The sequence below is a fragment of the Pseudomonas sp. NBRC 111133 genome (assembly GCF_001320605.1).
Classification (GTDB): domain Bacteria; phylum Pseudomonadota; class Gammaproteobacteria; order Pseudomonadales; family Pseudomonadaceae; genus Aquipseudomonas; species Aquipseudomonas monteilii.
The window spans coordinates 56,610-102,422 of the sequence record NZ_BCBJ01000002.1; the positions used below are offsets into that span (position 1 = coordinate 56,610).

The 45,813-nt window shown below is 63.3% G+C and carries 41 protein-coding genes (1 of these 41 cut by a window edge); 23 read left to right on the top strand and 18 right to left on the bottom strand.

Features of this window, described 5'->3' with window-relative positions:
* The 4 genes from APH36_RS01495 to APH36_RS01510 all read right to left on the bottom strand — a co-directional run.
* On the bottom strand, window positions 1–863 hold the 5' portion of the coding sequence (locus tag APH36_RS01495; protein WP_060497186.1) for a sterol desaturase family protein. 19 nt of this gene lie to the left of the window's left edge; only the first 863 of its 882 coding nucleotides appear in the window; its start codon is at window positions 861–863; its stop codon lies beyond the left edge, outside the window.
* Between the two features lie 116 nt (window positions 864–979).
* Window positions 980–1,759: an alpha/beta fold hydrolase gene (locus tag APH36_RS01500; protein WP_060497187.1), complete on the bottom strand. Its 780-nt coding sequence runs from the start codon at window positions 1,757–1,759 to the stop codon at window positions 980–982.
* The gene (locus APH36_RS01505) at window positions 1,756–2,175 is read right to left on the bottom strand and encodes a VOC family protein (RefSeq protein ID WP_060497188.1); all 420 of its coding nucleotides are present in this window, start codon (window positions 2,173–2,175) and stop codon (window positions 1,756–1,758) included. The genes APH36_RS01500 and APH36_RS01505 overlap by 4 nt, the downstream gene beginning before the upstream one ends.
* 75 nt (window positions 2,176–2,250) lie before the next feature.
* On the bottom strand, window positions 2,251–3,177 hold the full coding sequence (locus APH36_RS01510) for an alpha/beta fold hydrolase (RefSeq protein WP_060497189.1): 927 nt from the start codon (window positions 3,175–3,177) through the stop codon (window positions 2,251–2,253).
* A 182-nt stretch (window positions 3,178–3,359) separates the two neighbouring features.
* Here APH36_RS01510 and APH36_RS01515 point away from each other — a divergent pair, with 182 nt between their 5' ends.
* Window positions 3,360–8,234: an NEL-type E3 ubiquitin ligase domain-containing protein gene (locus APH36_RS01515; protein ID WP_374754769.1), complete on the top strand. Its 4,875-nt coding sequence runs from the start codon at window positions 3,360–3,362 to the stop codon at window positions 8,232–8,234.
* A gap of 7 nt (window positions 8,235–8,241) precedes the next feature.
* On the opposite strand, the gene APH36_RS01520 is transcribed toward APH36_RS01515, so the two are convergent.
* Window positions 8,242–10,758: a UvrD-helicase domain-containing protein gene (locus tag APH36_RS01520; protein WP_060497191.1), complete on the bottom strand. Its 2,517-nt coding sequence runs from the start codon at window positions 10,756–10,758 to the stop codon at window positions 8,242–8,244.
* Window positions 10,759–10,932: 174 nt separating this feature from the next.
* Here APH36_RS01520 and APH36_RS01525 point away from each other — a divergent pair, with 174 nt between their 5' ends.
* Window positions 10,933–11,631, top strand: a complete 699-nt coding sequence (locus APH36_RS01525; protein ID WP_060497192.1) for a pirin family protein — start codon at window positions 10,933–10,935, stop codon at window positions 11,629–11,631.
* A gap of 74 nt (window positions 11,632–11,705) precedes the next feature.
* Here the strand turns inward: APH36_RS01525 and APH36_RS01530 are convergent, their stop codons facing one another.
* The 7 genes from APH36_RS01530 to APH36_RS01560 form a co-directional block, all read right to left on the bottom strand.
* Entirely contained in the window at window positions 11,706–12,605 is a 900-nt protein-coding gene (locus APH36_RS01530; RefSeq protein WP_060497193.1) for a transporter, read from the bottom strand.
* 75 nt (window positions 12,606–12,680) lie between these two features.
* Window positions 12,681–13,742, bottom strand: coding sequence for an NADH:ubiquinone reductase (Na(+)-transporting) subunit F (locus APH36_RS01535; RefSeq protein ID WP_060497194.1), 1,062 nt, complete (start codon window positions 13,740–13,742; stop codon window positions 12,681–12,683).
* 11 nt (window positions 13,743–13,753) lie between these two features.
* Window positions 13,754–14,113, bottom strand: coding sequence for a phenol hydroxylase subunit P4 (locus APH36_RS01540; RefSeq protein WP_016714637.1), 360 nt, complete (start codon window positions 14,111–14,113; stop codon window positions 13,754–13,756).
* A 64-nt stretch (window positions 14,114–14,177) separates the two neighbouring features.
* Window positions 14,178–15,692 carry an aromatic/alkene/methane monooxygenase hydroxylase/oxygenase subunit alpha gene (locus APH36_RS01545; protein ID WP_060497195.1) on the bottom strand — a complete coding sequence of 505 codons (1,515 nt, stop codon included), beginning with the start codon at window positions 15,690–15,692 and terminating at the stop codon, window positions 14,178–14,180.
* 32 nt (window positions 15,693–15,724) lie between these two features.
* On the bottom strand, window positions 15,725–15,994 hold the full coding sequence (locus APH36_RS01550) for an MmoB/DmpM family protein (RefSeq protein ID WP_019097310.1): 270 nt from the start codon (window positions 15,992–15,994) through the stop codon (window positions 15,725–15,727).
* The gene (locus APH36_RS01555; protein WP_060497196.1) at window positions 15,991–16,986 is read right to left on the bottom strand and encodes an aromatic/alkene monooxygenase hydroxylase subunit beta; all 996 of its coding nucleotides are present in this window, start codon (window positions 16,984–16,986) and stop codon (window positions 15,991–15,993) included. The genes APH36_RS01550 and APH36_RS01555 overlap by 4 nt, the downstream gene beginning before the upstream one ends.
* A gap of 55 nt (window positions 16,987–17,041) precedes the next feature.
* Window positions 17,042–17,299: a phenol hydroxylase subunit gene (locus APH36_RS01560; RefSeq protein WP_060497197.1), complete on the bottom strand. Its 258-nt coding sequence runs from the start codon at window positions 17,297–17,299 to the stop codon at window positions 17,042–17,044.
* Window positions 17,300–17,673: 374 nt separating this feature from the next.
* Here APH36_RS01560 and APH36_RS01565 point away from each other — a divergent pair, with 374 nt between their 5' ends.
* Window positions 17,674–19,350, top strand: a complete 1,677-nt coding sequence (locus APH36_RS01565) for a sigma-54-dependent Fis family transcriptional regulator (protein ID WP_060497198.1) — start codon at window positions 17,674–17,676, stop codon at window positions 19,348–19,350.
* A gap of 162 nt (window positions 19,351–19,512) precedes the next feature.
* On the opposite strand, the gene APH36_RS01570 is transcribed toward APH36_RS01565, so the two are convergent.
* A complete protein-coding gene (locus APH36_RS01570; protein ID WP_060497199.1) occupies window positions 19,513–19,914 on the bottom strand; it encodes a hypothetical protein in 402 nt (133 codons plus the stop codon).
* A 211-nt stretch (window positions 19,915–20,125) separates the two neighbouring features.
* On the opposite strand from APH36_RS01570, the gene purU reads away from it, so the two are divergent.
* The 12 genes from purU (at window position 20,126) to APH36_RS01630 (ending at window position 32,024) form a co-directional block, all read left to right on the top strand.
* Window positions 20,126–20,992, top strand: coding sequence for a formyltetrahydrofolate deformylase (gene purU, locus APH36_RS01575; RefSeq protein WP_060497200.1), 867 nt, complete (start codon window positions 20,126–20,128; stop codon window positions 20,990–20,992).
* The gene (folD, locus tag APH36_RS01580) at window positions 20,989–21,900 is read left to right on the top strand and encodes a bifunctional methylenetetrahydrofolate dehydrogenase/methenyltetrahydrofolate cyclohydrolase FolD (protein ID WP_060497201.1); all 912 of its coding nucleotides are present in this window, start codon (window positions 20,989–20,991) and stop codon (window positions 21,898–21,900) included. Before purU ends, folD begins: the two co-directional genes overlap by 4 nt.
* Window positions 21,882–23,123: an FAD-dependent oxidoreductase gene (locus tag APH36_RS01585; RefSeq protein WP_060497202.1), complete on the top strand. Its 1,242-nt coding sequence runs from the start codon at window positions 21,882–21,884 to the stop codon at window positions 23,121–23,123. Before folD ends, APH36_RS01585 begins: the two co-directional genes overlap by 19 nt.
* 12 nt (window positions 23,124–23,135) lie before the next feature.
* On the top strand, window positions 23,136–23,441 hold the full coding sequence (locus APH36_RS01590; protein ID WP_028613225.1) for a sarcosine oxidase subunit delta: 306 nt from the start codon (window positions 23,136–23,138) through the stop codon (window positions 23,439–23,441).
* Window positions 23,438–26,341 (top strand): 2Fe-2S iron-sulfur cluster-binding protein, encoded by a 2,904-nt coding sequence (locus APH36_RS01595; protein WP_060497203.1) that lies wholly within the window; start codon window positions 23,438–23,440, stop codon window positions 26,339–26,341. The genes APH36_RS01590 and APH36_RS01595 overlap by 4 nt, the downstream gene beginning before the upstream one ends.
* Before the next feature lie 3 nt (window positions 26,342–26,344).
* Window positions 26,345–26,950: a sarcosine oxidase gene (locus APH36_RS01600; protein WP_060497204.1), complete on the top strand. Its 606-nt coding sequence runs from the start codon at window positions 26,345–26,347 to the stop codon at window positions 26,948–26,950.
* A 117-nt stretch (window positions 26,951–27,067) separates the two neighbouring features.
* The gene (locus APH36_RS01605) at window positions 27,068–27,490 is read left to right on the top strand and encodes a nuclear transport factor 2 family protein (RefSeq protein WP_060497205.1); all 423 of its coding nucleotides are present in this window, start codon (window positions 27,068–27,070) and stop codon (window positions 27,488–27,490) included.
* Window positions 27,487–28,239 carry an SDR family oxidoreductase gene (locus tag APH36_RS01610; protein ID WP_060497206.1) on the top strand — a complete coding sequence of 251 codons (753 nt, stop codon included), beginning with the start codon at window positions 27,487–27,489 and terminating at the stop codon, window positions 28,237–28,239. Before APH36_RS01605 ends, APH36_RS01610 begins: the two co-directional genes overlap by 4 nt.
* Before the next feature lie 3 nt (window positions 28,240–28,242).
* Window positions 28,243–29,490: an NAD(P)/FAD-dependent oxidoreductase gene (locus APH36_RS01615; protein WP_060497207.1), complete on the top strand. Its 1,248-nt coding sequence runs from the start codon at window positions 28,243–28,245 to the stop codon at window positions 29,488–29,490.
* Complete coding sequence (locus APH36_RS01620; RefSeq protein WP_060497208.1) at window positions 29,487–30,299, top strand: DUF1365 domain-containing protein; 813 nt, start codon at window positions 29,487–29,489, stop codon at window positions 30,297–30,299. The genes APH36_RS01615 and APH36_RS01620 overlap by 4 nt, the downstream gene beginning before the upstream one ends.
* Window positions 30,274–31,533, top strand: coding sequence for a cyclopropane-fatty-acyl-phospholipid synthase family protein (locus tag APH36_RS01625; RefSeq protein ID WP_060497209.1), 1,260 nt, complete (start codon window positions 30,274–30,276; stop codon window positions 31,531–31,533). The genes APH36_RS01620 and APH36_RS01625 overlap by 26 nt, the downstream gene beginning before the upstream one ends.
* 2 nt (window positions 31,534–31,535) lie before the next feature.
* Entirely contained in the window at window positions 31,536–32,024 is a 489-nt protein-coding gene (locus APH36_RS01630; protein WP_060497210.1) for a DUF2878 domain-containing protein, read from the top strand.
* Window positions 32,025–32,031: 7 nt separating this feature from the next.
* Here APH36_RS01630 and APH36_RS01635 read toward each other — a convergent pair whose 3' ends face one another.
* Entirely contained in the window at window positions 32,032–32,916 is an 885-nt protein-coding gene (locus APH36_RS01635) for a LysR family transcriptional regulator (RefSeq protein WP_060497211.1), read from the bottom strand.
* Between the two features lie 146 nt (window positions 32,917–33,062).
* Between APH36_RS01635 and APH36_RS01640 the strand changes: the two genes are divergently transcribed.
* Window positions 33,063–34,082, top strand: a complete 1,020-nt coding sequence (locus tag APH36_RS01640) for an alpha/beta hydrolase (protein ID WP_060497212.1) — start codon at window positions 33,063–33,065, stop codon at window positions 34,080–34,082.
* Window positions 34,083–34,181: 99 nt separating this feature from the next.
* Here APH36_RS01640 and APH36_RS01645 read toward each other — a convergent pair whose 3' ends face one another.
* A complete protein-coding gene (locus APH36_RS01645; protein WP_060497213.1) occupies window positions 34,182–34,475 on the bottom strand; it encodes a DUF1330 domain-containing protein in 294 nt (97 codons plus the stop codon).
* Between the two features lie 78 nt (window positions 34,476–34,553).
* Between APH36_RS01645 and ribBA the strand changes: the two genes are divergently transcribed.
* From ribBA to APH36_RS01680, 7 genes are all read left to right on the top strand, one after another.
* Window positions 34,554–35,675 carry a bifunctional 3,4-dihydroxy-2-butanone-4-phosphate synthase/GTP cyclohydrolase II gene (gene ribBA, locus APH36_RS01650; RefSeq protein WP_060497214.1) on the top strand — a complete coding sequence of 374 codons (1,122 nt, stop codon included), beginning with the start codon at window positions 34,554–34,556 and terminating at the stop codon, window positions 35,673–35,675.
* A 263-nt stretch (window positions 35,676–35,938) separates the two neighbouring features.
* A complete protein-coding gene (locus APH36_RS01655; RefSeq protein ID WP_060497215.1) occupies window positions 35,939–36,964 on the top strand; it encodes an ABC transporter substrate-binding protein in 1,026 nt (341 codons plus the stop codon).
* Window positions 36,961–37,878: an ABC transporter permease gene (locus tag APH36_RS01660; RefSeq protein ID WP_060497216.1), complete on the top strand. Its 918-nt coding sequence runs from the start codon at window positions 36,961–36,963 to the stop codon at window positions 37,876–37,878. The genes APH36_RS01655 and APH36_RS01660 overlap by 4 nt, the downstream gene beginning before the upstream one ends.
* A gap of 6 nt (window positions 37,879–37,884) precedes the next feature.
* A complete protein-coding gene (locus APH36_RS01665) occupies window positions 37,885–38,694 on the top strand; it encodes an ABC transporter permease (RefSeq protein WP_010954645.1) in 810 nt (269 codons plus the stop codon).
* Between the two features lie 19 nt (window positions 38,695–38,713).
* Window positions 38,714–39,862 (top strand): ABC transporter ATP-binding protein, encoded by a 1,149-nt coding sequence (locus APH36_RS01670; RefSeq protein WP_060497217.1) that lies wholly within the window; start codon window positions 38,714–38,716, stop codon window positions 39,860–39,862.
* Between the two features lie 134 nt (window positions 39,863–39,996).
* Window positions 39,997–41,304 (top strand): substrate-binding domain-containing protein, encoded by a 1,308-nt coding sequence (locus APH36_RS01675; RefSeq protein ID WP_060497218.1) that lies wholly within the window; start codon window positions 39,997–39,999, stop codon window positions 41,302–41,304.
* A 166-nt stretch (window positions 41,305–41,470) separates the two neighbouring features.
* Window positions 41,471–42,520, top strand: coding sequence for a TerC family protein (locus tag APH36_RS01680; protein ID WP_060497219.1), 1,050 nt, complete (start codon window positions 41,471–41,473; stop codon window positions 42,518–42,520).
* Window positions 42,521–42,527: 7 nt separating this feature from the next.
* On the opposite strand, the gene APH36_RS01685 is transcribed toward APH36_RS01680, so the two are convergent.
* The 3 genes from APH36_RS01685 to APH36_RS01695 all read right to left on the bottom strand — a co-directional run bounded on the left by APH36_RS01685 (window position 42,528) and on the right by APH36_RS01695 (window position 45,707).
* A complete protein-coding gene (locus tag APH36_RS01685; protein ID WP_060497220.1) occupies window positions 42,528–42,917 on the bottom strand; it encodes a hypothetical protein in 390 nt (129 codons plus the stop codon).
* Window positions 42,910–44,310 (bottom strand): PAAR domain-containing protein, encoded by a 1,401-nt coding sequence (locus tag APH36_RS01690; protein WP_060497221.1) that lies wholly within the window; start codon window positions 44,308–44,310, stop codon window positions 42,910–42,912. Before APH36_RS01690 ends, APH36_RS01685 begins: the two co-directional genes overlap by 8 nt.
* Before the next feature lie 167 nt (window positions 44,311–44,477).
* Entirely contained in the window at window positions 44,478–45,707 is a 1,230-nt protein-coding gene (locus tag APH36_RS01695; protein WP_060497222.1) for an acyl-CoA dehydrogenase, read from the bottom strand.
* Window positions 45,708–45,813 lie beyond the last annotated feature (106 nt).

The following is a 45,813-nucleotide window of genomic DNA, read 5'->3' on the forward strand; positions in this document are numbered from 1 at the left end:
GCCTGACACAACCCCGCTGGCAATACCGCAGGTGAATGAGCATCGCCGTTCACCCACGGCTCGCGCAATTGCGCCAGGTAGGCCTGCGGATAGTCGGGCCGATCCCCGATGCCCATGTCGTCGTCCGCGAGCGCATAGCCTGGCAGGTACAGGACCGTGCCAAGCAGCCGGTCCCAGAGCGGAAAGAACAGCGCGAAGTTGACGTCGCCAGTGCTGCCGTACTTCAGGTGATGCAGGCGATGCACCGGCGCCCAGGCGAACACATGGCGCAAGCCGCCAATGCGCATGTCCACGTTGCTGTGTTGCAGCAACAGCTGGATAGACACACTGAACGCCAGCAGCGATGCCACCTCGACGGGCAAGCCAAGCAGCAACAACGGCAAGGTGCCGCCCAGGGTTTCGAGCAACTGGTGTAGAGGATGCTTCATCAGGCCGTTGAAACCGTACAGGCGCGTGACACTGTGGTGCACCGCATGCAGCCGCCACAGCAGCGGGCTGCGGTGGCTGGCGTAATGCACCAGGGTGATGCCCAGATCGGCCAGCGCAATGGCTAGCAGCAACTGCAGGGCCAACGGCCAGTGATCAGGCCAAAGCCCCGTACCCGGGAGCCAGGTGGCAAGCAGCGGAGTGGTCGCCACGCTGCAGAGGGTCAGGCATTCATTGACCAGCGCATGGCAAAGGTCACGTCGCCCCTCGCCTTGTACCTGATTCCAGACAACCTTGAAGGGGATGAGCCGTTCGCAGATAAATGACAGCAACACGGCACTGGCCAGCAGGGGCAGTAGCCACAACGGCTGGGCTGCCAGTGACAGTGCGGCGGCAATGAAGCCAAAGAAGAACAGTGGGGCATACAGGGTGCGCATGGGCGACTCCAGTCAGTCAGGAGCCGCCAGTGTTAGGCCTTAGGCAAGGTGGGCGCTTGAAAGAACGGCGCATGCTTGGCCGCTACGCGGAACCGGCGTCCACTTCAAGAACAGCGTTACCGCAAGAACTGCACGACCGCTGCCAGCACCCCCTCAGCCTGTTCCCGATGCGGTACATGCCCACACTCTTGCAGCAACTGCATCGCCGCCGGCCCACCCGCCAGCGCCACCAGCCGCTCGGGGTGCACTGGCGAGCCGAACTCGTCGTTATCGCCATGCAGGCTCAACAGCGGGCAGCGGACCTGCGCCAACACGGCATCCAGGTTCCACTCGGCAAAATCCTCAGCCAGCCAATTGTCCACCCAGGCGCGCAGTACCCATTCGGCCTTGCTGCCGTGGTAGCGCTCCAGCCGTTGCAGCTGGCCGGGCGCGGCAAACCGCAGATCGGCGGCACGAATGCCCTCAAGGGTACGCGCTTCGACAAACGCTTGCGCCGACTCGGTAATCAGCCCCACGCACTGGCTGGCGAAGGCCGCCGCACAGGCCACGGCCATGCCACCGCCAACGCTGTGACCGAAGACAATGAAATCGGTAATGCCAAAGTACTCGCGCAGCGCCGTGAACCCTTGCTGCGCCTCGTTCTCGACAAACCCCAGGCGCAACCTGCCCGGGTGTGCGTCGGACCGGCCAAAGCCCAGGCGGTCGTAGGCGATTACCCGGTGCCCGGTGGCGTGGGCCAACTGCACCGGAAAGTCGCGCCACAACGCCACACAACCCAGCGAATCATGCAGCAGGACAATGGGCGCCCCCTGCACCTGCAGGGGTACCCACTCCTGAGCGAACAGCCTGCCTTGGGCGGTGTCGATCCAATGCTCATGGCTGTGCAGTGCGCTCATACCGCCGCCGCCACCGGCCCCTTCAACTCGACCTGGTTGCCATCCGGGTCGTAACAGTACAGGGACAGCCCCTCGCCTTCGGCACCATAACGCTTCTCTGCGGGCTCAACCTTGACCCCGGCGGCTTCCAGGTAGGCCGTCAATGCCACCTCATCGAACGGCTCGATACGCAGGCAGAAATGGTGCAGGTTGCGCCCCTCCACCCCCGGTGCCGCCCCGCCTGGCTGGCCCAGCGGGCCGTCCAGGGTCACCAGGTCGATCATCGCCGTGCCCGTGGCCAGGTGCACCATGCCCAGGTCGTCGCGCACGCGGCTGACAGCGCAACCCAGCAGCTCGGTGTAGAAGGCAACACTGCGCGGCAGGTCGCTGACGCGCAGAACAAGATGGTCTATGTGCTTGATAGCGAACGGTCGCATGCCGGGCTCCTTGTTCCGTGTGCGCGAATACGTTCGCCACCATAGCCCAGCTTCGCCCGGCGTGACCAGAATCAGCTACTCGTTAACCAACCGTTGCAGCACGCGCCCTTCATGCCGCGTCAGGATGCGCAACAGTTGGTCGACCAGCGCCCGGTCCGGGGTCTCCAAGTGGAAGTGGTGCCCGCCCGGGTGCCACGAAATCTTCGCCTGACCAGGCAAGGCGGCCTCGCGCCGGGTAAAGGCTTCGCCGGTGAATGCCCCCTGGCGACCAAACAGCAGGTACAACGGGCAGCTGATCTGGTTGAGCAGTTCGCAGGCTTCGCGCTCGGTCAGCGGCATCGGTTCGGGCAGCACCAGCCGCGGGTCGTGGCGCCAGCAGTAGCCATCGCCCAGTTGCAGCAGGTCGCGCAGCGCCAGCAGCCGTGCGGCACCTTCCGACAGCTCGGTGTCCAGGCGTTCGCGGCGTTGCGCCAGGGCGGTGTCCAGGTCGTCGAAGCGGCCGGGGTCTGGCTCGGCAAACCCCGGCAGCTGGCTGCGCTGCACCATGCGCTTGAGCCGGTAGGCCCGCGCCAGGTGCTGCACGCGGTCATCCTCGGCCACCGTGAACGGTGCCCCCATGCCGTCGAGGAAGGTCATGCTGGCAATGCCGCTGGTCATGGCCGCCAGCAGCGATGCCACCCCGGTTCCCATGCCGTGGGCCAGCACATGGAACTGCGCCAGCCCCAGACTGTCGGTCACCGCCAGCATATCTTCGGCATGCTCCCAGAGGTAATAGCCACTGTCGCGGCGGCGATGGTCCGAACGGCCGTGACCAACCAGGTCGGGGGCCACCACGAAACAACCGTCCAGCATCGGTGCCAGGCGTTCGAACGAGGCAGCGTTGTCCAGCCAGCCATGCAAGGCCAATACGGGAATACCGTCTTCGGCGCCCCAGGTGCGGACCGCTATTTCAATACCATCAAGGTCTAGCAGGTGGTCTTTCGGACTGCACAGCGAACGCATTGCAATTCTCCTTGGCTGAAGCCTGCGCCATGGCCTGCCTCCACCCTCTCGCAGATCTCCCCCTGCTGCTGGCCCCTCACCGACCCACGCATGCGCAAGACCGACCGCTACCGACAACTATCTACCGCACCACGGCGCCTTGATGAGTGTGGACTATCCCCTCTACGCAAGAGGTCATGACCATGACAACCCCCACGCCGCTGCATAAAAACCAGATAACCCGTGCATTGCCCAAATGGAGCAAGGCGCTACACCCCGCACACACGCAAAAAGTGGTGCAAAGCCTGCGCAGGGACTATCTGGCTGAAGATGGCACCCCTTACCCATGGTATGCCACTGCCGATGCGCCCGCGCGCGAGCAGTTGCGCAACGCCATCAAGGCGCGAAACAAATGCCTGGCGCAACTCAAGGCAGCTCTTGCGGGCTTCAAGGACATCATCACATTCAGCACGCCTCTGCTAACCAAGCAGTTGAATGTGAGTGTGCCCGTAGACAGGGCGCAGTATGTCTTTCAGCCCTTTGAAGCCGATGCCGATATCTGGACCGGCGTTCCTGACCTGGAAGTGCCTTTGTTTCCTGACCGGAAGGTGGATGTGCTGGCCACCCGCCCCATGGGCGAGCCGCAAGCACGTAGCTTGCTGGAGGCGGCCCTGCACAACTTCGAAAGCCTGGATGAAGTAGGCGCCTACAGCAGGCTCACCTGTGCACCAGGCAGCGAAACCCCTTTGCCAGGGCTGACGATGGCGGACTTCGTCAAGCATTGTCGGGCACTGGACCTGGGCCAGCGCTATCAAGATCACCTGCTGGCAACCCATGAGGGCGCCAACCGCGCTGAAGTCCAGCGCCTGTCGATTCAAGCCAGCCGTGAAGCTTTGAGGGTGCAGGCACTGATCGCAAAGCTCAAAGGCCTGCTGAGCGACCGCGGGGGCAATGCGCTCATTCAGTTATGCGATGGCAAGCCCCGGCCCACCTATGATGAACAGCCGTTGCGCTGCTGGAACTTCAGCCTGTTCGGTATCCCCATCCGCGAGATCCTCTTCATCGGGCCCGACGAGCCTAGCCAGATAAACCCGTGCATTGTTTACATACCTGAAGACAACGAGCACCCGGTCAGGGAATTTGCCTCACTCCAGGCAGCAGGCAAGCACCTGCGCAGACGCTTGCTGCAGAGGACATTCCGTCGTGCGTTGGTCCATTTCGCCTACAAGGACAGGCAACAGGAGCTGGCCGACAAACTGGAGAACGCGCTGTTCGAGAAGGACGATGCAGGCATACACAGACCGCGACACAAGCCTGTACTCCATTTCACCCCCTCGCCAATCCGCACCGATCCCTGGGCCACCTTGTACAACGCGCACCTTGCGCGCATGAAGGCCGACGCGAAAATCATTGCTGTCCCCACTGCCGACGTAGACGCCAAGGCCCGCAACGAGCGCCTGAAGCATTGGCTCGATATCGGCATGACTGTGCTCAACGTGGCTGCGTTCTTCGTGCCCGGGCTGAACACCGTCATGCTTGGTGTTTTCGCCTACGACCTGATGAGTTCTGTGTTCACCGGGTTCGAGGCCTGGGAAGAAGGCGATACCCAGCAAGCGCTGGTGCAACTGGAATCATTGGCCATCAATGCGGCGGTCATCGCCGGTTTTGCGGTAGGCGCCAAGATCGTTCAGGCATCAGGCTTCGTCGATGCACTGACGAGTGTGTGGCACGACGATCAGGAGGTGCTCTGGCACCCCGACATGAAGCCGTATGCAAGCCCAGCGGCTATCCCTGAGGGAGTTCAACCCGATTCGCTCGGCCATGTGCACGTCGATGGGAAGACCTACCTGAAGCTGAATGGGACGCTATACGAAGTGTTTCAGGACGCCGAGCAACAATGGCGCGTGCGCCACCCCGAGGATGCACAGGCCTATGCGCCGCGCTTGTTGCATCAGGGTGACGCTCGCTGGCAACTCGACCATGAACAACCGCTGGAATGGGACCACCAGCAACTCATGAGCCGCCTGGGCAACTACACCACTGGCCTGGACAAAAGCGAGCTGGACTACGCCATGCGCAGTACCGGTACCGATGAAAGTGTATTACGCCGTAACCAGGCAACAGGCTCACGCCCACCCGCCCTGTTGATCGACACCTTGCAACGCCTGCAACTCGACAACGAGGCTCGACAGATCATCGATCGCGTACGCCATGGGTTGCCGCTGGCAGCGTACAAGGACTTTGTCTTACCTGAACTGCTGCGCCTGCCGGGGTGGTCTGAGGGGATTGTACTCAAGGTTTACAAAGGGCCAGAACCCTGGGGCGAGTCTATGCGCTACGGCCCGCCCCATTCGACGGGGCAAATAGAAATCGAAGTCACCCGCAGCGACCTGGAAAATGGCCAACTGAGCCAGACCGTGCTGGCTCAAATGGATGAAGAAGTCTCGCTGAGACTGCTGGGTGACACACCGCCCGAGCAACGATCTTCTGCCTTGAACAACGCGCTCGCGACACATCTGGAAGCGCATCGCGAGGCGTTGTTCAGCAGCCTGCAGCAAAGCCGCCGGCCCGTCCTCCCCCCAGCCGCCCACCCCCTCGCCCGGCAGTTTCCCGGCTTGCCGGACAGTGCGCTTGAAGCGTTACTGGCCAACATCAGCAACGCCGAACGGCTAAGCCTGACAAACGGACGGGTGCCGCTTCGCATTGCCGAAGAAGCCCGCCGTCTGCAAGCCCGTGCGCGGCTAGACCGCGCCATCCTCGGCATGTTCAGGCGCAGCCTGGCTAACGATGACAGCCAACGCCTGAAACAGGCCCTGCAAGCCGAGCACCCACAGGCTGACTCGGCCCAGTTGCTGCAACTTGCCCTCGCCCATCGCCAGCGCTGCGCCTCACTGCTTGGCCAACAGCCCGTCAAGCCGAGCTTCCGCTCCCCCTTGCGCATGGCCAACGGCCAACTTGGCTACCCTTTGAGTGGTCGGGGCCTGCCCGCCGCCCGCCGCCTTCGAGCACTCTATCCCGAACTCAGTAGCCCGCAAATCAGTGCGCTGCAAGCTGATCTTGCCCAAGGGGGCGACCTGGGTATCGCCATCAGTCGGCTGGAAGCAGAACAGCGTACCCTCAGCCGTGACCTCAACCGCTGGGCCAACGCTTCAGCTTCGCTGGAAGAGCGCTTTGATCGCCAGCAATGCGCCGAACGGCTGATGAGTGCTTCCCGGCGTGAAGGTGGCGCGCAACGCGAGGCACTCGTGCTGGACCGCATGCGGCTGGAAGCGCTGCCAACGTTCACTGCTCGCATGCCGCATATCCGGCAACTGACGCTTGAAGGGTTGCAACTGCGGCGCCTGGACAGCGGCTTGCTGTCAAACTTCCCTAACCTGGAAAAACTGGAAATCATCGGCAACCCCGACATGGACGCCGAAACACTGTTCGAGGCGCTCAAGTCTGCGCCACGGCTACGCGAGCTGGGCCTGACAAGCAATGGTTTGACTGCCCTTACAGCCACTGCCCAACAAGCCATAGAGGCGATGCCCGGCCTGAGAATACTTGGCCTCAGCCGTAACCGCCTGCAACTTGATGACGCCAGCTTGAGTTTCCTTGCGCGCTTGCCACTGGATGCACTGGGCCTGGGCAACAATCAGATCACACTCGATGAAACCCTCGCAGCCCGTTTTCAGGACATGATTCACCCCATGGTATTGCACATGCCCGGCAACCCATTGCAGCAGCCACCCGACCTGCGCTTCATGGCCCGCCTCAGCCACCTGGACCTCGAGCGTTGCGAACTGCAGCAATGGCCCGACAGCTTGACCACCCTCATGAGCCAGCCCCAGTACCAACTGCGCTATCTCAACCTCTCCTCCAACCGCATTCGCACACTGCCAGACCTGCCAAGGGTGCTGCGTACCCCCTTCGCCCGTGACGTCGCCGCGCGCCTGCCTGAGCGCCGCTGGCTGTTCAACTACAACACGCTGGAAGCCCAGACACGTGCACGCCTGGGCAGCAGTGGCGTCAACGTATTCGAACACGCAGAGGACGTGCCACAGTGGCAAAGCATTTTCCGTGGCGACGCGAGCAATGCCGAAGAGCAACTGTGGAGCGACTTGTTCGACCAAGGTGAAAACGCGGCGTTGCTAGGGGTACTGGAGCGTCTCGCCCAGTCGGCAGAAGCGCTGCGCGATGCCGAAACCGTGAGCGAACGTGTCTGGGACTTGCTGGAGAAGGCTGCTGAAGACACCGAGCTACGTGAGCGCCTGGCCACCGTGGCGGGCGACTTCCCCCCAACCTGTGGAGACGCAGGCGCCGACGCTTTCAGCGCATTGGAAATAGAGGTACTGGCCCACGAAGCCGCAGGCCGTGCCGGTAGCCGACCCACCGATCTGCTGAGGCTGTATCGCAAGCTGTACCGACGCGACCAGGTCAATCAACTGGCCGACCGCATCAGCTGGAAAAGATCCTTGCGCAAACAGGCGCTGCTCGATGGCGTCTTCGATGAAGATCTTCCCGCTTACGATGTGCTCGACGAGCCCTCCGCGTTTCCGGACTTCGACCTGGAAACGGGGCTGGTGGACGATATCGAGGTGCGCCTGGCGTTGCGCCAGTCTCTGGCCACCGCGCTGGACTATCCTGAGCCAAGCCGAGGCATGTTGTACCGCGACACAGCCAGGATCAACCAGACCATCATCGACCGAGTGAAAGCTGCGGTCCTGGCGCTGGATACGGATGCCAACGCGCGGGAACAATGGTTGAACCAGCAGCCGGGTTGGGTCGAGTACCTGAAACGTGAGCATGCGGCACAGTTCAGCCTGATCACCGACTTTTGGCGGCCGGGCCTGGATTACCTGTACTACTGCCTGGATGAAACCGCCGACCCGGTCACCTCCCTGGACAGTTCTGTTCTACGAGCGCTGGCCGGCGTCATGCCTGAAAGCCCATTGAGTGCTCAAGGAGTGCTGCGTCGCGTCTCGATCAACGAGCAGCAGTACCGCCAAGGGGTGGACGTGCTGACTGCCGAGCAGCAACAGGTTGAAACCGGCCTGCTGACCAGCCTCACTCGCCAGGCGCAAACCCTCGGCGGCTAAGCGGTTCTCACTGCCCGCGCAGGTCTTCGAAGAAGGCCTGCCGGCCATCCACCTGGCTGGACGCCCGCGGGGCCGCCGCCGCTTCGCCATTGGCGGCCTCCACATGCCAGTAGCAGTGCTGCACGGCGCGGGTCACCGCCACGTAGGCCAGGCGCTGCACTTCTTCCTTCTGCGCCGTATCGAACGCCTGCGCATCACCGGCCCTGCCCAGCCCGGCCTGGCGGTACACCTGGTTCTTGTAAGGCGAACTCGTCAGGTACTGGCAGTCGCCCAACATGAACACCGCATCGGCCTGCAAACCCTTGGCACTGTGGTAGGTGAGCTGACGCAGTCGGCGCTGCTCGGCCGGCAATGCCGCCTCGGCGTGCAGCACGCTCTGCAGGTGCTCGTTCATCAAGGCCCTGTCGCTGCCCTTGCGGTAAAGCATCATCACCGTCTCGCCCCGTTGGTAGTGCTCGATCAGCGTTTCGCCCAAGGCGGCCTCGTCACGGTCGAACACCTTGACCGGCGAACCCGGCAGCTCGGCTGCGGGGCCACTGGCCCGGGCTTTCTTGCCGGCAATCGCCGGAGTGCCCTTGACCAGATGCTCGGCCGCGTCGATCACCTGCTGCTGGCAGCGGTAGTTGTCGACCAGCATCACCCGGGTGTTGGCCGGCGACGGGAAGGCCTTGGTGAACTCCATGAAATACTTGGGCGAACTGCCACGCCAGCCGTAGATCGACTGCCAGTCGTCCCCCACGCACAGCAGCGAGGAATGCTGCGCATGGCGCCCGGTGTGCATGGCCGGGCCACGTCGGCGTATTTCGGCCAGGCAGGCACGCAGCCAGCTGACAATCTGCGGCGACACGTCCTGGAACTCGTCGATCATCAGGTGCGCCAGTGGCCGCAGCAGCGGGTCGGGCAGCAGTTGCAGGTTTTCCGGGTTGTTCTCGCCAAACAGGGCGAACATGCGGTTGTAGCTCATCACCGGTGGCGACTGGTCCAGCAGGTGCGCTTCCAGGGCTTTCCAGTACAGGGCCAGGGCCTCGAAGAACAAGGAATCGCTGTCGCCGGACGGGAAACTCATCGCCGCCACTGCGTTATTTACGTCCAGGCCAAGGTTCTCGATGAAATTGGCCGCGCCGACAAAGGCATCCAGCAGTGGCGCCGGGGCCAGCTCACCCTTGACCTTGTACTCGAACCCCGGGCCAGCCACGGCATCACCCGCCAGCGAGGCCGCCAGGCGCCGGGCCATGGCGTAGTTGTCCAGCCAAATCAGCGGCCGGTCGCAGAAGGCCTGCAACAAAGTGCGCTTGACCGCCCACTCGGCACGCACTGCCAGCTTGGCGCCGGGGCGCTGGTACTGGGCACTTTCTGCGGGGTCGAAGCCCAGCACCACCCAAGGCCCCTGGCCTTCCAGCCGGCCATGCACATGGAAGCGGCTGCCACGGATGTCGACGGTTTCGCGGCAGGGTTCGATGCCCTTGATCGGCCAGGCACCAGCGGCGAACCACAGGTCCTCGATCACATCGCACAGCTCTTCGTCGCGCTGGGCCGCCAGCTGCGTTACCTGTGCGCGCTTCTGCACATCGGGGTTGTTCGGGTCCAGTGGTTTCAGTTGCAACGCTTCGCTGCGCAACAGGCCGACCAGTTCGGCAAAACGCGGGCTCTCGCCCAGCAAGCTGCTGTAGCACTGGTTCAGTTGCTGACGCTGGGCATCGTTAAGGCGCAGGTCGAACGGGTTGCTGTCGGCCTCGGCCTCACGCCCGGCGGGCATCTCGTTGCCCAGCGTCTCGAAGGCGCGCACCTGGTCGAAGCCCGGCAGGCTGCGCACCAGCGGCAGGATGCGCGAATGGAAGGTACGCACCAGTTCGCGGGCCTGCACCGGTTGCAGATTGATCTGCCACAGGGCAAACACTTGAAGCAGGCGCTTGATGAAATCCTTGCGCGACTCGCGGGTGAAGGTGACCACGGTCATCGCATCCAGCTCGTAGCCCAGGTAATGGCGCAGCAGCAAAATGCGCAGCACCAGCGACGTGGACTTACCCGCGCCAGCCCCAGCCACCACGCAGGTGGACGGGGTGTCGCTGAAAATCAGCTTCCACTGTGCGGCACTGGGCTGGGCCTCGGCGGGCAAACGCTTGGCGACATCGGCCTTGAAGCGCTTTTTCAGCTCGGCCGTCAACGGCAGGCGCCAGTCGTCGAACAGGTTATCGTCCCGGCCCGGCACACCAGCGGTGTCTGGACGGGAGTCGCGGATCACCAGCACCTGGCGCCCGGCCTCATAGCCTTCCATCCGTCCACGCTCAAACCCTTCACGCTCAGCCTCGGCATGGCCACTGCGCTGGCCCTCGGCGTGCCCCAGGAACCATGAGTCGCGGTGCTGAGCCTGCAGGCGGGTCAGGCCACGCCCCAGCAGGCGGGCGACCAGGCGACGAAACCAGGGCAGTTGGGCGGGCGGGGTAAGGTCGGCGGGGGCCTGGGGTTGCTCGTGGGCCACGGTCACTCCGTTGAAAAACAAAATCAGCGGGCATGTTCGCTGCATCGAAGGAAAATCGCCAGCGAATGCTTGCAGATCAGTGGATTAGGCGATGAAGCGAAGAAAGGCCAACAGAAATCACATCTATTAAACTGATTACTTTAAGCCGATATTTACGCTTATTTTCGATGTTTTTTTCGCGCATCATGGCGTCATTCCACTGATTCAAGGAGCACCATCATGCTGCAACTGCGACCGTTTGATAGCCTCGGCCACGCCAACCATGGCTGGCTCGACGCCCACCACCATTTCTCGTTTGCCGAGTACTACGACCCGGCGCGCATGCACTGGGGCAACCTGCGGGTATGGAACGACGACCTGATCGCAGCCGGCAGCGGCTTCCCGCCGCACCCGCACCGCGACATGGAAATCATCACCTATGTGCGTGAAGGCGCGATCAGCCACCAGGACAGCCTGGGCAACAAGGGCCGTACCGAAGCCGGTGACGTGCAGGTGATGAGCGCCGGTACCGGCATCGTGCACAGCGAGTACAACCTGGAGGACGTCGACACACGCATCTTCCAGATCTGGATCGTGCCGGAGCGCACCGGAGAAGCACCGCAGTGGGGCTCTCGGCCGTTCCCCAAAGGCGAACGTGGTGAAGGCTTCGTGACCCTGGCCAGCGGCCGCGTGGGCGATGAAGACAGCCTGCAGATTCGCACCGATGCGCGGCTGGTGGCTGCCACCTTGCGAGCTGGGGAAACCGCCGAGTACCGCTTCGATGCCGCACGCCGGGGTTACCTGGTGCCGGCCAAGGGGCTGGTAGAGGTCAACGGGTTGCGGGCCAAGGCACGTGATGGCGTGGCAATCGAGCAGGAAGAAGTGCTGCGGGTGACCGCCATCGAAGACAGCGAGATCGTGCTGGTGGATGTGGCCTAATGAATCAGCCAGTGCAGGGAGCCTTGTAATGCCTGCACTGGCTTGCCGGCGATGGGCTGCGCAGCAGCCCCCTTTCAGAAGGGCAAGGTCAGCTTCAACCAGTAGGCATCACCCTGGGCGCGGTTGCGCACTTCGGTTTCCTTCGACCACTTCGCCGTCACGAACCAGCCATCCTTGCCGCTGTACTTGATCGACGGGCCGATGGCAAAACTGCGCCCCTTGTTGTTTTCGATACGCTCACCGTCCTGGCGGTCGTCAGTCGTCTGCCGGTAGTAATACCCCCCTCCCCCCAGCACCCAGCCATTGCCAAGCCCCCATCCCACGGCATAGTCCACATGAAACTCCTGCCCCGAACGGTAATCGGTGGCCGGGTTGCGCCGGTTGAAGTCGTACATCACCTTGGCATCCAGGTTGAGCCCGGCCGGGTCGATGTAGCTCATCGCATACACCGGCTCGAACACCCAGTAATTGCGCCCGGGGTTGGCCAGGTCGTTCTTGTCGTAGCGCCCGGTGGGGGCAATCATGTCGAAGGCCAGGATGCTATGGAACTTGTCACTGTGGTGAAAGCCCAGCGCCGGGCCGAAGATCACGTCGCCCAGGCCGCTGTTATGCTGCGACTGGCCGTTGAGCGATACCTTCAGGTCTACCAGCGGTACGATGGCATGCAGCGCCAGGCTGCCACCCAGCACGGTGTAATCGCTTACCCAGATCAACCGCGGCACAATGGCATTGGCGCGTACACGAAAGTCCACCGGCAGTTTGCGACCGTCGTTGCCACGCAGGTTGTCGGCTTCGTAGTGGTTGACGAACAGCTGGCCATAAAAACCCGGCGGTGGCATGGCGCCGGACATGTAGTTTTCGGCACCGAGCGGGTAGGACGTGCCGCCGCCTTCGGTTGCATGGGACAGGTTGGCAGCGCCGAACAACGAGGCGCACACGGCAAGGCGCAGCAGGTTTGCAAGGGTCGGAGTCATCGGGTCAACCTTTTTTGTTGTTATCGGTCGGGTGCACGCCAGCCCCCTGTGGCCAGGGAGCCAGGCGTCAAAGGGTCAGATGCGTTTGAACAGGGCCGAGCGCTGGCCTTCAGACGCCCCATCAGCGGCGCTGTAGAAGCGCTCCATGAAGATGTCGCGCTCGAACAGGCGGCCCTGCATCAGGCAGGTGATGGCCGCGTCGATCATCGGCGGCGGGCCGCACAGGTAAGCTTTGTGGCCGTTGAAGCGGCCCTCGAAATGCTGCCTGGCGGCGTCGTGCACGTAACCGCGCACACCCTGCCACTGCGCGTCTTCGGCAGCCTGGCTGAGGGCTGGCACATAGCTGAAGTTGGCATGGCGGGCAGCCAGCGCTTCGAACAGTTCGCGGTTGTACAGCTCGGCACGGGTACGGGCGCCCTGGAACAGAGTGATGCGGCGGGTATCGCCACGCGCCAGCAAGTCGAGAATCATCGACTGCGGGCTGGAAAGCCCCGAGCCGCCAGCGATGAAAATCAGGTCGCCCGGTTGGGAGCTGCGCACGAAAAACTGCCCGTACGGGCCGGACAGCGCCAGCGCGTCGCCCACCTTGAGCTGCTGGTGAATGTACCCGGTGGCCACGCCGCCTTCCACCAGGCGCACATGCAGTTCCACCTCGTCCGCCTGCTGGGGCGGGTTGGCCAGTGAGAATGCGCGACTGCCTTCAATGCCAGGCAGTTGCAGGTTCACATACTGCCCGGCCTGGAAGGCCATCGGCCGGTCGAGTTTCAGGTGCACACCGCGAATGGTCGGTGACAGTTCGACCAGCCGAGTGACTACGGCGTGGTAGTCCTGCACCGGCAGGCCGGCGAAGTCCGGGTCGACGTCGATGTCAGCCTCGATGACCAGGTCGCTCTGCGGGATGGCACAACAGGCCAGTACCTTGCCCTCGTCGCGTTCCATGTCCATCAGGGCGAAGGACGAAGCGGCACCGAGGTCGACCTCGCCTTCCAGTACCTGGCACTTGCAGGTGGCGCAGGTGCCGTGGCCACAGGCAAACGGCAGCCACACGCCCTGGCGCAAGGCGGCTTCGAGGATGGTCTGCCCCTCCTCCACTTCAATCTGTTCGCCAGTGGGTTCGATGGTGACTTGATAGCTCATGGCGGCATTCCTCAGTTGTGGCTGCCGCCCAGGCCTTCAAGGCCGGGGGTGTGCAGGTGCAGCAGGCTTTTGTGGGTGATGCCGTTGGCTGCCAGCCCTCGGGCCAGGTCGGGCGTGAAGGGCTGCTCATCCAGGCGCCACCGTGCAGTGGCGAAGTCCACCTGGGCAGCATCCGGGTGCAGGGCAATGGCCGGCTTGACCACCTGCTCGATGAAAGCGGCAAAGGGCAGCGCCGGGTCCACCGGCAGGGTGAACGGTGCGCAGAACAGCAGGTGGTTTTCCCAGCACAGGTACACCAGCTGGGCGCCGTGGAAGTTGGCCTGGCGGTCCAGGGGCTGGGCAGTGTAGGTGCCGATGGCAGTCACGGGCATGGCGTTGTTCCTCTTGTTCTTGTAGGGCCAGGGCGCGTTAACGGCGCCCTGGTGGTTCGGTGCTTCAGCCGGCCTTGCGCCCGGTGCCTTGCAAGGCCTGCCAGCGCTGCTGTTCGGGCGAACCCTGATACTCGAAGTTGTCCTGCCCGGGGTCGATGTTGTAGTAATCACGCACCACCTCCTCGACATCGCCGCCACCGCAGTTGCCCTGCAGGATCTGATGCACCGGCAGCCAGGCCTGCACGTACTTGTCCGGCTCGAAGGCGAAGATGTCGCAGCAGCCATCGGAGCAGAAGTGGTAGCGCTCGCCCTCATGCACCAGGCTGCGGTGGCTCAGCTGCGTGGGCGCATCCGGCTCGGTGAAGGCCAGCGGGATCTGGCAGATCTGGCACAGCATCGGCAGCGTCGGGTTGTAAAAGCGCTCACCACGCGCCTGCAGCTCGCGCCAATGCTCGTAGCGCGGCCGGTAGTAGCGGTCGAAGGTGTCCGGGTACTTGGCCGACAGCCAGTCCAGCTCCTCGTCGGTGGGGATCCAGGTATGGAAGTTGGTGGCCTGGCTGTACTGGTAGAAGATCGACCAGGCCTGGTGGCTGATATGCTCCTTGCCGATGGTGGTCTGCTCGACGTACTTCGGCGGGCGGATGCCGTAGCGCTCCAGGTCCTTGAACAGCGCACCACCGGCCTGTTCGAAGTACACCTCCCAGGCTTCGGCCCAGGACATCACCTTGTTGGGCAGCATGTAGTCCATCATCATCCCGACCAGGGTCAGCAGCCGGTAACCGCGCCAGAACCACTTGTCGATCCAGCGCTGCACGATGGGCACGTTGTCCTCGTGTTGCTCCAGCAGGAACTTGATCACCTCCAGGCCCAGGGTCATGTGCCGGGCTTCGTCGGACTGCGCCGAAAAGCCGAAGGTGACCGTGGCCATGTCGCCGTTGAACGCAGCACCCGACATGAACGGCACGAACAACAGGTTGGTCAGCACATACTCGAACGAGAACGAGATGGCGGTGAGGAACTCGAACGGGCCGGCTGTGCGCGCATCCTCGAAGAACGACTTGGGCACCGACAGGAACCACACCCGGTCGTGCATGTGGGCGAAGTCATGCAGGCCGTTGAAGTGCTTGTTGTAGTGGCTCATGGCGTGCACCTGGGTCTGCACGTGGCGCAGTTCGTCGATGGCCTGCATCTGGCAGGCCACCCGTGCACCGGCGCCACCAAAGTGCCGGCCGACACGAGCGAAGCCCTGGTAGGCCTGGTACTCCAGCGGGGTGACGCCGCTCAGGAACAGTTTCAGGGCGTTGACGTAGCGGGCGTCAGAGATGTTCTGGTGGCCGTTGTTCTGGGCGAAGGCATCGAAAATGGCGTACAGCTTCTTTTCTTTTTCGGCCTGGTACTTCCAGTAGGCGTCCATGGTCAGGCGGAACGGGTCTTCCCACTTGTCCCAGTCGGTGATCTTGATGCCCTCGAACCGCTCGTAGGGGTAGATGGCGTCTTTGCTCTGGTAGCTTGGTTCCCAGCCCAGGTCGCGGGTCAGGCAGCGGTACTTGTCTTTCTGGTTGAGGCGTTTGGCGGCCATGGTGGTCTCCCTTGTTCTTGTCGTTGTGCGGATCAGTTCCAGTGCAGGGCGAAGCAGTCTTCGTCTTCCTCGACGTTGCCGCCGAGGGTGATCACGTCGATCAGCATTTCCTGCACGTCCCATTCACGGCCGATCTTTTCTTCCACCGTGGCGCGGTGAATCTCCAGGCGCCCTTCGGCCTGCACGCGGATCATCGCCGGCTGGTGCTGCACCTGGGCATGCGGGTTGTCCTGGGTGATGGCCTCGACGATGTAGCGGGCGCTGTCGTTGTCCTGGAAGGCGATGTACACGAGGGAAGTCATGCGGCGTCTCCACTGAGGCCCAGTTTTTTCAGGCGTGCGCCAAAGGCGCTGTCACAAGCATCCAGCGCGTCACGGCCTGGGCCGGCCTCGGCCAGCGGCAGCAGCGCTTGCACGGCACGGCTGCGCCATTCACACACCCAGCCTTCGATCAACTGTTGGTTGTGCGTGTTTTCGGCAACGGCGGTCTTGACCAGGGCATCCACCCAACGCTGGCTCTCGGCAAACCACAGGCGCATGAACTCGGTGAGCATGCCCAGCTGCCCTGCCCCGATGGCCACCAGTTGCGCATCGAAGTGTTCGAACAACAGCGGGTACAGCAGGCCGTCGCTAACCAGGTTCTGCGCCAGGCTCAGCTCGAACCAGTCACGCACCACCAGGCTGTCCTCTACGTAGCGGCGCAGCCCTTGCCAGGCCGGCTCGTCCAGCCAGCGCTGCTTGGCCTCGGCCAACAACGCCAGGCCGTCGTCCTCCAGCAGCAGGCCGATGCGCGACAGGTACTGGGCAATGGCCAGGCGGTCCATGGCGTGGAACATGTGCATCTGGGTGACGCTGGTGCCGAACGCATCGGCGGCAATGCCGCTGTTGTTCATGTTGGCGCCCAGCTCGGCATGGCGCAGCGGCAGCAGCAGGCGCGCGACCAATGCACGGGTTTCGGTCGGCAGGCTGGCCAGCAGCTCACGCTTTTCGCAGAAGGCAAAACTGTGCTCGGCGTTTTCCTGCATGCGCGCCCGGGCTTGCACGTAGGCGCCGTAGTAGTACTGACGCGGGTCGCTGACGGCGTACCAGTCAGCCATCTGCACGGCGGTACGGCTGGGGTCGTTGAGCAGCTTGTCGGGCTGCCACAACGGGCGGTAGTGGAAGTTGGTGGCGGCCTCGATGTCGAAGCTGGCTTCCTGGTAGCGGCTGGCCGGCTTGTCACCGAAACGGCGGCGGGTGTGGCTGAAGGTCTGGCGGATCGGCTCGACCGTGGCCGTCTTGATCTCGATACTCATGCAAGGCGTCCTGTACTTGTTGTTGTGGGAATGCAATGCGCCAGCAAGCGGCGCGCTACTCGTCCGCGCCGCGGCTTTCGCCATAGCGCCACTTGCGCATGTCGGCATCGACGGCAGCGGCCATCGCAGCGTCCATATGGCGCACCCGGTTGCTGGCGCAGAAACTGGCGAACGCCGTGCGTGGCAGGACCAGTTCGACGAACAGGTCCGGGTAACCGATGGCAAAGTCGAACTCGACGAAGGCGGCGTCCGGCTCGCTACGTACGCGGACGTAGCGCGGCATTTGCTCGAAGGTGGTGGTGGTTTGAGTCATGCGCTGGTGCTCTGGTTGGACGTGCCATGGGCTTGAGCAACGGCTGTGCCAGGCGCGTTAAGTTCGCCAAAAACTCAACCCAACCAATTGTATTTAATGGCTTTTAATTTTTTTACGCGTTGCCCTGAGGCAGCGCTATGCGCACGCTGCCGGCTGCCCGTTTGATCATTTGCTCAAATGCGCCAGCGCCGTTTGAGCAAATGGCAAACGTCACCGACGATTGACTTTTGCGCCGCTTTCAGGCGGTTTAGAAAAGAGAACGACCCAGGCCTTGCCTGCAGACTGCGGTCGTCCCGGCGTGACCAGCAAACCCGCCTTGCCTGAGCGGGCGCACGCCGACTCCCCATACAACTACAAGCAAGGGGCGCAAGCGAATGATTACCCAGTACAGGGCGCCGGAACCTGCGCCGGCGCTGAAGGACCTGACCGAACGGGTACGGTTCGAAGGCACCGAAGGCAAGATCTGGCTGGACGAGCAGCGCATGCTGCTGGTGCAGGCCGCAACCATGGCCAGCATGCGCCGCGAACTGATCGAAATGCTCGGCGTGGAGCGGGCCAAGGGCTTCTTCCTGCGCCTGGGCTACCAGTCGGGGCTGAAGGACGCCGAGCTGGCGCGCAAGCTGCGGCCCAATGGCAACCCGGTGGATATGTTCTTCATCGGCCCGCAACTGCATTCGCTCAAGGGCATGGTGAAGGTGCGCCCGCTGCAGCTGGAAATCGACCTGGACAACGGCCATTTCTACGCCGACATCGAATGGCAAGACTCCTTCGAGGTGGAAAACTGCCAGTCCGAAGCCCTGCATTCCGAGCAGCCGGTGTGCTGGATGCTGCTCGGTTACGCCATCAGCTACAGCTCGTTCTTCCTCGGCCGCCAGGTGCTGTACAAGGAGGTCAGTTGCCGTGGCTGCGGTGGCAGCGAATGCCGCATCATTGGCAAGCCGGTGGAGCAATGGGAGGATGCCGACACCTTCCTGCGCTACTTCCAGAGCGACCCGGTGATCGACGAGCTGCAGTCGCTGCAGGTGCAGGTGGCCAACCTGCGCAAGCGCCTGCAGTACGAGTCGGGGCAGTTCTACGGCATCGGCCAGTCGGCGGTATACCGGCGCTGCTGCGCACTCACCGACAAAGTCGCCCCTGGCAAGGCCTCGGTGCTGTTGCTGGGCGAAACCGGGGTTGGCAAGGAAGTGATCGCCCGCAGCCTGCACCTGCGCAGCGAGCGTGCTGGCGCCGCGTTCGTGGCGCTGAACTGCGCGACCATACCCCCGGACCTGATCGAAGCCGAGCTGTTCGGCGTCGAAAAAGGCGCCTACACCGGCGCCCAGCAGGCACGCATGGGCCGCTTCGAACGGGCCAACGGCGGCACGCTGTTCCTGGACGAAATCGTCGAGCTTACCCCGCGCGCCCAGGCCAGCCTGTTGCGTGTGCTGCAGGAAGGCGAACTGGAGCGCGTGGGTGACAGCCGCACGCGGCCGGTGGATGTAAGGGTGATCGCCGCCACCCACGAAAACCTCGAACAGGCCGTGAAGGATGGGCGCTTCCGGGCCGACCTGTTCTACCGCCTGAACGTGTTCCCGGTGCACATCCCGGCACTGCGCGAGCGCCGCGAAGACATCCCGCTGCTGATCGAGCACTTCCTCGGCCGCCTGCACCACAGCTACGGCAAGAAAACCCGTGGGCTCAGCGACCGGGCAATGCAGGTGTGCCTGCAATACGACTGGCCGGGCAACATCCGCGAACTGGAAAACCTCATGGAGCGCGGGGTGATCATCACCGATGAGAACCAGAGTATCGGCCTGGACGCATTGTTCCCGCATGCCCCTCCGGCTACCGACAGCATTGGCTTGGGCAGCGATGGCCGACTGGTGGCAGGCAGTGACCAGGCTTCGCCCGGCTGGGTGGCGCAGATTCTCGACAGCGGTACAGGCCTGGACGCCGTCGAGGCGGTACTGATGCAAGAGGCCATGCAGCGCTGTGGGCAGAACGTTTCCGAAGCCGCACGCCTGCTCGGCATGACCCGCCCTGCCCTCGCCTACAGGCTGAAGAAGGGGTGAATCCACCGGATCGTACTTTTTGCAAACGGCTTCCTTGCACACAAACCAAACGCTGGCGCGATCCCTGTAGCAGCGGCTTCAGCCGCGAACATTGGCGCAACCGGTGCCCTGTACCGCGCCGCCAGCTTCGCGGGGAAACCCGCTTCTACACCTGATCCACCGTCAGGCATCCCGCAGCAAGTCATGGGTATCGAGCAACCGGAAGGCCACCTGCGGGTTACGCTCCAGCCCGCGCCGGATCGCCGCCGGGATCGATTGCCGGGTCCTGCGGCACAGCCCTGGCTGGTCATCCAGTTCGATGACAATGCCACGCATGGTGCGCACTTCGTTGAACCCGGGAGCGATGTGCACACGGATGCCGAGATTGTCGTACATCCGTTGCTGCAGGCGTTGCAGGTCCTCCAGGTCCTTGAGGTTTTCCAGGCGTTCGAGCAGGCGTTTCTCTTCCTGACGGGTCAGTAGCAGGATGCGCTGTGCGGCCTGCGGATGCTCGCCCAGATGTTCGCGGCCGCAGTCGCAGGCACCAGGGGGGCATGGTTGGCGCAAGGGGGGTGGCGTAGTCATGGAGCAAGCATAGCCCTACAAAGCGGCCTCAAAAAACTTTCCTGCCAGGATAAAAAATTTCACAAACCCCTGGACCGCCACCCCTCACTTCGCCTATAAATCTCCTAAAGGAAATTTATATTCCCACCAAGAAACATCACTTCGCCTGCTCGCGAAGCTTCTTTTGCCCTTGTGCCCGACCTGCCCCACTCCATCACGAGGCCTACCCGACATGCACCCCGCTCCCGATCACTTCATCCTGCGCGTCAGTTGCCCGGCCGTGTCCGGCATCGTCGCTGCGGTGACCACTTACTTGGCCGAGCACGGTTGCTACATCAGCGAGATGGCGCAGTTCGACGACGAGGACAACGGGCGCTTTTTCATGCGCGCAGTGTTCCGCTACAACACCGGTACCACAGGGGACACACCGCAGCTGGAGGCGGGCTTTGCCGACGTGGCCCAGCGCTTCGACATGCAGTGGAGCCTGCACAGCAGCGCCCGGCCGATGCGCGTGCTGCTGATGGTGAGCAAGTTCGACCACTGCCTGTCCGACCTGCTGTACCGGCATGCCAAGGGCGAGCTCGACATGCAGATCACCGCCGTGGTGTCCAACCACCTGGACCTGCGCCCCATGGCCGAGCGCCAGGGCATCCGCTTCGTCTACCTGCCCGTTACCAAGGAAACCAAGGCCGAACAGGAAGCCGCACTGTTGCGCATTGTCGAAGACACCGGCACCGAACTGGTGGTGCTGGCACGCTACATGCAAATTCTGTCTGACGACCTGTGCCGCCAACTGTCAGGCCGGGCGATCAACATCCATCACTCGTTCCTGCCCGGTTTCAAAGGCGCCAAGCCCTACCACCAGGCCTACCAGCGCGGGGTCAAACTGATCGGCGCCACCGCCCACTACGTGACCCGCGACCTGGACGAAGGCCCGATCATCGAGCAGGAAGTGCAGCGCGTGGATCACGCCTACGCCCCGGACGACCTGGTTGCCATCGGCCGCGACACCGAGACCATCGCCCTGTCCCGCGCGGTGAAGTACCACCTTGAGCACCGGGTGTTCCTTAACCACGACCGCACGGTGATCTTCAAATGAACGCCATTCCCAGCGTCAAGCTGATCGACGGCAGGGCCACCGCCGCGCGGGTGCTGGCCGAGGTGCGCGAACAGGTGCAGGAGCTGCGCCAGGGCGGTGTGCAACCGGGCTTGGCCGTGGTGCTGGTGGGCGACGATGCCGCCAGCCAGGTGTACGTGCGCAATAAAGTGCTGCGCGCCGACGAAGTAGGCATCCGCTCGCTGGAGCATCGCCTGCCCGCCGACACCACCCAGGGCGAACTGCTGACCCTGATCGACCGCCTGAACCACGATACCGAGGTGAACGGCATCCTCGTGCAACTGCCGCTGCCCGCGCACATCGCCGCGCACCGCGTGTTGCAGGCCATCGACCCGCTGAAGGACGTGGACGGCTTTCACAGCGAAAACGTCGGTGGTTTGGCCCAGGGCCGCGATGTGCTCACCCCGTGCACACCCAGCGGCTGCATGCGACTGCTGCGTGACGCCTGTGGCGAACTGCGCGGCAAGCACGCGGTGGTGGTGGGCCGCTCGAACATCGTCGGCAAACCCATGGCTGCCCTGCTGCTGCAGGCCGACTGCACAGTGACGGTGGTGCATTCGCGCAGCCGTGATCTGCCGGCGCTGTGCCGCCAGGCCGACATTCTGGTGGCAGCCGTAGGCAAACCGCGCCTGATCGGTGCCGATTGGTTGAAACCTGGCGCGGTGGTGATCGACGTGGGCATCAATCGCATCGATGAAAGCGGCCACAGCCGCCTGGTCGGCGATGTCGACTTCGCTGCCGCCCTGCCCCAGGTGGCCGGCATTACCCCTGTGCCCGGCGGCGTCGGCCCGATGACCATCGCCTATTTGATGAAAAACACCCTGCTCGCCCTCGACCTGCAGCAACAGGCCGCCCACCAGGAGCGCACCGCATGCCTTTCGCCCTGCTGAAATACGGCCTGAGCGCCGACTACCCGGTTGAGGTCGACCTGCCGCCACCGTGCGAACTCAAACCGCGCTATGACGTGGTGATCATCGGCGGCGGCGGCCACGGCCTGGCCATCGCCTACTACCTGGCCAGGTACCACGGCATCACCAATGTCGCCGTGCTGGAAAAGGCTTACCTGGGTGGCGGCAACACCGCACGCAACACGGCGGTGATCCGCTCCAACTACCTCACCAGCGAGGGTGTGCGCTTTTACGCCGAATCGGTGCGCATGTTCCAGAACCTGTCGAACGAGTTCGACTTCAACATCATGTATTCCGAGCGCGGCCAGCTCACGCTGGCGCATACCGACGCTACCGTGCGCGCCTTCCGCCAGCGCGCCGAGGTCAACAAGCACTTCGGCGGCCGTACCGAAATGATCGACCGCCAACAGATTCGTGAACGGGTGCCCAGCCTCAACCTCGACCCCGGCCACCTCCCGGTGCTGGCTGGCCTGTGGCACATCGACGGCGCCACTGCACGCCACGACGCGGTGGCCTGGGGCTATGCCAAGCAGGCGGCCAAGCGGGGTGTGGAAATCCATCAACTGACCGAGGTGCAGGACCTGCTGATACGCAATGGCCGCATCGAAGCGGTGAAGACCAACCGTGGCACCGTGCAGTGCGGCTGCGTGGTCCAGGCCGTGGCCGGTGCCAGTTCGCTGTTGATGGCCAAGGCCGGCATCCGTGCGCCGATCCACACCTACCCGTTGCAAGCCATGGTTACCCAGCCGTTCAAACCGTTCCTCGACCCGCTGGTCAGTTCGTCGGCGCTGCATTGTTACGTACAGCAGACCAGCCGGGGCGAAATCGTCTTTGGCGGCGGCTCCGACCCTTATCCGCTGTACAACACCCGCTCCACCCTCGACCTCAAGGAAAGCCTGCTGGCCCACGCTATCGAGATGTTCCCGTTCATGGCCAACGCCAAGCTGATGCGCCAGTGGGCCGGGATGACCGACATGACCCCGGACTACAGCCCGATCATGGGCCTGTCGCCGGTTACCAACTACTACCTGGACGCCGGTTGGGGCACGTGGGGTTTCAAGGCCACGCCCATCTGCGGCAAGACCATGGCCGAGCTGGTAGCCAGCGGCGGCAAAGTACCCGAAATGATCGCGCCCTTCGCCCTGGAGCGCTTCAGCCGCTTCCAGCAGGTGAACGAAATGGGCGCCACGGCGGCCAGCCACTAGGAGCACACGACGATGAAGATCCTGACCTGCCCCTTGAACGGCCCGCGCAATATCAGCGAGTTCACCTACGGCGGCGAGTTCAAGCACATGCCCGACCCGGCCAGTTGCAGCGATGCCGAGTGGGCCGACTATGTGTTCAACAGCGACAACCTGGCCGGGGTGGTGACCGAGTGGTGGCTGCACAACGCCTCCAGCTACTGGTTCCTGGCCGAGCGTCACACAGTTAGCGACCAGGTGCTGCGCACCTTCGACCCGAAAGCACTGTTCGACCGCCGCGTCGACTTCACCCCCGCCGCCACCCCGGAGATTGCCGGATGAACAGCCACACCCGCCTACCCGCACCCATGGGCCTGCTGATCGACCGCGAGCGGCGCGTGCGCTTCCAGTTCGACGGCCAGGCCTGCGAGGGCTTTGCCGGTGACACCATTGCCAGCGCCCTGCTTGGCAATGGCCGCTGGCTGCTGTCGCGCTCGTTCAAATACCATCGTCCACGCGGCCCGCTGAGCATGGCCGGGCAAGACGCCAACACCCTGGTGCAGTTGCCCGACGAACCCAACGTGCTGGCCGACCTGGAGGCTGCCCGCGACGGCCAGGTGGTCGAAGGGCAGAACTTCAACGGCAGCCTGGCGCATGACCGCGACGCCTACCTGGGCAAGTTCTCACGCTTCATGCCAGTGGGCTTCTACTACCGCTCGTTCTACAAGCCCAAGGGCATGTGGAAAGTGTGGGAGCCGCTGATCCGCAAGAAAGCCGGCCTGGGCGTGCTCGACCTGGGTTTCAAACCGCAGTACTACGACAAGGCCTACCTGTTTGTAGATGTGGCCGTGATCGGTGCCGGCCCCGCCGGCCTGCGCGCCGCGCTGGATGCGGCCAATGCCGGGGCCAAGGTGCTGCTGATCGAGCAACAGCCGGTGCTCGGCGGCTCGCTCACCTATGCCCGCTTCGACATCGCCGGCACCCGCGCCGCCAGCCTGCGCCAGGAACTGCTGACCGCCGTCGAGGGCCACCCGAACATCCAGGTGCTGCTGGAGGCCACCTGCAACGGCTGGTTCACCGACAACTACCTGCCGGTAATTCAGCACAAGCGGCTGTACAAGGTGCGCGCCACCCGTTGCCTGGTGGCAGCCGGCTCGTTCGACCAGCCGGTGGTGTTTCGCAACAACGACCTGCCGGGCGTGATGCTGACCAGCGCTGCCCAGCGGCTGATGAAGCTGTACGCGGTCAAACCGGGCCAGCGCGCGGTCATCCTCACCGGCCACGATGACGGCTACCTGGCCGCCCTCGACCTGCAGGAGCAAGGCGTGGTCGTAGCCACCGTGGTCGACATGCGCGCCGCGCCGGCCGATGCCGCACTGGCTGCCGAGCTGAAGCGCCGCGATATCCCCGTGCACCTGGGCAGCACCGTGTATGAAGCCCTGCATGAAGCGGGCATGCGCCATGTCAGTGGCGTGGACATTCGCCCGATCACCGGCCAGGGCAAGGTCGGCCCGCACGGGCTGCGCCTGGCGTGCGACCTGCTGTGCATGTCGGCGGGCTACATGCCGGTGTACCAGTTGCTGTGCCAGGCCGGCGGCAAACTGGCCTATGACGTCAACCGCGACGAGTTCGCCATCAGCAACTTGCCGGCCGGGCTGGATGTCGCAGGCTCCGTGAACGGCCGTCACGCACTGGGCAACGTGCTGGCCGATGCCACACGCGGGGCCGCTGAAGCGGTAGCCGCCCTAGATCTGCAAGCGCCAGCGCAGTCGGTGTTCAGCGCCGAAGCCAAGGTCAATTTCCCTTGGCCGATTTTCCCCCACCCCAAAGGCAAGGATTTCGTCGACTTCGACGAAGACCTGCAAGTGCGCGACATCGTCAACGCTACCCGCAGCGGCTACCGTGACGTGCAACTGGTCAAACGTTTCTCCACGGTCGGCATGGGCCCTTCCCAAGGCCGCCACTCGGCGCTGCCCACGGCGCGCCTAGTGGCCCAGGCCACCGGCCGCAGCATCAGCGAAACCGGAGTGACTACCGCCCGCCCACCGTTTCAGGCAGAAAAGCTGGCACATGTCGCCGGCCGCGCCTTCGACCCCTATCGGCAAACGCCCATGCACCGCCGTCACCTGCAAGCCGGGGCGAAGATGATGCAGGCCGGTATCTGGCAGCGCCCGGCTTATTACGGCAAACCCGAAGATCGCGAGCGCTGCATGCAGGAAGAAGCCCGCCATGTGCGCGAGAAGGTTGGCCTGATCGACGTGTCTACCCTGGGTGGCCTGGACGTACGCGGCCCGGACGCCGCCGAACTGCTGGAGCGCCTGTACACCTTCGGCTTTGCCAAACTGGCCATCGGCCGCACCCGCTATGCGCTGATGACCAACGAACACGGTGTGGTGATCGACGATGGCGTTTGTGCGCGCCTGGGCGAGCAGCACTTCTATGTCACCGCCACCACCAGCGGCGTCGACCGCATCTACCAGCAGATGCTGAAGTGGAATGCACAGTGGCGCCTGGACGTGGACATCACCAACGTCACCGCCGCCCTGGCTGCCGTCAACCTGGCCGGGCCGCTGTCGCGTCAGGTGCTGGCCAAGGTGTGTGACGATGTCGCGCTGTCGGCCGAGGCCTTCCCGTACCTGGGCGTACGGCAGGGCGAGGTGGCCGGCATACCGGCGCGCATCCTGCGGGTCGGTTTCGTCGGTGAGCTGGGTTATGAAGTGCATGTGCCGGCGCGCCATGCCGAGCGCCTGTGGGACGCCCTGATGCAGGCCGGCGCGGGCCTGGGCATTCGCCCGTTCGGCGTTGAGACCCAACGCCTGCTGCGCCTGGAAAAAGGCCATGTGATCATCAGCCAGGACACCGACGGCATGACCCACCCTGCCGAGATCGACATGCAGTGGGCCATTGGCCGCAAGAAGCCGTTCTTCGTCGGCAAGCGCTCCATCGAAATCCTCGAAGCACAGCCGCTCAAGCGCAAGCTGGTCGGCTTCACCCTGCCCAAAGGCAGCCCACAGCCGCTGGAGGGGCACCTGGTGCTGGACGGGTCAGACATCAGCGGCAACGTCACCTCCTGCGAGTACTCGCAAACCCTGGGGCAGATCATCGGCCTGGCCTATGCCGGCGCCCACCAGGCCACCCCCGGCATGCACATCCCGATCCGCGTGGAGGGCGGCGCGATGGTGCATGCCAAGGTGGTGCAACTGCCGTTCCACGACCCCGACAACCTGCGCCAGGAGCTCTGAACCATGACCAGTCTGCAAGCCAAAGCGTTTATCCCTCGCAGCCCGCGGGCCGAGCTGTTGCACGCCTGCGCGTTGACCGACCTGACCGAGGTAGCGCGGGCCGGCTTTCGCGGCGTCGACAGCGCCGCCTACCTGCAGCAACGTGGCTACCGATTGCCGCAGCAGCCGAACCAGGCCGTGCGCCAGGACGATGGCGGCTGGGTAGCGCGGTTGTCACAGACCGAATACCTGCTGCTGGGCAGCCTGGCTGACGAAGGCACGCGGGTGGCCGCCACAGAGGCCGAGTGGGTGCAGGATGCCCAGCGTAACTACCTGCTGCCGCGCCAGGACAGCCATGCCTGGTTGCAGCTGTCGGGGGCGGATGGCAGTGCGGTAATGGCCAAGTTGTGCGGAGTCGACCTGCGTTTACAGGCATTTCCCATCGGTGCCGTGGCGCAAACCTCTGCGGCGCGGATCAATGTGATCGTGGTGAACGTGGGGAGTGATGAGCAGCCGGCCTTGCAGTTGCTGTTCGATCGGGCGTCGTTGGCGTATTTCCGTGAGGCGGTGCTGGATGCGATGGATGAGTTCGATGGCGGGCTGATCGAGTTAGGCGCATTATCGGGTTGATAGCAGTCTGAACCTGTAGCCCCTGCAAAACTGTACAAAATATTTATTTTGTATAGCTTTATACAGTGACCTGCACTATACCTTGTACAACAGTTTAGTTTTGTACAGGTATTGTGCATGTCCACCTACCTCCAGTACTTCGCCGAACGCTTTGCCACGCTCGATTCGCACAACCTCGACCTGCTGAACGACCTGTACAGCGAGGACGTCGCGTTCCGCGACCCACTGCACCAGCTCACGGGTCTTCGCGCACTGCGGGCCTATTTCGCCCAGTTGTACGCGAAGGTGCCTGACGTGCATTACCGGTTCGAAGGCACCGACGAACTGGAACCGGGACATGGCTACATCCGCTGGACGTTGCACTACCGCCACCCGCAACTCGCCCGTGGGCAACTGATCAGCCTGCAGGGTTGCAGCCACCTGCGCTGGCAGGAGCGGGTGCATTTTCATCAAGATTACTTCGATGCCGGCGCCCTGCTTTACGAGCATGTTCCCGTCATGGGCAGCGCGATTCGCTGGCTCAAAGGCAGGCTGGCATGAGGCGTTGCTGGCTAACCGGCGCCAGCAGCGGCATCGGCGCAGCCATGGCGTTGCAATTGCTGGAGCAAGGCCACCAGGTGGCGTTGGGGGCACGCCGGGCGGACAAGCTGGCCGCACTGGCCGCACAGTTTCCGGGCCAGGTATTGCTGACGGTGGGCGATGTCGACCAGCCAGGGGATGTGGCACAGATGGCCGGGCAGATCGAGCAGGCCTGGGGTGCACTGGATCAGGTGATTCTCAATGCCGGCACCTGCGAGTACCTGGAGCCGGGGCACTTCGACCCGGCGCTGGTCGAGCGGGTAATGCGCACCAACCTGACCGGTACCAGCCTTTGCCTGGCCGCCGCCCTGCCCTTGTTGCGCCGTGGCCGGCAGCCGCACCTGGTGGTCATGGGCAGCTCGGTCAGCTGGCTGGCCTTGCCACGCGCAGGGGCCTATGGCGCGTCCAAGGCAGCCTTGCGCTACCTGGTCGAATCCCTGCGCATCGACCTAGCTGCCGAAGGCATCGACGTCACCCTGGTCAGCCCCGGTTTCGTCGACACGCCCCTGACACGCCGCAATGATTTCCCCATGCCCCAACTGTGGAGCGTCGAACGCGCCGCGGGCCACATCATCGCGCGCCTGCCGCGTCGCCCACTGGAGATTGCCTTCCCTGCCACCTTCACCCTGGTGCTGCGGTTGCTTGGCGCATTGCCGGCACGCCTGCGCCTCAGGCTGGGCCGCCATCTGGCGCGCCCCTCACAGGACTGACCCATGCGCATCGCGATCATCGGCACCGGCATTGCCGGCCTCACCTGCGCCCACCTGCTGTCACGCCGGAACGAGGTCACGGTGTTCGAGGCAGCGCAGCGGGTTGGCGGGCATACCCATACCGTGGATGTGCAATGGGAGGGCCAACACTATGCCGTCGATACCGGCTTCATCGTGTTCAACGACTGGACCTACCCGCACTTCATCCGCCTGCTCACGCAGTTGGGCGTCACCTGGCGGCCGACGGAAATGAGTTTTTCGGTGCATGACCCGCGCACGGGGTTCGAGTACAACGGCCACGATCTGGACACCCTGTTCGCCCAACGGCGCAACCTGTTGTCTGCGGGGTTCTGGGGCATGCTGCGCGATGTGCTGCGCTTCAACCGGCAGGCGCCAGCCGACCTGGCTCAGCAGCGCATCGATGGCAACACCACCCTTGGTGACTACCTGCAAGCCCAAGGCTATGGCCGGCGCTTCATCGACCATTACATCGTGCCGATGGGGGCGGCTATCTGGTCGATGTCACCCACCGGCATGCTGGACTTCCCCTTGCAGTTCTTCGTGCGCTTCTGTCAAAACCACGGTTTGCTGTCGGTCAACCATCGCCCGCAATGGCAAGTGATCGAAGGTGGCTCGCGCGCCTACCTCACGCCCTTGTGCAAACCGTTTGCCGAGCGGATTCGCCTGGGCTGCCCGGTACAACAGGTAAAACGTGACGTAAGCGGCGTCACGGTTACCTGGCCAGGCAGCAGCGAACGCTTCGACAAAGTCGTGTTCGCCTGCCACAGCGACCAGGCCCTGGCCCTGCTGGCACCGCCCAGCGAAGCAGAGCGCGCCATCCTGGGTGCCATCCGCTACGCCAGCAACGATGTGGTGCTGCACACCGACTCGCGCCTGCTGCCCCAACGGCGTAAAGCATGGGCCAGCTGGAACTACCGCCTGGGCGACAACGCGCAGGCGCCCGCCGCACTGACCTACAACATGAACATCCTCCAGGGCATCCAGGCACCGACCACGTTTTGCGTCAGCCTCAACCAGACGGCACAGGTGGACCCGACACAGATACTCGCCCGCTTCGACTACGCGCACCCGCAATACAGCCTGGCCGCGTTGGCGGCACAGGCCCGCCAGCACGAACTGCAAGGGCCGTTGCACAGCTATTACTGCGGCGCTTACTGGGCCAACGGCTTTCACGAAGACGGTGTGCTGAGCGCGCTGAACGTGGCCCGGCATTTTGGAGAGCAGCTGTGAACAGCAGCCTATGCCAAGGGTGGGTCAGTCACAAGCGCCTGAGCCCGAGGCCGCATGCGTTTCGCTATCGGGTTGGCATGTTCTACCTGGACCTGAACGAACAACAGCAGCTGCTGAACCTGTGTCACTGGCTTGGGCCCTCACGGCTGGCGCCCCTGTGCTGGCGCGAAACCGACTACCTGCCAGCGCTGACCCGCCAAGGCAAGCCCTTGGCCGAAGCCGCCCGGCAACTGGTCGGCCAAGCCATTGGCCAGGTGCCCGAAGGCGCCGTGCACCTGCTTACCCAACCGCGCTGCTGGGGGTTGTCCTTCAACCCGGTGAGCACCTACTTCTGCCATGACCAACAGGGCCAGCTGGTAGCCGTGCTGCTGGAGGTACGCAACACCCCATGGCGTGAACGCTTCCACTATGTGCTGCCGGTTGAGGGTGACCTGGCGCAACCCTTTTCCATGGCCAAGGCCTTTCATGTTTCACCGTTCATGCCGCTGGACATGGAGTACCGCCTGCGCTTCGCCCTCGATGGACAGCGGGTGCGCATCCACATGGAAAACTGGCGCGCCGGGTACAAGGTGTTCGAAGCAGACCTGGCGCTGCTACGCCAGCCGCTGGACCGCGCCGGCTTGCAGCGGCACATCCTCAACTTCCCCTGGATGAGCCTGCGCACCCTCACCGGCATTTACTGGCAGGCCCTGCGCCTGCTGCTCAAGCGCACGCCCGTGCACGACCACGTTGCCAGCCAGCACGATCTGGTACTCGGCCAACCCACATGTGAGGAGCCCGAACATGCCCGAACCGACCATGAGCGTTAGCAAATCGACCAGCATTGCCCCACTGCTCGGCAGCCTGGCCAAGCATGCAGTGCTCGCACAATTGCGCCAGTTGCGCCATGGCAATTTGCGCCTGATCAGCCAAGGCCAGCAATGGACATTCGGCGACGTCGCCAGCCGGCTGCATGCAGAAGTCGAGGTCGTAGACGAGGCAGCTTGGGGCCTGGTCGCCTGCAATGGCTCGATTGGTGCCGGGGAAGGCTATATCCACGGTTACTGGCGCAGCCCGGACCTTGCCGCAGTCACCCGGCTGTTCGTGGCCAATCTGGATGTGCTGGATGCCATGGAGGGCGGCCTGGCACGCCTGGCGCGTCCGGCTCTGCACCTGCTGCACCACCTGAACCGCAACAGCCGGCGCGGCGCGCGGCGCAATATCCTGGCGCACTACGACCTGGGCAACGACCTGTTCGAGCGCCTGCTCGACCCCACCATGATGTACTCCGCCGCGCAGTTCGACAGCCCGGCGCAAACGCTGGAACAAGCCCAGACCAACAAGCTGCAGCGCATTTGCCAAAAGCTTGAACTCAAGCCCGAGGACCACTTGCTTGAGATCGGCAGCGGTTGGGGCAGCCTGGCCATCCACGCCGCCCAGCAGCATGGCTGCCGGGTCACCACCACCACCCTCTCGGCGGCGCAGCACGCCCACACCCTGCAGCGGGTAAAGGCCCTAGGCCTGGAGCAGCACATCACCGTGCTGCACGAAGACTACCGCGACCTGCGCGGGCGTTTCGACAAGCTGGTGTCGATCGAGATGATCGAAGCCGTCGGCCACCGCTACTTGCCCACGTACTTTCGCCAATGCGCTTCGCTGCTCAAGGACGACGGGCTGATGCTGTTGCAGGCCATTACCATCCGCGACCAGCGCTACGCCCAGGCCAGGCGTTCAGTGGATTTCATCCAGCGCTACATTTTCCCCGGCGGCGCCTTGCCCTCGCTGAGCGTGCTGCTGGATACCGCCAGCCGCCAGACCGCCCTGAACCTGGTGCACCTGGAAGACTTTGGCCAGGACTATGCGCGCACCCTGCGCCACTGGCGCGACAACCTGCGGGCGGCGCGTGCAGAGCTGATGGCGCTGGGGTATGACGAGACCTTCCAGCGCTTGTGGGAGTTCTATCTGTGCTATTGCCAGGGCGGTTTCGAGGAGCGGACCATCGGCGTGGCCCAATTGCTCTGGGCCGCACCACAGGCGCGTCGGGCACCGCTGCTGGACCGTTGAACATGGCCCGCGGGTGGTTGATTGGCAACGCACTGTGGTTGCAAGCGGGTTGGTGGGCCTGCGTGCTGGGAGCACGCCAACCCTGGCTGCTGCTGGCCGCGATGGCCGGCCTGCTGGTGCACCTGCGCTTATGTCCGCACCCCGGAAGTGAACGGCGCGTCCTGCTGGGCGTGGCGATTGCCGGATGTTTACTCGACAGCCTGTTGGGCATGCTGGGTGTATTGCGCTTCGAACACTGGCCCTTGCCGCTTTGGCTGGCATTGCTGTGGCTAGTACTGGCCAGCGGGCTGCGCCACAGCCTGGCATGGGCCGGGCGACCGCTCTGGCGCGCCGCGCTGCTGGGCATGTTGGGCGGCCCCTTGGCTTACCTGGCCGGGGCTCGCGTGGCGGGCATAGAGTTGCCCATGGGGCAGTTGCGAACCGCACTTGTTCTAGCCCCGATCTGGGCGCTAGCCCTGCCGCTGGCCTTGCGCTTCGCGGCACGGGGCTGAGGCCAGGCTACAACTGCACCAGCCGCTCACGCAGAAAATCGACAAACCCCTGTACCGGCCGCGCCACCTGGCGGTGTTGCGGATACACCGCCGAAAGCTGCAATGCCGGTGGCGTCCAGTCTTCCAGCACACTCACCAACCGCCCGGCCGCCAACGCCTGCCCCACGATGAAGGTCGGCAGATACGTCACCCCCATCCCGGCAATGGCTGCATCCCTTAGCAACTCACCGTTGTTCGCACGCATCCGCCCGGCCACCTGAATCGCCTGCGCCTTGCCGCCCTGACGAAACTGCCACTGCACCTGACGCGAATGCCCATAAGGCAGGCAGTCGTGCCCTACCAGTTCATCCGGTGCTGTCGGCATGCCCCGCGCTTGCAGGTAATCCGGGCTCGCACAGTACACCCGCTCGACACTGGCAATGCGCCGCGCAATCAGGCTGGAATCCTCCAGCGCGCCAATGCGCAGAGCCAGGTCGTAACCCTCGCCGATCAGGTCGACGGCCCGGTCACTCAGGTCTACCTCCACATCCACCTGAGGGTGCAATTGCAGGAACTCGGTCAGCAAGCAACCCAGGTGCGCCATGGCAAACGACAGCGGCGCGCTCAGGCGCAAGGTGCCACGCAACGCCTGGGCCTGGCCGCTGATGTCGTGCTCCACCTGTTGCACTTCACCCAGCAGGCGCAGGGCCGACTGGTAGTAGTGCTGGCCCAGCGGCGTGGCGTCCAGCCGCCGGGTAGAGCGGTTCAGCAGGCGCACGCCAAGGCGCTCTTCAAGCTGCATCAGGCGCCGGCTGACCGATTGCTTGGACATCCCCAGGCGGTCGGCAGCGGCGGTGAAACTGCCGGCTTCCATGACCTGGGCGAAGATCCGCATGTCTTCGTAAGGGTTCATTGTCTTGCTCTTGGTGACAGTCAAACGCTTTATAGCGGCTTTTTCCCATCATTGCATCTCCCTAATCTACGCACAGGTCGCAGCGATGGCCCAGCAGGCCAGGAAAGACGCCCATTACCAACACTTGCATAGAGAAGGATTCGCTCATGAACATTGTCCACAAAGCCCTCACCGCTTCCCTTCTGGCCCTGTCCGTCTCCAGCGCCTTCGCCGCTGGCAGCCCAGGTGTCGAGCAACACACCCAGGCCTTCCTCCAGGCCCTGGAACAAGGCGGCGGCAAGCCACTGGAGCAACTCAGCCCGAAAGACGCCCGCGCAGTGCTCACCGGCGCCCAGGCTTCGGTCAAAGTCGACCTCTCCGGTATCGAGGTAAAAGAGCGCACCATCCAGGCCAACGGCGAGTCGATCAGGCTGCAAGTGGTACGCCCGGCCAACGTCAAGGGCGACCTGCCGGTGTTCATGTTCTTCCACGGTGGCGGCTGGGTACTCGGTGACTTCCCGACCCACCAGCGACTGATCCGCGACCTGGTGGTCGGCTCAGGTGCGGTGGCGGTCTACGTGGACTACACCCCCTCGCCAGAAGCGCACTACCCGACGGCGATCAACCAGGCCTATGCCGCTACCCGCTGGGTGGCCGAGCATGGCAAGGAAATCGGCGTTGACGGCAAGCGCCTGGCCGTGGCCGGCAACAGCGTGGGCGGCAACATGGCTGCGGTGGTGGCACTCAAGGCCAAAGAGGCCGGCACCCCTGCCCTGCGCTTCCAGTTGCTGCTGTGGCCGGTGACCGATGCCAGCTTCGAGACGGCATCGTACAAACAGTTTGCCGAAGGGCACTTCCTGACCACCGGGATGATGAAATGGTTCTGGGACAACTACACCACCGATGCCAACGCCCGGGCACAGATCTACGCTTCGCCGCTGCGGGCCAGCAGTGAACAGCTGAAGGGGTTGCCGCCAGCGCTGGTGCAGACTGCCGAATTCGATGTGCTGCGCGATGAGGGTGAGGCGTATGCCCGCAAGCTGAATGCGGCCGGCGTGACCGTGACTTCGGTGCGCTACAACGGGATGATTCATGACTATGGGCTGTTGAACCCGTTGAGCCAGGTGCCAGCGGTGAAAGCAGCGATGCGCCAGGCGGCCGGGGAATTGAAAGTACATTTGCAGTAGCTTGAGAAATACAAAAGTACCCGCCTAAGCGGGTATTTTTGTTTCCTGCGGAACAAACAGGCGTCTGGTACGGCGGCGATAGGGCCATAAGCACCTACATCAGGGTTCAAACCCTTCCACAATGATCACCTCAGCCTTGGCCACGCCCTGGCGACGGCTGCAGGCCTCCTGGTACAGCGCCGACCGGTAGCACGCCACTGCCTGCTCGTACGAATCGAACTCGATCACCACGCTACGCTGAGGGGTAGGCCGCCCTTCCATCGCCTCGCTGCGCCCGCCACGGGCCAGGAAGCGGCCGCCGAACGCCTTGAAGGCAGCCGGAGCGCGCTGGGTGTACTGCTGGTATTGCTCGGGGTCGGTCACGTCCACATGGGCGATCCAATAGGCCTTCATGCGCTGCTCTCCTGTAACGGCGATATTTGTGTATGATGGTATACCATAAAAATTACCCCACCACAGTGAGCGTGCAACATGGCTTTCAACACCATCGAGGAACTTCTCGAGGACTACCGGCAAGGCCAGATGGTCCTGCTGGTGGATGACGAGGACCGGGAAAACGAAGGCGACCTGCTGATCGCTGCCGAGCGTTGTGACGCCCAAGCCATCAATTTCATGGCCCGCGAAGCGCGCGGCCTGATCTGCCTCACCCTGACCGACGAACACTGCCAGCGCTTGGGCCTGGAGCAGATGGTGCCGGCAAATGGCAGCGTGTTCAGCACGGCGTTTACCGTGTCCATCGAAGCGGCCACTGGCGTCACTACCGGCATTTCCGCCGCCGACCGGGCACGCACCGTGGCTGCGGCCATGGCCCGAGATGCCCGCCCCGAAGACCTGGTGCAACCCGGCCACATTTTCCCGCTGCGCGCCCGCGAAGGCGGCGTGCTGAACCGTGCCGGTCACACCGAAGCCGGCTGCGACCTGGCCCGCCTGGCCGGTTTCAGCCCAGCCTCGGTGATTGTGGAAGTGCTCAACGACGACGGCACCATGGCCCGCCGCCCGGACCTTGAAGTGTTCGCCGCGCAGCATGGCATCAAGATCGGCACCATCGCCGACCTGATTCACTACCGCCTGAGCACCGAGCAGACCATCAAGCGCATCGGTGAACGCGAGCTGCCGACCGTGCATGGCACCTTCCGGCTGGTCACCTATGAGGACCGCATCGAAGGCGGCGTGCACATGGCCATGGTCATGGGTGATATCCGCCGCGAGCAGCCGACCTTGGTGCGAGTGCATGTGATCGACCCGCTGCGCGACCTCGTAGGTGCCGAATACGCCGGGCCATCCAACTGGACGTTATGGGCGGCCTTGCAGAAGGTGGCCGAGGAAGGGGCTGGTGTAGTGGTGATCCTGGCCAACCATGAATCCTCCCAAGCCCTGCTGGAGCGCGTACCGCAGCTGACCCAGCCGGTGCGCCCTTATCAGCGCGGGCAATCGAAGGTGTACTCCGAAGTGGGCACCGGGGCACAGATTCTGCAGGACCTGGGCGTGGGTAAGCTGCGCCATCTGGGGCCTCCGCTGAAGTATGCCGGGCTGGCGGGGTATGAACTGGAGGTGGTGCAGAGCATTCCCTTCGAGCCCGGGATGCTCGGCTGAAAATACATAAGCATCTGATTTGGCGGGGCCCTGCGGGGCCCCGCAGCGTTTCTGAACGGACGGAGTGATGGCCGGTCGCCTCATACCTCTTGCCAAAAGTTTGGAATACCATAATATGATATCCCGTAGACCTTAAATCTGCAGGCCGGCACCTACAATTACAAACGGCCACCCAGACACTTTGTTTTAGCTGCTCCCCGAACACTGTTGGCGGGCGCACCACAAGCCCCGCCTCGAATAACAAAAGCAACGAGGGCGTAACCATGCTGTTGAGCAAACGTGTAACCGCAGTGCTGTCCGCCAGCCTGCTGACCCTGGCCTGTCAAGCCGCCGTGGCCGCTGACAGCCTGAATTTCGTCAGCTGGGGCGGTACCACCCAGGACGCCCAGAAAGAAGCGTGGGCCGTCCCCTTCACCAAAGCCACCGACATCAAAGTCGTCCAGGACGGCCCTACCGACTACGGCAAGCTCAAGGCCATGGTCGAAAGCGGCAACGTGCAGTGGGACGTGGTCGATGTCGAAGCCGACTTTGCCCTGCGTGCCGCCAGCGAAGGCCTGCTGGAGCCCCTCGATTTCAACCAGATCAAACGTGACAAGATCGACCCGCGTTTCGTTTCCGACCACGGCGTTGGCTCGTTCTTCTTCTCCTTCGTGCTGGGCTACAACGAAGGCAAGCTCGGTGCCAACAAGCCGGTGGACTGGACCGCGCTGTTCGACACCAAGACCTACCCCGGCAAACGCGCCCTGTACAAATGGCCGAGCCCTGGCGTGCTGGAACTGGCCCTGCTGGCCGACGGCGTAGCGCCCGACAAGCTGTACCCACTGGACCTGGACCGCGCCTTCAAGAAACTCGACACGATCAAGAAAGACATCGTCTGGTGGGGCGGCGGCGCCCAGTCGCAACAGCTGCTGGCCTCGGGTGAGGCTTCGCTCGGCCAGTTCTGGAACGGCCGCGTCTACGCCCTGCAGCAAGATGGCGCACCAGTGGGCGTAAGCTGGAAACAGAACCTGGTCATGGCCGACTTCCTGGTCATCCCCAAAGGCGCCAAAAACAAGGACGCGGCCATGAAGTTCCTGGCCAACGCCAGCAGCGCCGAAGGCCAGGCCGAGTTCGCCAACAAGACCGCTTACGCGCCAGTGAACGTCGACAGCGTGGCCAAGCTGAACAAAGACCTGGCACCGAACCTGCCCACTGCCTACGCCCAGGACCAGGTCACTCTGGACTTCGCCTACTGGGCCAAGAACGGTCAGGCCATCGCGGCCCGCTGGAATGAGTGGTTGGTCAAATGAAAGTCGCCATCAACGCCCTGCATAACGCGCAAGGTGCCCCCACGGGCACCGGCGCCTCGGGTAGCACACCCCGCCGCGCCAGCCTGAGCCAGCGCTGGAAGGGCAGCCGCAACCTGCTGCCGGCCCTGCTGTTCCTTGGCTTGTTCTTCTTCGCCCCGCTGGTCGGCCTGTTGCTGCGCGGGGTGCTGGAGCCAACGCCGGGGCTGGGCAACTACGAGCAGTTGTTCGCCAACTCGGCCTACGCACGGGTGCTGTTCAACACCTTCTCGGTGGCCGGCGTGGTCACCCTGATCAGCGTGCTGCTGGGCTTCCCGCTGGCCTGGGCGATTACCCTGGTGCCCAAGGGCTGGGGCCGTTGGTTGCTGAACATCGTGCTGCTGTCGATGTGGACCAGCCTGCTGGCGCGTACCTACTCGTGGCTGGTGCTGCTGCAAAGTTCGGGGGTGATCAACAAGGCGTTGATGGCCATGGGCATCATCGATGCCCCGCTGGAAATGGTGCACAACCTCACCGGCGTGGTGATCGGCATGAGCTACATCATGATCCCGTTCATCGTGCTGCCATTGCAGGCAACCATGCACGCCATCGACCCGATGGTGCTGCAGGCCGGTTCCATCTGCGGCGCCAGCCCATGGACCAACTTCTGGAAGGTGTTCCTGCCGCTGTGCCGCTCGGGGTTGTTCTCCGGGGCGCTGATGGTGTTCGTGATGTCGCTCGGTTACTACGTCACCCCGGCGCTGCTGGGCGGGGCACAGAACATGATGCTGCCCGAATTCATCATCCAGCAGGTGCAGTCGTTCCTCAACTGGGGCCTGGCCAGCGCCGCCGCCGCACTGCTGGTGGTGATCACCCTGGTGCTCTTCTACCTGTACCTGAAGCTGCAGCCGGAATCCCCGGTTGGCAACGCGAGGTAAACCGCCATGCTCCTGTCTCCCAATGCCATGGGCCGCCCGCTGCGCACGGGCCTGTACCTGACCACCGGGGTCATTGCGGCCTTCCTGCTGCTGCCGGTGGTGTTCATCGTGTTGCTGTCGTTCGGCTCGTCCCAGTGGCTGGTGTTCCCGCCACCGGGCTGGACCTTCAAGTGGTACGGCCAGTTCTTCTCCAACCCGGAGTGGATGGACGCCGCGCTGGCCAGCCTCAAGGTGGCCGTGCTCACCACCATTGCCGCCGTGCTGCTGGGCCTGCCCAGCGCATTCGCCCTGGTGCGTGGCCGCTTCCCGGGCCGCGAGCTGCTGTACGGGCTGTTCACCATGCCGATGATCGTGCCACTGGTGATCATCGCCGTGGCGGTATACGCCCTGTTCCTCAAGCTCGGCTACACCGGCACGCTGTTCGCCTTCGTGGTCAGCCATGTGATCGTTGCCCTGCCCTTCACCATCATCTCGATCATCAACTCGCTGAAACTGTTCGACCAATCGATCGAGGATGCCGCGGTGATCTGCGGTGCTTCGCGCCTGCAGGCCATCTTCAAGGTCACCTTCCCGGCCATTCGCCCGGGGATGATCGCCGGCGGCCTGTTCGCCTTCCTGGTGTCGTGGGATGAAGTGGTGCTGAGTGTGATGATGGCCAGCCCCGACCTGCAGACACTGCCAGTGAAGATGTGGACCACCCTGCGCCAGGACCTCAGCCCGGTCATCGCCGTGGCCTCGACCCTGCTGATCGGCTTGTCGCTGCTTGTGATGTTCATTGCCGCCGCCTTGCGCCGGCGCACCGAAACAAACGCCTGAGCGCGCGGAGAAAACAACAATGAGTGCAGTAATCAAAGACAACGCGCCAGGCAAAACCCTGGTCAGCCTGCGCGGCCTGAACAAGCACTACGGCGATTTCACCGCCGTGGACAACCTCGACCTGGAAATCCAGGACGGCGAATTCCTGACTTTCCTCGGCTCAAGCGGCTCGGGCAAATCCACCACCCTGTCGATGCTGGCCGGCTTCGAAACGCCCAGCAGCGGCGAGATCCTGGTCGATGGCCAGTCGCTGGTGAACGTGCCGCCGCACAAGCGTGATATCGGCATGGTGTTCCAGCGCTACTCGCTGTTCCCGCACCTGAACGTGCGCGACAACATTGCCTTCCCGCTGGCCATTCGCAAGCTCAACGCTGCCGAAACCGCCAAACGCGTCGATGCCATGCTCAAGCTGGTGCAGCTGGAGAAGTTCGCCCACCGCAAGCCTTCGCAGATGTCCGGTGGCCAGCAACAGCGTGTGGCCATTGCCCGAGCGCTGGTGTACGAGCCACGCATCCTGTTGATGGATGAACCGCTCGGTGCGCTGGACAAAAAGCTGCGCGAAGACCTGCAGGACGAGCTGCGCCAGTTGCACCGCCGGCTGGGCATCACCATCGTCTACGTCACCCACGACCAGGAAGAAGCCATGCGCCTGTCCCAGCGCATCGCCATCTTCAGCCACGGCAAAATCGTCGGCCTGGGCACCGGTTACGACCTGTACCAGAACCCGCCGAATGCCTTTGTCGCGTCGTTCCTGGGCAACTCCAACTTCCTGCGGATCAAGGCCAGCAGCAACGGCGCGGGCAGTTTCGAGGGCCAGCCGGTGGCCATTCGCCTGACGCCGGGCCTTACCGCCTCGCAGGATGCCCTGATCATGGTACGCCCGGAAAAAGCCCTGGCCCTCACAGCCGAACAGGCTGCACGCGAGCCGCTGCCGCCGGGCTGGAACGAAGTCAGTGCCAAGGTTGGCGAAGTGCTGTTCCTGGGTGAGAGCCAGACCTGCCATGTGGTAACGGCGGGTGGCACTGAGTTGACGGTGAAAGCGCTGTCGGCTGCGGGTATGCCTATGCAACCTGGCGACAGCGTGAAAGTGCGCTGGGCGGTGGCGGATGCATGTATCTATACCGAGTGGGCCGAAAGTGATTTGAGCAAGTCGGCCGGGGCACATTGAGATCGCGGGGGGCCGCTTTGCGGCCCCAATAACGCGGTCTACCAGGTCTTAGATTCAACCCCTAAGCACTGTCACATAATCATCACGTCACTGTCGTAATCTGCGGGCCAACTCTATGCCATAGGCCACCCGGCATGCTGCGCCTGCTTGTCTTGCTGCTCACCCTGCTACCGCTAGCGACCCTGGCCGAGCCCGCTCACCTGCGCGTCCAAGGCTCCAACACCATCGGCGCCGCCTTGCTGCCGGCACTGGTTCAGGGGCAATTGCGTGCGCAGCAAGCCACCGCCATCCACCAGCAACCGGGCAACGTCGCCAACGAGACCGTCATCACCGCGCAGGACGATCATGGCCAGCCGGTACGCATCGATGTTGCCGCTCACGGGTCCAGCACCGGCTTTGTCGCCCTCGGCCGTGGCGATGCCGACCTGGCGGCCGCCTCGCGGCCGATCAACGACAGCGAAGTGCATCAATTGCGCGCTCTGGGCGACCTGCGCGCTGCCAGCGCCGAACAAGTCATCGGCCTGGACGGCGTGGCGGTCATCGTCCACCCCGACAACCCGCTGCCACAACTGACCACCCAGCAACTGGCGCAGGTTTTTTCCGGGCAGATCCAGCGCTGGGAACAGTTGGGCATTGCTGGCGGCGCCATCCACCTCTATGCCCGTGACGACCGCTCCGGCACCTACGAGACGTTCAAGGCGCTTGTGCTGGAGCCCCTGCACGACGAACTATCAGCCAAGGCGCGGCGCTTCGAGTCCAGCGACGAGCTGGCTTCTCAAGTCGCCACCGACCGTCAGGCCATCGGCTTCAGTAGCCTGGCCGCAGTGCACGGTGCCAAGGTGCTAGCGGTGGCCGAAGGCGACGCACCGGCCATGTTGCCAGAGCGCGCGCTGGTGGCCAGCGAAGACTACCCGCTGTCACGGCGCCTGTACTTCTACCTGCCAGCCAACCCCAAGCCTCAGGCCAAGGCCTTGGCCGATTTCGCCCAAAGCCCGGCTGGCCAGGCGATCGTTGCCCAGCAGGGTTTCGTGTCGCAGCAGATCAAGGCCCAGCCTGTTCCGCCCCTGGCCGATATGCCGCCACGCTATCGCACCCTGGCCCAGCAAGCGCAGCGGCTGAGCGTAAACTTCCGCTTTCAGGAAGGCAGCGCCAGCCTCGACAACAAGGCCCTGCGCGATGTGCAGCGGGTGGTCGAATACCTGCGACAGGCCGGCAAGTTGCAGAGCAAGGCCGTGCTGGTAGGGTTTGGCGACCCCAAGGAAACCCCCGGGCGCGCTGCGCTGCTTTCGCGCCTGCGCGCCCAGGCCGTGCGCCGCGAGCTGGCACGCGGTGGTGTGGAGGTGCTTGAGGTAACGGGCATGGGCGATGAACTGCCAGTGGCCGGCAATGAGCTGGAGCAAGGGCGCCTGCGTAACCGTCGGGTAGAGGTGTGGGTGTATTGAAGGCGTGATTACGGCCCTGGCAAAGAAATGTAACAGCTCCCCGTTCGGCATCCATGGCAAACGGGTCTAGGCTCAAGTTCATGTGATACCGGGCCCCTCTGACGGCTGCCAAGCCGCCATGTCGGATCACTGTTGCCTTGCAACGTCGACATTCAAGGAGGGGCTCATGACAGCTCTGCAGGCATTCCTCACCACCCCCGTCCTCGGTACCAGCGCCTGGTTGTGGTTGGTATTCATGGCCATCGTCATCGGTTTGCTGGTGCTCGACCTGGGCGTGCTGCACCGCCACGACCGCGAAATCGAAATGCGCGAAAGCCTGCTGCTGTATTCGGGCTATTTCAGCGTCGGTGTACTGTTCGGCGCCGGGGTTTGGTATCAGCTAGGCGCACAGTCGGCGCTGGAGTTCTACACCGGCTTCCTGGTCGAGCAGTCGCTGTCGATGGACAACGTGTTCGTCATGGCGATGATCTTCAGCTACTTCGCCATCCCCCGCCGCTACCAGCACCGTGTACTGTTCTGGGGCATCCTGGGGGTGGTGTTCCTGCGGGCGATCATGATCGGCGTGGGCGCGGCGCTGGTGCAGAACTTTGCCTGGGTGCTGTACCTGTTCGGCGCCTTCCTGCTGTTCACCGGGGTAAAGATGGCGCTGTCAAAAGAAGACAGCCACCCGGACCTGGCCAACAACCCGATCATCAAGTTCGTACGCCGGCACATGCGGGTTACCGACCAGATCCACGGCTCGCACTTCTTCGTGCGCAAGACCCCGCCTGGGCACAGTAAAGCCCTGCGCTATGCCACCCCGTTGTTTCTGGCGCTGGTGCTGATCGAACTGGCCGACCTAGTGTTTGCCGTCGACAGCGTGCCGGCGATCTTCGCCATTACCCAGGACCCGTTCATTGTCTATACCTCCAACATCTTCGCCATCCTTGGGCTGCGCTCGCTGTACTTCGCGCTGTCGGCGCTGATGCACAGGTTCGTTTACCTCAAGTACGCACTGGCGTTGGTGTTGATCTTTATTGGCTGCAAGATTTTCTACCACGGCATGGTGGGCAAGGTGCCGGCGTTGCTGTCGTTGGGGGTGACGTTCGGGTTGCTGCTGGGTGGGGTGGTGGTTTCGTTGGTGAAGACGCGGGGGCAGAAGGTGGCTGTACAGACTTCCCAGCCAGGAGACGCTTCAAATGGGCACAAGGATGAAGACCCGCAATTGCGGGTCTGATCCCGTCTTACTTTTTAATCATAAAGTAACCCATCAACGACCAAAGCAGCGCGATGAATATCAGCCATAGCGCCATAGCCATTTTTCGTTTCAAGTACAGCGGAAAATGCTTAAGTTCCTCTTCATCCAGCCAGCCCATATGCAGATGTAATCTAGGAAACGTGACCAAAGCGCTCACCGCGCTCATTAGCAGACAGCGAGACCTCAGGCTTCCTCCCCCCCAAACGGGCTTCATCTGCTCCAGATAGGGGTTACTTGTGATAGCTGACAGGGCGACTTGAAAATCACGGGACATTGCAATTCGCACATTTATAGCAAGACCTGAAAGCCCAGTGACAAACGGAACAATCAGGAACGCTAGTTTAAGCAGCGGCGGCCAACTTTCGAAGTCAATCATCTATCACCTCATAAAGCACCTCTCCCGCCTTCTCTCCGAATGTTCCAAGGCCAATAGAGCCTGCTGCAGAGCTGGCGCCAACGATGACGATCCCGCATACCGGAACGCCAAGTCCACCAGTACCAAGAGCGAAAACACCGCATAGAGCGGTTGCAGCAGCACCACCTCCCCAAGCGCCAAGCATGCCTCCCCCGAGACCACCTGCGAAGCTACTCGCCTCGGTAAAACGAACCTTCTTGCAAGCTCCAGTTTCGCCGGCCTGACACACCTCCTGCACGTTCAAGTAAGACGAAGCGCCGCCCAACCCTACTGCGGCATGTCCGCCATATTTGAGGTAGTTGCTAAGCTTCGCCACCTTACCCAGATGCGTTGCATACCCGGGAATCTGCCCCGGCCCACCCGCTTTCGACCAATGATGCACGAGGCTCTTGGTCGAGATATTCAAGCTTTTCCTCAAGCGCTCATAATTTCCAAGGTTCAGTTGCTTGTTCAAAAATGCTGTTTTCAGCTGTCCATCCAGTTGCTGCAGAAGGCGCCGCCGTTCGGCGAAGAAGCCTGGGCTGTTCAGGTGGCCGTGGCGCATGAACTCCCGCTGGTGCAGTTGCTCGATACTCGTCAATGTATGACTGACCTGTTTCAAGCCTTGATCCAGCATGTCCTTACCCACGCCCATGGACAGGCTGGCATCGCTGAGCAAACCGGCGATCTCGGCCTGGTGCTGCATCATGAAATCCGCTTCGGTGTAGTCGAGCACTTCCAGCGCACGCCGCGCATGCTGCGCTGCGGCCATCAGTTCTCCCTCTTCGTGCGTGCAGGCATTTCCATTGTCAGGGTCACCGATCACGAAGATTTCCCCTGCCTTGAAGCCTTGCTCAAACGTCGGATTGAGCCGCTGCAACCGGGAAATCGGTAACGTGGCATCATGCTCGGCCAATTGCAGCAGCACCTCGGGGAACGACATGCGCCGGGGAACCACATAGAAGCCAGGCTCCAGCGTACCGGGCAGTGCACCTATTACAGGTTGGGAGAAACGCTCCGAGTAGACCGCGTTTGACAGCTCGGAAAAGTGAGCATTGGCAAGCCCTGCTAGGGGCTGCATGGGTGGCGGTGCTTGATACAGCGGTGCGACCACCCGATTGCTGCCCGGCGAACAGCCACAGACAACCAACGCACCATCCATGGCCACGCGCTGTCCATCGGAAATGAAGTGGTCCACACCTTCGGCGACCATTCCCACCTGCCCACAAAGAGGGCATGGCGTGGTCTGGTCGCCTTCACGGAGCACCATTCGGCCTTCGTCCAGATAGCCGGCCCCTGTCGCAATACAAACGGCTCCAGTTGTGGTGATATCGCCGTCAACTGCCTGACCTTTTCCCTCTAGACTGACGCGCATCTATAAGCTCCCTTTGCGTGGTTGAGGTTCGAAACCTAACACCCGCAAGGCGGTTTCAAGCGCTTGGAGCAGAGAATCAGAAGCGTCCTACAGATTACCCGAGCTTTGCTTAAAGTCCCTGTTCACGAGCACGCCCGCGAACAGGTAAATAGCCGCTGACGAAGCCATTACCGCCCGCTACGCAACATCTCCACTGGCACATATTTGCCAATCTCATACTTGCCAATTGCCGCCCGGTGCACTTCATCCGGCCCGTCAGCCAGGCGCAGGGTGCGTTGCATGGCGTACATGTAGGCCAGTGGGAAATCGCCGCTCACCCCTGCCCCGCCATGTATCTGGATCGCCCGGTCAATCACTTTCAAGGCCACGTTCGGCGCCACCACCTTGATCTGCGCGATCTCGCTGCGGGCCACTTTGTTGCCGACAGTGTCCATCATGTAAGCCGCTTTCAGCGTCAGCAGCCGGGCCATGTCGATCTCCATACGCGAGTCGGCAATCTTGTCGACGTTGCCACCCAGCCGTGCCAACGGCCGGCCAAAGGCGGTGCGCTCCACCGAGCGCTTGCACATCAGTTCCAATGCACGTTCGGCCATGCCGATCGAACGCATGCAGTGGTGGATACGGCCAGGGCCAAGGCGACCCTGGGCAATCTCGAAACCGCGGCCCTCACCGAGAATCACGTTTTCATACGGCACCCGCACGTTTTCGAAGCGCACTTCGGCGTGACCGTGGGGAGCATCGTCATAGCCGAACACCGGCAGCGGGCGGACGATCTTCACACCGGGCGCATCGGTGGGTACCAGTACCATCGAGTGCTGCTGGTGGCGCGGCCCTTCGGGGTCGGACAGGCCCATGAAGATCATCACCTTGCAACGCGGGTCGCAGGCGCCGGAGGTCCACCACTTGCGGCCGTTGATCACCCACTGGTCACCGTCACGCACGGCCGTGGCGGCCATGTTGGTGGCGTCCGAGGAGGCCACGTCCGGCTCGGTCATGGCGAACGCCGAGCGGATCTCGCCACGCAGCAGCGGCTCCAGCCATTGGCGTTTCTGCGCTTCGCTGCCGTAACGCACCAGCACTTCCATGTTGCCGGTGTCCGGCGCCGAGCAGTTGAACGGCTCCGGGCCAAGCAACGAGCGGCCCATGATTTCCGCCAGCGGGGCGTATTCCAGGTTGCTCAGGCCGGCGCCGTATTCCGATTCAGGCAAGAACAGGTTCCATAGCCCTTCGGCGCGGGCCTTGGCCTTGAGCTCTTCCATGATTGCAGTGGGCTGCCAGCGGTCGCCCTCGGCGACCTGGCGCTCGAACACCGCTTCGGCGGGGTAGACATAGGCGTCCATGAACGCAGTGACGCGCTCGCGCAGTGCCTGGACCTTGGGCGAATAGGCGAAATCCATCGGGGCTACCTTCACGGTTCGGAGTACATGGGCCAGAGCCTAGAGCAGCCTGCGCCCATCCACCTAGTCTATTTTCCGCGTGTATAAACATTCATAACCGATATAT

Bases quoted from the DNA above. Each gene is read 5' to 3' on its own strand.
- APH36_RS01500 (WP_060497187.1), bottom strand. From the start codon at position 1,759: ATGAGCGCACTGCACAGCCATGAGCATTGGATCGACACCGCCCAAGGC.
- APH36_RS01505 (WP_060497188.1), bottom strand. From the start codon at position 2,175: ATGCGACCGTTCGCTATCAAGCACATAGACCATCTTGTTCTGCGCGTC.
- APH36_RS01510 (WP_060497189.1), bottom strand. From the start codon at position 3,177: ATGCGTTCGCTGTGCAGTCCGAAAGACCACCTGCTAGACCTTGATGGT.
- APH36_RS01515 (WP_374754769.1), top strand. From the start codon at position 3,360: ATGACAACCCCCACGCCGCTGCATAAAAACCAGATAACCCGTGCATTG.
- APH36_RS01520 (WP_060497191.1), bottom strand. From the start codon at position 10,758: ATGCAGCGAACATGCCCGCTGATTTTGTTTTTCAACGGAGTGACCGTG.
- APH36_RS01525 (WP_060497192.1), top strand. From the start codon at position 10,933: ATGCTGCAACTGCGACCGTTTGATAGCCTCGGCCACGCCAACCATGGC.
- APH36_RS01530 (WP_060497193.1), bottom strand. From the start codon at position 12,605: ATGACTCCGACCCTTGCAAACCTGCTGCGCCTTGCCGTGTGCGCCTCG.
- APH36_RS01535 (WP_060497194.1), bottom strand. From the start codon at position 13,742: ATGAGCTATCAAGTCACCATCGAACCCACTGGCGAACAGATTGAAGTG.
- APH36_RS01540 (WP_016714637.1), bottom strand. From the start codon at position 14,113: ATGCCCGTGACTGCCATCGGCACCTACACTGCCCAGCCCCTGGACCGC.
- APH36_RS01545 (WP_060497195.1), bottom strand. From the start codon at position 15,692: ATGGCCGCCAAACGCCTCAACCAGAAAGACAAGTACCGCTGCCTGACC.
- APH36_RS01550 (WP_019097310.1), bottom strand. From the start codon at position 15,994: ATGACTTCCCTCGTGTACATCGCCTTCCAGGACAACGACAGCGCCCGC.
- APH36_RS01555 (WP_060497196.1), bottom strand. From the start codon at position 16,986: ATGAGTATCGAGATCAAGACGGCCACGGTCGAGCCGATCCGCCAGACC.
- APH36_RS01560 (WP_060497197.1), bottom strand. From the start codon at position 17,299: ATGACTCAAACCACCACCACCTTCGAGCAAATGCCGCGCTACGTCCGC.
- APH36_RS01565 (WP_060497198.1), top strand. From the start codon at position 17,674: ATGATTACCCAGTACAGGGCGCCGGAACCTGCGCCGGCGCTGAAGGAC.
- APH36_RS01570 (WP_060497199.1), bottom strand. From the start codon at position 19,914: ATGACTACGCCACCCCCCTTGCGCCAACCATGCCCCCCTGGTGCCTGC.
- purU (WP_060497200.1), top strand. From the start codon at position 20,126: ATGCACCCCGCTCCCGATCACTTCATCCTGCGCGTCAGTTGCCCGGCC.
- folD (WP_060497201.1), top strand. From the start codon at position 20,989: ATGAACGCCATTCCCAGCGTCAAGCTGATCGACGGCAGGGCCACCGCC.
- APH36_RS01585 (WP_060497202.1), top strand. From the start codon at position 21,882: ATGCCTTTCGCCCTGCTGAAATACGGCCTGAGCGCCGACTACCCGGTT.
- APH36_RS01590 (WP_028613225.1), top strand. From the start codon at position 23,136: ATGAAGATCCTGACCTGCCCCTTGAACGGCCCGCGCAATATCAGCGAG.
- APH36_RS01595 (WP_060497203.1), top strand. From the start codon at position 23,438: ATGAACAGCCACACCCGCCTACCCGCACCCATGGGCCTGCTGATCGAC.
- APH36_RS01600 (WP_060497204.1), top strand. From the start codon at position 26,345: ATGACCAGTCTGCAAGCCAAAGCGTTTATCCCTCGCAGCCCGCGGGCC.
- APH36_RS01605 (WP_060497205.1), top strand. From the start codon at position 27,068: ATGTCCACCTACCTCCAGTACTTCGCCGAACGCTTTGCCACGCTCGAT.
- APH36_RS01610 (WP_060497206.1), top strand. From the start codon at position 27,487: ATGAGGCGTTGCTGGCTAACCGGCGCCAGCAGCGGCATCGGCGCAGCC.
- APH36_RS01615 (WP_060497207.1), top strand. From the start codon at position 28,243: ATGCGCATCGCGATCATCGGCACCGGCATTGCCGGCCTCACCTGCGCC.
- APH36_RS01625 (WP_060497209.1), top strand. From the start codon at position 30,274: ATGCCCGAACCGACCATGAGCGTTAGCAAATCGACCAGCATTGCCCCA.
- APH36_RS01630 (WP_060497210.1), top strand. From the start codon at position 31,536: ATGGCCCGCGGGTGGTTGATTGGCAACGCACTGTGGTTGCAAGCGGGT.
- APH36_RS01635 (WP_060497211.1), bottom strand. From the start codon at position 32,916: ATGAACCCTTACGAAGACATGCGGATCTTCGCCCAGGTCATGGAAGCC.
- APH36_RS01640 (WP_060497212.1), top strand. From the start codon at position 33,063: ATGAACATTGTCCACAAAGCCCTCACCGCTTCCCTTCTGGCCCTGTCC.
- APH36_RS01645 (WP_060497213.1), bottom strand. From the start codon at position 34,475: ATGAAGGCCTATTGGATCGCCCATGTGGACGTGACCGACCCCGAGCAA.
- ribBA (WP_060497214.1), top strand. From the start codon at position 34,554: ATGGCTTTCAACACCATCGAGGAACTTCTCGAGGACTACCGGCAAGGC.
- APH36_RS01655 (WP_060497215.1), top strand. From the start codon at position 35,939: ATGCTGTTGAGCAAACGTGTAACCGCAGTGCTGTCCGCCAGCCTGCTG.
- APH36_RS01660 (WP_060497216.1), top strand. From the start codon at position 36,961: ATGAAAGTCGCCATCAACGCCCTGCATAACGCGCAAGGTGCCCCCACG.
- APH36_RS01665 (WP_010954645.1), top strand. From the start codon at position 37,885: ATGCTCCTGTCTCCCAATGCCATGGGCCGCCCGCTGCGCACGGGCCTG.
- APH36_RS01670 (WP_060497217.1), top strand. From the start codon at position 38,714: ATGAGTGCAGTAATCAAAGACAACGCGCCAGGCAAAACCCTGGTCAGC.
- APH36_RS01675 (WP_060497218.1), top strand. From the start codon at position 39,997: ATGCTGCGCCTGCTTGTCTTGCTGCTCACCCTGCTACCGCTAGCGACC.
- APH36_RS01680 (WP_060497219.1), top strand. From the start codon at position 41,471: ATGACAGCTCTGCAGGCATTCCTCACCACCCCCGTCCTCGGTACCAGC.
- APH36_RS01685 (WP_060497220.1), bottom strand. From the start codon at position 42,917: ATGATTGACTTCGAAAGTTGGCCGCCGCTGCTTAAACTAGCGTTCCTG.
- APH36_RS01690 (WP_060497221.1), bottom strand. From the start codon at position 44,310: ATGCGCGTCAGTCTAGAGGGAAAAGGTCAGGCAGTTGACGGCGATATC.
- APH36_RS01695 (WP_060497222.1), bottom strand. From the start codon at position 45,707: ATGGATTTCGCCTATTCGCCCAAGGTCCAGGCACTGCGCGAGCGCGTC.